The organism is Thalassovita litoralis (genome assembly GCF_900182725.1).
GTDB lineage: Bacteria > Pseudomonadota > Alphaproteobacteria > Rhodobacterales > Rhodobacteraceae > Thalassobius > Thalassobius litoralis.
The window spans coordinates 57,672-115,342 of record NZ_FXTO01000005.1 but is presented as its reverse complement, the minus strand read 5'-3'; the positions used below and the strand labels follow the sequence as shown (position 1 = coordinate 115,342).

50 protein-coding genes (2 of these 50 cut by a window edge) are annotated in these 57,671 nt (G+C 59.9%); 26 read left to right on the top strand and 24 right to left on the bottom strand.

Going from position 1 to position 57,671, the window contains the following annotated elements; all coding sequences use genetic code 11:
- Both FN828_RS06390 and FN828_RS06385 read left to right on the top strand, forming a co-directional pair.
- Window positions 1–50 carry the 3' end of a capsular polysaccharide synthesis protein gene (locus FN828_RS06390; protein ID WP_142492577.1) on the top strand. The gene continues 1,633 nt to the left of window position 1, outside the view, so 50 of the gene's 1,683 nt are visible here — the last part of the coding sequence; its start codon lies off the left edge, out of view; its stop codon occupies window positions 48–50.
- A gap of 87 nt (window positions 51–137) precedes the next feature.
- Window positions 138–974 (top strand): heparin lyase I family protein, encoded by an 837-nt coding sequence (locus tag FN828_RS06385; RefSeq protein ID WP_142492576.1) that lies wholly within the window; start codon window positions 138–140, stop codon window positions 972–974.
- Window positions 975–1,081: 107 nt separating this feature from the next.
- On the opposite strand, the gene FN828_RS06380 is transcribed toward FN828_RS06385, so the two are convergent.
- The 5 genes from FN828_RS06380 to FN828_RS06360 all read right to left on the bottom strand — a co-directional run bounded on the left by FN828_RS06380 (window position 1,082) and on the right by FN828_RS06360 (window position 9,100).
- A complete protein-coding gene (locus tag FN828_RS06380) occupies window positions 1,082–4,324 on the bottom strand; it encodes an acetyl-CoA carboxylase family protein (protein ID WP_142492575.1) in 3,243 nt (1,080 codons plus the stop codon).
- A gap of 275 nt (window positions 4,325–4,599) precedes the next feature.
- Window positions 4,600–5,982, bottom strand: coding sequence for an aspartate aminotransferase family protein (locus FN828_RS06375; RefSeq protein WP_142492574.1), 1,383 nt, complete (start codon window positions 5,980–5,982; stop codon window positions 4,600–4,602).
- Between the two features lie 105 nt (window positions 5,983–6,087).
- Complete coding sequence (locus tag FN828_RS06370) at window positions 6,088–7,374, bottom strand: ArgE/DapE family deacylase (protein WP_142492573.1); 1,287 nt, start codon at window positions 7,372–7,374, stop codon at window positions 6,088–6,090.
- A 2-nt stretch (window positions 7,375–7,376) separates the two neighbouring features.
- On the bottom strand, window positions 7,377–8,402 hold the full coding sequence (locus tag FN828_RS06365; RefSeq protein WP_142492572.1) for a histone deacetylase family protein: 1,026 nt from the start codon (window positions 8,400–8,402) through the stop codon (window positions 7,377–7,379).
- The gene (locus FN828_RS06360) at window positions 8,399–9,100 is read right to left on the bottom strand and encodes a GntR family transcriptional regulator (RefSeq protein ID WP_142492571.1); all 702 of its coding nucleotides are present in this window, start codon (window positions 9,098–9,100) and stop codon (window positions 8,399–8,401) included. The genes FN828_RS06365 and FN828_RS06360 overlap by 4 nt, the downstream gene beginning before the upstream one ends.
- A gap of 126 nt (window positions 9,101–9,226) precedes the next feature.
- On the opposite strand from FN828_RS06360, the gene FN828_RS06355 reads away from it, so the two are divergent.
- The 9 genes from FN828_RS06355 to FN828_RS06315 all read left to right on the top strand — a co-directional run bounded on the left by FN828_RS06355 (window position 9,227) and on the right by FN828_RS06315 (window position 21,783).
- Window positions 9,227–9,997: a class II aldolase/adducin family protein gene (locus tag FN828_RS06355; protein ID WP_142492570.1), complete on the top strand. Its 771-nt coding sequence runs from the start codon at window positions 9,227–9,229 to the stop codon at window positions 9,995–9,997.
- 65 nt (window positions 9,998–10,062) lie between these two features.
- Window positions 10,063–11,610 carry an ABC transporter substrate-binding protein gene (locus FN828_RS06350; RefSeq protein ID WP_142492569.1) on the top strand — a complete coding sequence of 516 codons (1,548 nt, stop codon included), beginning with the start codon at window positions 10,063–10,065 and terminating at the stop codon, window positions 11,608–11,610.
- A gap of 75 nt (window positions 11,611–11,685) precedes the next feature.
- Window positions 11,686–12,663 carry an ABC transporter permease gene (locus tag FN828_RS06345; protein WP_142492568.1) on the top strand — a complete coding sequence of 326 codons (978 nt, stop codon included), beginning with the start codon at window positions 11,686–11,688 and terminating at the stop codon, window positions 12,661–12,663.
- A 1-nt stretch (window position 12,664) separates the two neighbouring features.
- Window positions 12,665–13,498 carry an ABC transporter permease gene (locus tag FN828_RS06340; protein WP_142492567.1) on the top strand — a complete coding sequence of 278 codons (834 nt, stop codon included), beginning with the start codon at window positions 12,665–12,667 and terminating at the stop codon, window positions 13,496–13,498.
- A complete protein-coding gene (locus FN828_RS06335; RefSeq protein ID WP_142492566.1) occupies window positions 13,495–15,117 on the top strand; it encodes an ABC transporter ATP-binding protein in 1,623 nt (540 codons plus the stop codon). The genes FN828_RS06340 and FN828_RS06335 overlap by 4 nt, the downstream gene beginning before the upstream one ends.
- Window positions 15,114–16,013 carry a 2-hydroxyacid dehydrogenase gene (locus FN828_RS06330; protein ID WP_142492565.1) on the top strand — a complete coding sequence of 300 codons (900 nt, stop codon included), beginning with the start codon at window positions 15,114–15,116 and terminating at the stop codon, window positions 16,011–16,013. The genes FN828_RS06335 and FN828_RS06330 overlap by 4 nt, the downstream gene beginning before the upstream one ends.
- A 21-nt stretch (window positions 16,014–16,034) precedes the next feature.
- Window positions 16,035–17,429 (top strand): amidase family protein, encoded by a 1,395-nt coding sequence (locus tag FN828_RS06325; RefSeq protein WP_142492564.1) that lies wholly within the window; start codon window positions 16,035–16,037, stop codon window positions 17,427–17,429.
- Between the two features lie 173 nt (window positions 17,430–17,602).
- Window positions 17,603–18,703, top strand: a complete 1,101-nt coding sequence (locus FN828_RS06320; protein ID WP_142492563.1) for an efflux RND transporter periplasmic adaptor subunit — start codon at window positions 17,603–17,605, stop codon at window positions 18,701–18,703.
- Window positions 18,700–21,783, top strand: coding sequence for an efflux RND transporter permease subunit (locus FN828_RS06315; protein WP_142492562.1), 3,084 nt, complete (start codon window positions 18,700–18,702; stop codon window positions 21,781–21,783). Before FN828_RS06320 ends, FN828_RS06315 begins: the two co-directional genes overlap by 4 nt.
- On the opposite strand, the gene scpB is transcribed toward FN828_RS06315, so the two are convergent.
- The 3 genes from scpB to FN828_RS06300 form a co-directional block, all read right to left on the bottom strand.
- On the bottom strand, window positions 21,767–22,363 hold the full coding sequence (gene scpB / locus FN828_RS06310) for an SMC-Scp complex subunit ScpB (RefSeq protein WP_142492561.1): 597 nt from the start codon (window positions 22,361–22,363) through the stop codon (window positions 21,767–21,769). The genes FN828_RS06315 and scpB overlap by 17 nt on opposite strands.
- A gap of 2 nt (window positions 22,364–22,365) precedes the next feature.
- Window positions 22,366–23,256 carry a DUF1403 family protein gene (locus tag FN828_RS06305; protein WP_142492560.1) on the bottom strand — a complete coding sequence of 297 codons (891 nt, stop codon included), beginning with the start codon at window positions 23,254–23,256 and terminating at the stop codon, window positions 22,366–22,368.
- Between the two features lie 69 nt (window positions 23,257–23,325).
- Window positions 23,326–24,744, bottom strand: coding sequence for an MATE family efflux transporter (locus FN828_RS06300; protein WP_142492559.1), 1,419 nt, complete (start codon window positions 24,742–24,744; stop codon window positions 23,326–23,328).
- Window positions 24,745–24,851: 107 nt separating this feature from the next.
- Here FN828_RS06300 and FN828_RS06295 point away from each other — a divergent pair, with 107 nt between their 5' ends.
- Both FN828_RS06295 and FN828_RS06290 read left to right on the top strand, forming a co-directional pair.
- Complete coding sequence (locus tag FN828_RS06295) at window positions 24,852–25,304, top strand: winged helix-turn-helix transcriptional regulator (RefSeq protein WP_142492558.1); 453 nt, start codon at window positions 24,852–24,854, stop codon at window positions 25,302–25,304.
- A gap of 184 nt (window positions 25,305–25,488) precedes the next feature.
- Window positions 25,489–26,145, top strand: coding sequence for a L,D-transpeptidase (locus tag FN828_RS06290; protein ID WP_142492557.1), 657 nt, complete (start codon window positions 25,489–25,491; stop codon window positions 26,143–26,145).
- On the opposite strand, the gene FN828_RS06285 is transcribed toward FN828_RS06290, so the two are convergent.
- Window positions 26,146–26,478 carry a hypothetical protein gene (locus FN828_RS06285; protein ID WP_235891421.1) on the bottom strand — a complete coding sequence of 111 codons (333 nt, stop codon included), beginning with the start codon at window positions 26,476–26,478 and terminating at the stop codon, window positions 26,146–26,148.
- 268 nt (window positions 26,479–26,746) lie between these two features.
- Between FN828_RS06285 and FN828_RS06280 the strand changes: the two genes are divergently transcribed.
- On the top strand, window positions 26,747–27,910 hold the full coding sequence (locus FN828_RS06280) for an acyl-CoA dehydrogenase family protein (RefSeq protein ID WP_142492556.1): 1,164 nt from the start codon (window positions 26,747–26,749) through the stop codon (window positions 27,908–27,910).
- Window positions 27,910–29,004: a CaiB/BaiF CoA transferase family protein gene (locus tag FN828_RS06275; protein WP_142492555.1), complete on the top strand. Its 1,095-nt coding sequence runs from the start codon at window positions 27,910–27,912 to the stop codon at window positions 29,002–29,004. Before FN828_RS06280 ends, FN828_RS06275 begins: the two co-directional genes overlap by 1 nt.
- Before the next feature lie 50 nt (window positions 29,005–29,054).
- Here FN828_RS06275 and FN828_RS06270 read toward each other — a convergent pair whose 3' ends face one another.
- The 11 genes from FN828_RS06270 to FN828_RS06220 all read right to left on the bottom strand — a co-directional run bounded on the left by FN828_RS06270 (window position 29,055) and on the right by FN828_RS06220 (window position 40,569).
- Window positions 29,055–29,909, bottom strand: coding sequence for a hypothetical protein (locus tag FN828_RS06270; RefSeq protein WP_142492554.1), 855 nt, complete (start codon window positions 29,907–29,909; stop codon window positions 29,055–29,057).
- Window positions 29,910–29,938: 29 nt separating this feature from the next.
- Window positions 29,939–30,886 (bottom strand): hypothetical protein, encoded by a 948-nt coding sequence (locus tag FN828_RS06265; RefSeq protein ID WP_142492553.1) that lies wholly within the window; start codon window positions 30,884–30,886, stop codon window positions 29,939–29,941.
- Window positions 30,876–31,826 (bottom strand): cytochrome P450 family protein, encoded by a 951-nt coding sequence (locus FN828_RS06260; RefSeq protein WP_142492552.1) that lies wholly within the window; start codon window positions 31,824–31,826, stop codon window positions 30,876–30,878. The genes FN828_RS06265 and FN828_RS06260 overlap by 11 nt, the downstream gene beginning before the upstream one ends.
- Window positions 31,819–32,091 carry an acyl carrier protein gene (locus FN828_RS06255; protein ID WP_142492551.1) on the bottom strand — a complete coding sequence of 91 codons (273 nt, stop codon included), beginning with the start codon at window positions 32,089–32,091 and terminating at the stop codon, window positions 31,819–31,821. Before FN828_RS06255 ends, FN828_RS06260 begins: the two co-directional genes overlap by 8 nt.
- A gap of 147 nt (window positions 32,092–32,238) precedes the next feature.
- Window positions 32,239–33,774 (bottom strand): phospholipase D family protein, encoded by a 1,536-nt coding sequence (locus tag FN828_RS06250; RefSeq protein ID WP_235891420.1) that lies wholly within the window; start codon window positions 33,772–33,774, stop codon window positions 32,239–32,241.
- Between the two features lie 120 nt (window positions 33,775–33,894).
- Window positions 33,895–35,481, bottom strand: coding sequence for an acyl-CoA synthetase (locus FN828_RS06245; protein WP_142492549.1), 1,587 nt, complete (start codon window positions 35,479–35,481; stop codon window positions 33,895–33,897).
- Between the two features lie 73 nt (window positions 35,482–35,554).
- Window positions 35,555–36,862, bottom strand: coding sequence for a TRAP transporter large permease (locus FN828_RS06240; protein ID WP_142492548.1), 1,308 nt, complete (start codon window positions 36,860–36,862; stop codon window positions 35,555–35,557).
- A complete protein-coding gene (locus tag FN828_RS06235; RefSeq protein WP_142492547.1) occupies window positions 36,855–37,391 on the bottom strand; it encodes a TRAP transporter small permease in 537 nt (178 codons plus the stop codon). The genes FN828_RS06240 and FN828_RS06235 overlap by 8 nt, the downstream gene beginning before the upstream one ends.
- A gap of 70 nt (window positions 37,392–37,461) precedes the next feature.
- Window positions 37,462–38,598 carry a C4-dicarboxylate TRAP transporter substrate-binding protein gene (locus FN828_RS06230; protein WP_142492626.1) on the bottom strand — a complete coding sequence of 379 codons (1,137 nt, stop codon included), beginning with the start codon at window positions 38,596–38,598 and terminating at the stop codon, window positions 37,462–37,464.
- 211 nt (window positions 38,599–38,809) lie between these two features.
- Entirely contained in the window at window positions 38,810–39,826 is a 1,017-nt protein-coding gene (locus tag FN828_RS06225; protein ID WP_142492546.1) for a phosphotransferase family protein, read from the bottom strand.
- On the bottom strand, window positions 39,823–40,569 hold the full coding sequence (locus FN828_RS06220) for a FadR/GntR family transcriptional regulator (protein WP_142492545.1): 747 nt from the start codon (window positions 40,567–40,569) through the stop codon (window positions 39,823–39,825). The genes FN828_RS06225 and FN828_RS06220 overlap by 4 nt, the downstream gene beginning before the upstream one ends.
- 642 nt (window positions 40,570–41,211) lie before the next feature.
- On the opposite strand from FN828_RS06220, the gene dctP reads away from it, so the two are divergent.
- The 3 genes from dctP to FN828_RS20735 all read left to right on the top strand — a co-directional run bounded on the left by dctP (window position 41,212) and on the right by FN828_RS20735 (window position 45,078).
- Window positions 41,212–42,312 (top strand): TRAP transporter substrate-binding protein DctP, encoded by a 1,101-nt coding sequence (gene dctP / locus FN828_RS06215; RefSeq protein ID WP_142492544.1) that lies wholly within the window; start codon window positions 41,212–41,214, stop codon window positions 42,310–42,312.
- A gap of 84 nt (window positions 42,313–42,396) precedes the next feature.
- Window positions 42,397–43,719, top strand: coding sequence for a TRAP transporter small permease subunit (locus FN828_RS20740; RefSeq protein WP_221930532.1), 1,323 nt, complete (start codon window positions 42,397–42,399; stop codon window positions 43,717–43,719).
- A 3-nt stretch (window positions 43,720–43,722) separates the two neighbouring features.
- On the top strand, window positions 43,723–45,078 hold the full coding sequence (locus FN828_RS20735) for a TRAP transporter large permease (protein ID WP_221930531.1): 1,356 nt from the start codon (window positions 43,723–43,725) through the stop codon (window positions 45,076–45,078).
- Window positions 45,079–45,148: 70 nt separating this feature from the next.
- On the opposite strand, the gene FN828_RS06205 is transcribed toward FN828_RS20735, so the two are convergent.
- Both FN828_RS06205 and FN828_RS06200 read right to left on the bottom strand, forming a co-directional pair.
- A complete protein-coding gene (locus FN828_RS06205) occupies window positions 45,149–46,666 on the bottom strand; it encodes a malonate--CoA ligase (protein WP_142492543.1) in 1,518 nt (505 codons plus the stop codon).
- Between the two features lie 6 nt (window positions 46,667–46,672).
- On the bottom strand, window positions 46,673–47,935 hold the full coding sequence (locus FN828_RS06200) for a malonyl-CoA decarboxylase (protein ID WP_142492542.1): 1,263 nt from the start codon (window positions 47,933–47,935) through the stop codon (window positions 46,673–46,675).
- Window positions 47,936–48,067: 132 nt separating this feature from the next.
- Here FN828_RS06200 and FN828_RS06195 point away from each other — a divergent pair, with 132 nt between their 5' ends.
- From FN828_RS06195 to FN828_RS06160, 8 genes are all read left to right on the top strand, one after another.
- Entirely contained in the window at window positions 48,068–48,724 is a 657-nt protein-coding gene (locus tag FN828_RS06195; RefSeq protein ID WP_142492541.1) for a GntR family transcriptional regulator, read from the top strand.
- A gap of 93 nt (window positions 48,725–48,817) precedes the next feature.
- Complete coding sequence (locus tag FN828_RS06190) at window positions 48,818–49,744, top strand: LysR family transcriptional regulator (protein ID WP_221930530.1); 927 nt, start codon at window positions 48,818–48,820, stop codon at window positions 49,742–49,744.
- Window positions 49,745–49,890: 146 nt separating this feature from the next.
- Window positions 49,891–51,396, top strand: coding sequence for an amidase (locus FN828_RS06185; RefSeq protein WP_142492540.1), 1,506 nt, complete (start codon window positions 49,891–49,893; stop codon window positions 51,394–51,396).
- 9 nt (window positions 51,397–51,405) lie between these two features.
- Window positions 51,406–52,689, top strand: coding sequence for a TRAP transporter large permease (locus FN828_RS06180; protein WP_142492539.1), 1,284 nt, complete (start codon window positions 51,406–51,408; stop codon window positions 52,687–52,689).
- Between the two features lie 19 nt (window positions 52,690–52,708).
- Window positions 52,709–53,683, top strand: a complete 975-nt coding sequence (locus FN828_RS06175; protein ID WP_142492538.1) for a TRAP transporter substrate-binding protein — start codon at window positions 52,709–52,711, stop codon at window positions 53,681–53,683.
- 54 nt (window positions 53,684–53,737) lie between these two features.
- Window positions 53,738–54,268, top strand: a complete 531-nt coding sequence (locus FN828_RS06170; protein WP_142492537.1) for a TRAP transporter small permease — start codon at window positions 53,738–53,740, stop codon at window positions 54,266–54,268.
- Window positions 54,265–54,606, top strand: coding sequence for a RidA family protein (locus tag FN828_RS06165; protein WP_142492536.1), 342 nt, complete (start codon window positions 54,265–54,267; stop codon window positions 54,604–54,606). The genes FN828_RS06170 and FN828_RS06165 overlap by 4 nt, the downstream gene beginning before the upstream one ends.
- 7 nt (window positions 54,607–54,613) lie before the next feature.
- On the top strand, window positions 54,614–55,804 hold the full coding sequence (locus FN828_RS06160) for an NAD(P)/FAD-dependent oxidoreductase (RefSeq protein ID WP_142492535.1): 1,191 nt from the start codon (window positions 54,614–54,616) through the stop codon (window positions 55,802–55,804).
- Window positions 55,805–55,816: 12 nt separating this feature from the next.
- On the opposite strand, the gene FN828_RS06155 is transcribed toward FN828_RS06160, so the two are convergent.
- Both FN828_RS06155 and FN828_RS06150 read right to left on the bottom strand, forming a co-directional pair.
- Entirely contained in the window at window positions 55,817–56,707 is an 891-nt protein-coding gene (locus tag FN828_RS06155) for a cation diffusion facilitator family transporter (protein ID WP_235891419.1), read from the bottom strand.
- Window positions 56,708–56,813: 106 nt separating this feature from the next.
- A protein-coding gene (locus FN828_RS06150; RefSeq protein WP_142492533.1) for a GlxA family transcriptional regulator crosses the window boundary here: on the bottom strand, window positions 56,814–57,671 show its 3' portion. Its footprint extends 192 nt past the window's final position; the window shows 858 of its 1,050 coding nt (coding positions 193–1,050); the start codon falls outside the window, past its right edge; it ends in the stop codon at window positions 56,814–56,816.

The following is a 57,671-nucleotide window of genomic DNA, read 5'->3' as shown; positions in this document are numbered from 1 at the left end:
CCGCACGCCGCAGTCTGGGATTTCTGCGCGGCTGGGTGAATGGGCTGTAAGGTTTACACAGACCGCACTTAATCTTTGCACAGCATCATTTTTATGTATCTTGGGAGTTAATATTTACAGGAGATATAGCTTTGCCGATGTTTTCCATACTGCCGATTTTGGTGTTTTCTATTTGCATGGGTCTGGTCATGCCTGCTGCGGCGGACAGCGCCCCGCGTGGGTATCAGTTAAATGAAACCCCGCATAAACACGGGTTTCGCTATACCAATTCCGGCGAACCCGTGCGCCGTGGACGGGTTGCCGAACGGTTTGAGGTCCGCAACGGTGACTGTGGGGGATCAGACTGTCGCGCACCACGCTATAGAAGCGAAATCCGGCTTTCTAAATCACAAACACAGGCGCGGGTTGGGCAGGATATTTGGTATGGATGGAGCTTTTATAACGAAAGCATTCCTGCATTCCCTGACAATGTGAACCTGATGCCGGTGATGGGTCAATGGAAGATGGGCGGTGATAACTTGCCAATCTTCAAGCTGACATATCACGGCGGGCGCAAAGCAATTGAGGTTCAGTTAGATGACATGGCCCGCGCGAAAGGCTGGGGAAAAGCACAGCGTCATGGTCACGTCTGTAGTTTGATCGGATTGAATGCGACCACGGGCCGTTGGACCGATTTCGTTGTGAATACAAACTTTTCCACTCAATCCGATGGGTATCTGCGTATCTGGGTGAACGGATACCTAAAATGCGATTACAAGGGGCCGCTGGTCGCGACCACGTCAACCCGGCTGTATCCCGGCCCGAACCATCGCAGGGGGATTTTCGTTTCGTTCACAAAACGCTGGGATAAGCTGAAGGGAAAGACCCCGAAGCCGACAATGGTGGCGTATTACGATGAGTTTCTTGTGGGGCAATCGCGGGAAGATGTAGATACGCGCCTGCGGGCCAAATCTGGGCTGCCAGCCAAGGATTGATGGGTGGCCTGATCTGGCGATTATTAATATTTTGTTAACATAAGACAGATTATGGGACTCCGATCCCAAAGCAGAACCGAAGCCCCCTAAGCGTCAGCAATATTCCCTTATCTGGCGTGCATCCGCATGCCTTTGGCGATCCAGCTTCGGGTGTCGGCCGGGTCGATCACCGCGTCGATCTCGTTCAAGGACGCGACGTTGATCCCACGGCCCAGATCATAGGCATTGGCAACCAGTTGATCATAAAGCGCCTGTTTTGCCTCTTCGGTGGGCTGGGCTTCGATTTCCTTGCGATAGCCAAGGCGCACGCCGCCCTCTAGCCCCATCGCGCCGAATTCGCCGGTGGGCCAAGAGATCGTGAAAACCGGGTCTTTGAAGCTGCCGCCCGCCATCGCCTGCGCCCCGATGCCGTATCCTTTGCGCAGGCACACGAAAAACAGCGGGGCATTCAGACGCGCACCTGCCCCGATGAAATCGGTTGCCGTCGCCACCGCCCCTTGGGTTTCGCTTTCGGGGCCAACCATGAAACCGGGGGTGTCACACAGGGACAGAACCGGCATCTGGAATTGCGAACACAGGTTCAGGAACCGCGCCGCCTTGGCCGAGGCGGCGGCGTCCAGCGCCCCGCCCAGATGTTGCGGATTATTGGCGATCACGGCCATGGCCCGCCCTTCGATCCGCAGGAACCCGGTGATGATCCCGGCGGCATGACCCGCGCCCAGTTCCAGAAAACTGCCCGTGTCGGCCAACGCTTCAATCACCGGGCGGATCAGGTACGAACGCTTCCGGTTTTCGGGGATCGCGTGGCGCAACAATCGCTGATCTGATGCAGACCAATCCGCCAGATCCCCCTGAAAATAGGACAGAGCCTGCCGCGCCAGTTGCATGGCCTGTTCATCATCTTCGGCCAGAATATCCACCAGCCCGGTTTCCGCGTGCATCGGGGCGGGGCCGATCTCGGTGGGGTGGAACGCGCCCAACCCGCCTGCTTCGATCATCGCCGGACCTGCCAGCCCGATCCAGCTATTGCGGGTAGCGATCCGAATATCGCCAGTGCCAAACAGCGCCGCATTCCCGGCAAAGCAATAGCCGGAATTGACCGCGATTTTCGGCCCCCACCCCTGTAGCCGGGCATATTCGCTAAACGTGGTCACAGTCAGCCCGGACTGGATGATATGGGCGAAATCGTCGTCATTGGGCCGCCCCCCACCGCCTTCGGTCAGGAAGATCGAGGCAAGGCCCTGATGTCGGGCGACCTCTAGCATACGGTCGGTTTTCATGTGACCCATGAACCCCTGTGTGCCTGCCATCACGGTTGAATCATAGGCCAGGATCGCCACCTGCGCCCGGTCCGGGCGGAACCGATCCGCGTTCACCTGCCCTACCCCGGTCACGATGCCATCGGCGGGGGACAGGTCCAGCAGCTTTTCCAGCCCGTGTTTGCGGCGCTGCGCGGCCAGCAACAACTGGCCGTATTCGTGGAAATCGCCGCCTTCGCACAGGTCCGCGATGTTTTCGCGGGTGGTGCGCTGATCCCGATCGCGGCGACGCTGCACCGCGCGGGGGCGGTTGTCGTCCAGCGTGCGGGCCACGCGGTCATTCAACAGCGCCAGATCGGCGCGGATATGATCGGGATCGGGGGTTTCTTCGGTGATCTCCACCGCGTCCACCGCATCGACGGGGCTGTAGATCACCAACACACCGTCAGCATCCACCACATCGCCCACACAAACAGGCAGGGACAGGACGATGCCACTGGCGTTGGCCACGATCACATGCTGCATTTTCATCGCTTCGATAATGGCGATTTCCTGCCCCTTGGTGATGTGATCCCCTTCGGCCACCTGTATCGCATGGACCGAGGCCTGCATCGGTGCGCGCAAGGCGGCGGCCCCATCGGGAATACGCACGGTATCCGCGGCAGTCCCCGCCGTATCCGCCGCCGTATCAAAGAACCGCGCGGGGCCATTATCCGGGGTCAGCATGTCCCGCAGATGCCCATCCAGGCTGCGAACATTGACGGACCAATCCGCCAGTTCCGGCAGCGCCAGAAGGCGGCGCAGAACGGACATATTCGTCTGAACCCCAGCGATATGGAATTCTGACAGCGCCGTTTCCGCCTTGCGCAGCAGCCGCCCCAGATCGCCCGAACGGTCATGCACGATCAGCTTTGCCAGCAGGGAATCGAAATTGGGATTGGTGCGATAACCGGAATACCCATACCCATCAATCCGCACCCCCGGCCCCGAGGGCGGGGCAAAGGCCGTCAGCGTCCCGCCTGTCGGCACGACCTGCCCATCGGCATTGAAAACCTCGGTATTGAGACGCAACTGCACGGCACTGCCCACCGGGGCGGGCGGTGTGGTCAGCCCCAGATCGGCCAGCGTTTCCCCCGCAGCGATACGCAATTGCAGTTCCACCAGATCCAGCCCGGTGATTTCTTCAGTGATGGTGTGTTCCACCTGAATGCGCGGGTTGGTTTCGATGAAATAGAACCCGCTGCCGCCTTGGGCATCGGTTTCCACCAAAAATTCAACCGTCCCCAAACCGCTGTAACCTGTGGCTTTGCCGATCTGCACGGCAGCCTCCAACAGGGCGTTCCGCGTCTGCGGGTCCAGCCCCGGCGCGGGGGCCAGTTCGATCACTTTTTGATTGCGGCGCTGGACGGAACAATCGCGTTCCCACAGATGGGTCACGGTTTGGCCGTCGCCGATGATCTGCACCTCGATATGGCGGACCGAGGGCAGGAATTGTTCCGCATAGACCGCGTCATCGCCAAAGGCGGCCAAGGCTTCGGCGCGGCATTGATCGAATGCGGCAGCGATTTTGTCGGCGCTGTCGACAACCCGCATCCCGCGCCCGCCGCCACCATTCACCGCCTTCAGTATCAGCGGCTTCCCCCCCAGCGCGTCAAAGGCCGCGCGGGCCGCGGCGGCATCCGCCAGCGGGGGAAATCCCTGAATGACCGGCACGTTCAGCTTTTGCGCAAGCGCGCGAGCCGATACTTTGTCACCCTGCATTGCCAGCGTATCCGCCGATGGCCCAACAAAGGAAATGCCGCGATCCTGACATGCCCGCGCCAGATCGGCACGTTCGCTCAGCAACCCATAACCGGGGTGCAGCGCGTCACATCCGGTTTCCGCCGCCAGCGCCACGATAGCCCCCACATCCAGATAGCCCGCAACCCCGGCCTGCGGCAGCAGATGCACCTGATCCATGTGCTTTACATGCAAAGACCCGGCATCGTCCGCCGTGTGAATGCCAACCGTTTCGATCCCCAAAGCCCGCGCAGTCCGGGCCACCCGGATGGCAATTTCCCCCCGGTTCGCAATCAAAAGCCTGTTTATCACCCCTATTTCCCCCCTGCCCGCCGCAGCATGGCTGCGCGGTTATGTTCACCTTCGGCAATCCGTCCTCCCCGACGGTGGGATACCCCAAGTCTGCCTGCCGTTAGTTATCGTAGCTAATGTTTACCGAGATAACAGACGCAAGAGCAAACCGTTTCTGGCCAGAGCGCAGATAGCGACGCCAAACCGCCAGCATCCCATCCCTGTCATCAACCGCGATCCAAACAAAAAAGCGCCCGGAATGCGGGCGCCTTTGCTGTCTGTCGGGGTGCGGTGTATCAGACCAGACCTTCGGCCTTTGCCCATTCCAGCGCACGATCCAAGGCACGGCCAAGGCGAGCGTGGATTTCCGTCACGTCTGCCTCGGTCAGGATCAGCGGCGGACACAGGGCCACGGTTTCGTAAACATTGCGGCAGATCAGCCCTTCTTCGGCGGCCAAGGCGGCCACTTTGGCAGCCATCGACCCGGCGGGGGCAAAGGCTTCTTTGGTGGCTTTATCTTTGACCAGCTCAACACCGGCAATCAGGCCAACGCCGCGGACTTCGCCCACCAGCGGGTGATCGGCGAATTTGCGCAGCCCGTCCTGGAATGGTTTTTCCAGACGCGCGGCATTGCCCATCAAATCCTGTTCTTCGATGATGTTCAGGTTTTCCAGACCCACGGCACAGGCAACCGGATGCCCCGACCCGGTGAAACCGTGACCAAAGGTGCCCAGCTTCGCAGTATGGTCCGCGATGGTGTTATACACTTCGTCCGACACCATGATCGCCGCCAGCGGCATGTAGGACGAGGTTAGCTGCTTCGATGTCACCAGAATATCCGGGGTGAAGCCGAATTTTTCGCAGCCAAAGGGCGTGCCCAGACGGCCAAACCCGTTAATCACCTCGTCCGAGACAAGCAGGATGTCATTCTTGCGGCAGATTTCCGCAACACCCGGCCAGTAGCCTTCGGGCGGGACCATCACGCCCCCGGCCCCCATCACAGGTTCCCCGATAAAGGCGGCGATGGTGTCCGCGCCTTCGGCTTCGATCGTGTCTTCCAGTTCCTTCAACAGGCGGGCGGTAAATTCCGCCTCGGTTTCGCCTTCGTTGGCAAAGCGCCAATAATGCGGCGTGGTCAGGTGGGTGACAGGGATGGCCGGAAGGTCAAAATCCTTGTGGTTCGCGGGCAGGCCAGTCAGCGACCCGGACGCGATGGTGATCCCGTGATATGCCTTGTTGCGGGACAGGAATTTCTTTTTCCCGGTCCGGCCAAGCGCGTTATTCAGGAACCACACCATTTTAATCACGGTGTCATTCGCTTCGGACCCCGAGTTGGTAAAGAACACGCGGTTCAGCCCTTCGGGGGTCATTTCCACCAGCTTTTCAGCCAGACGAATCGACGGCTCGTGTGCCTTGTGGGCGAAGCTGTGGTAATAGGGCAGTTTTTTCAGCTGCTCATAGGCGACATCGGCCAGACGGGTTTCCGAAAAGCCAACCGCAACAGACCACAGCCCGGCCAGTGCTTCGATATATTCTTTGCCATCAATATCATACACGCGGATACCATCGCCGCGTGTCATGATCATCGGCCCTTTTTCCTCGTGCGCGCGCATGTTGGTATAAGGGTGCATGGAATGCGCGATATCCGAGGCGTGCAGGGAATTCGGACGTTCGTTCATGGGTCGCTCCGTTAGTCAGACTTGAGGTTCGTTAGTTTTGATCAAATCCTAGGGGGTACAATCGCCATACGCAATGACGATACGCAAAGGATAGCAAGAAGCGGGTCAGATCGGCTCTAGCCCGCACCATTCGGCGATAAACAAGGCAATCGTGCCGGTCACACGTTTGACCGAGGACAGTTTCACCCGTTCGTCAAATCCGTGAATCCCTTCGGAATAGGGACCATAGACCAGACAGGGGGTTTCCCCGTAAATCACGAAAACGCGGCCATCCAGATAACCGGGGGTCACGAAGCTTTCCAATGGTTTGGCGTAGCTGGACAAATGGGCACGGGCCAGCGTTTCCTCGGCCTCGGTGCCTTCTTCCAGAACGTAACCTTCGGCGAAAAACCCGTTAAAGGTGATCTGCGGCGGATTATTGGCCAGAAACGGAATGCCATCCGACACACGCCGCAGGTGATTTTCGATCTCATTCGCGGCGTCCTGCGCATGAACGCCGGGATAGATTGCAATGCGGCAATCGAATTCGCACCACGCCGGAACGGACGATGCCCAATCCCCGCCTTCGATTTTGCCGACGTTGAAATTAATCGGATGCTCCAGATCCTCGAAATAGCGGTGATCGTGCTTGCGGGTGTTCCAGTCCGCTTCCAGTTCGCGCAACCCCTGAATCAGCGCATAGGCGGCCTCGATCGCGTTGGCGCCGCTGCCTGCTTCGCGGACGTGAACCGGCAATCCTTCGACGCGGACACGGAACCAGATCACGCCGACATTGGCGCGCACCAGCATGTCGTCTTCGGGTTCGGGGATGATTGCCGCATCGGCACGATAGCCACGCTGCAAACAGGCCAAAGCCCCGTTGCCTGTGCATTCCTCCTCGACCACGGATTGCTGGTACAGGGTGGCGGCGGGGCGGTATCCCAGCGATTTCAGCGCCTCGACCGCGAAGATATTGGCAGCCAGCCCGGCCTTCATATCCGCCACCCCGCGCCCATACAGCCAATCACCATCCCGCCGGGGTTCAAACGACGGCGTGGTCCACATGCTGTCTGGTCCCGTCGGCACAACATCCACATGCCCGTTCAGGATCAGCGAACGCCCGGTTTCATTGGCCGGGCGCATGGCACCGACCACATTGATAGCATTGGAATAATCCACCGTGACCGGCGAAAAGCCGGGGTGGTGGCAGATGTCATTCACATCAATGGCCCAGCGGTCCATCGTATATCCACGCGCTTTCAATTCCTGAAACAGGAAATCCTGCGCAGTATGTTCCTGCCCGCGCAGGGACGGAAAGCGCGTCAATTGCTCGGTAAAGGCAATCTGATCCTCGAACCCGGCCTCAACAGCGGCAAGGATTTGTTGCGTCAATTCGGTGGATAATGTCGTCATCTTCAACCCCTGCCCAGAAACCCACTTAGGAACGATACAAGCGACGTGGTTAAATCAGGCGACAAATAACCGCCTTCTTGTACCAGCACTGTCGGATAACCGGCTGCCGCGATCAGTTGCCCGGCGCGGCGGAACCCGTCAAAGCTGATTTGCATCCCCATCAGCGGGTCTTTTTCATGGGCATCCAGACCAAGGCTCAGCATCAGGGCACCGGGTTTGAAATCGGCAATCCGCGCCAGCGCCGTTTCGATAGAAGCAATCCAGGCGTCATCAGTGGTGCTGCGCGGCATGGGCATATTCAGGTTATACCCTTGCCCTGCCCCGATGCCTGTTTCATGGGCATGTCCCACAAAAAACGGGTAATAGCTGGCCGGATCGGCATGAATGGAAACGGTCAGAACATCGTCCCGATCATAGAAAATCGCCTGCGTTCCGTTGCCGTGATGCACGTCGATATCCAGCGTAGCAACCCGGTCGAACCCATCGCGCAACCGTGCAGCGGCCAAGGCCGATCCATTCATCAGGCAATGCCCGGCGGCAATGTCGGCGCTGGTGTGGTGCCCCGGCGGGCGGCACAGCGCATAAGCGGCGCGTTCCCCCGACAGCACCGCATCAGCGGCGGCGATAGCGCAATCGGCGGCCCGGCGGGTGGCCTGCCAACTGTGCGGACCAATCGGCGCAGACGTATCCCCCATATGCCACCCGGCCTGCGCAACGATCCCCGCAGGATAGGTTGCATGTTCGCGCTGCGGGATAACATTCGGCACAACCTCGGGGCCGGGATCAGGCAGCTTTTGCCATTCATCCCATGCGGTTTCCAGAAACGTCAGGAATTCCGGCGTATGCACGGCCTGAAGCGCGGAAATGGGGGCTTCGGGTGGGGCGGTGACAGGCAGCGAAAGCTGTTCCAACCCGGCCAGCAGCAGTTTTGCACGTTCTGCCTGTTCGGCATTGCGCTGGATTTTCCCATGCGTCAGCCGGAAAATCGGATCGTGCGCTTCTGTTTCAGCGGCGTAAAAACATTTCATTTGGTTTGCTCTTCTTCCAACTGTCTGAAACTGCGCGTGACCAAAATCCGCGCTTCCGAGATGTGATAATCCAGCGCATCTACGGCCCGCTGTTCGTCCCAATCCCGAATTGCATCCAGAATGGGGATATGGGTTTCCGCAATCCGGTGGGCATCGTCATACAGATGGCCCACCACCATGATCGAAAATTCCGTTTCGACCGCGATTTGCTCGAAAACGTTCAGGAATTTCGGGTTGCCGGACCCGGCACAAAGCAGGCGGTGGAATTCCATATCTGCCGTGACCTGCGTCAGCATATCAGACCCGTCGCCCGCGACGCGGTACAGTTCATCAATCTGCCGGGCCAGCGTGTCGATCACCGCATGGTCCCTGTTGCGGATCGCCCGGCGAATGGCGGCGGTTTCGATGACGATCCGCAGCTCATACAGGTTGTCCAGCGCGTCGGCCGAAACCTGTCGCACAAAAAATCCGCGATTAGGCGCATAGGTCACCAAACCCGAGCTTTCCAGCAGGCGGGCCGCCTCGCGGACGGGGGCGCGGCTGACACCCAGATCGCGGGCAATCACCGATTCTGACAGCCGCGCCCCCGGTGCCAGTTGCCCGCCGATAATTGCCTTGCTGAGCAACGCAGCAACGCGCTCAACAAGCCCCTCGCGGCCAATCGGTGCAAATCCAGAGATGCTGATTTCCTTGTCCATTCGCAGGTCCGAAAATGGGTAAACTTTGGTCAGCGTAATTGTAGTTTTGCCGATTGTCGACAATTTACTTGACGTCTTGGGGGCGACTCGTCTTACCTTGGACCTGCGAGAACAGGAGTGAGTGATATGCCCGACGGCACAGTACCACAGTCCGTCCTTGAAATCCGGCGTGATCTGGCAGCCGCCTATCGGCTGATTGCGTTGGAAGGCATGGACGACGGGATCTATACGCATATTTCAGCGCGGCTTCCCGATGGCCCCAACGGGGAAAAGCGGTTCCTGCTGAACCCCTTTGGTCTGCGGTTCGACGAGGTGACAGCCGCCAATCTGGTGACAGTCGATGAAACCGGCGCCGTGATCGACGATCCTTATGGCGCGGGTGTGAACGCGGCGGGATTTACGATCCATTCGGCGGTTCACATGGCCCGGCACGATGCGGTTTGCGTGTTGCATACGCATACGGTGGCCGGTGTTGCGGTATCTTCGGTGAAAGAAGGGATTTTGCCGCTGAACCAATGGTCAGCCCAGTTTTTTGACCGGATCGCGTTTCACGACTACGAAGGGATCGCGCTGAATCTGGAAGAACGCGAACGGATCGTGGCCGATCTGGGCAATCGTTTCGTGATGATGCTACGCAATCATGGTACGCTGGTTCTGGGCCGATCCGTGGCCGAGGCGTTCAAGCTGGCGATTAATCTGGAACGATCCTGCAAGGCACAGGTCGCCGCCTTGGGCATGGGGCTGACCCCTGTCGTGTTGTCGGATGACGTGGCCGAACATACCGCGCGCCAATATCAGTCCGCTTATGACGCGATGGAATTGGGCAACCAATCCGATCCTGAATGGGCAGCGCTGCTGCGTCGGCTGGACGCCGTTGCCCCGGATTATCTTGGATAAAAGACCAACGTTTCCGGGTTCAACCGGAGCATTCTTGCCAACCACAGAAAAAAGACAGGGAAGTTATGCGATATCTAAAAGCAACAACGATTCTGGTGGCGGCTGCGCTGGCAGCGCCCGCATTTGCACAAGACAGCGGGGGACGGCTGGACATCGTCGTGCAACCCGAACCGCCGGGGCTGATGCTGGGCCTTGTGCAGAACGGTCCGACACAGATGGTTGCGGGCGACATCTATGAAAGCCTGCTGCGTTACAACACCGATCTGGAACCGCAACCCAGCCTGGCGAAAAGCTGGGAAATCTCGGACGACGGTCTGGTCTATACCTTCCATCTGAACGAAGGCGTGAAATGGCATGACGGTGCGCCCTTCACCGCCGCTGACGTTGTGTTCTCGGCCGATGTGTTCCTGCGTGAAACCCACGCGCGTTTGCGGGCCTCTTTGGCCTATGTCGACACGATCGAAGCCCCGGATGCCAACACCGTGGTCTTTACATTGAAAGAGCCTTTCGGCCCCTTCATCAACGCCTTTGAAACCGGCACCATGCCGATTGTCCCCAAACATATCTACGAAGGCACCGATTTCGCCAATAACCCGGCGAATGCCACCCCCATCGGCACCGGCCCGTTCAAGTTCGATAAGTGGGAAAAAGGCAGCTATATCCATCTGGTGAAGAACGAAGATTACTATGTCGACGGCCTGCCCCATCTGGACGAGGTGTTTTACCGCGTGATCCCCGATGCCGCCGCCCGCGCGGTGGCGTTTGAAACCGGCGAAGTGGACGTTCTGCCCGGCGGTTCAGTGGAAAACTGGGATATTCCGCGTCTGGCAGGGATGGACAATGTTTGCACCACCGGCAAGGGCTGGGAATTCTTTGCCCCGCACGCATGGATGTGGCTGAACAACCGCGAAGGCCCGACCGCTGACAAACGGTTCCGTCAGGCTGTCATGTACGCGATGAACCGCGAATTCATGAAAGACGTGGTTTGGAACGGCTACGGCAAGGTTGCCACCGGCCCGGTATCGTCGCGGACCAATTTCTATTCGGACGATGTGACGATCTACAACCACGACCCTGCAAAGGCCAAGGCGCTGCTGGCGGAAATGGGATATGACGGCACCCCGGTGCGTCTGCTGCCCCTACCCTATGGCGAAACATGGCAACGCTGGGCCGAAGCCGTGCGTCAAAACCTGACCGAGGTGGGCATCAAGGTCGATATCGACAGCACCGACGTGGCGGGCTGGAACGAAAAGACCGCCAACTGGGATTACGATATGGCCTTTACCTATCTGTACCAGTACGGCGATCCGGCCTTGGGTGTGTCGCGCAACTATACCGCCGACCGCATCAAAAAGGGCAGCCCGTGGAACAACGTCGAAGGGTATAACAACCCCGAACTGGACGCCAAATGGGCCAACGCCGCGACGCTGGTCAAACCCGAAGACCGCATGGCGCTTTATACCGAAATCCAAAAGGAAATCGTGGATGATGTCGCCGTGGCGTGGATGCAGGAATTGGAATTCCCGACCATCTATCGCTGCAACGTGCAGGATCTTGTGACCACGGGCATCGGGATCAACGATGGTCCGCGCAACGCCTGGATCAAGAAGTAACGCAGTCATGCGACCGGCCCGCCCGTCTGTTGCGCGGGCCGGACCACCATTCAAGACTTGGGGAAGCTAAGGCGTATGTCGATACTTACCGCCATATTGTGGCGCTTGGCCAAAGCCGCGCTGACATTGCTGGCCATCGCCGTTCTGAACTTTTTCCTGCTTCATGCTGCGCCGGGTGATCCCGCCGTGGTGCTGGCAGGCGAAGCCGGAGCCGCCGATGAAAAGATGATTGAACAGTTGCGCGAAAGGTTCGGGCTGGATCAGCCCTTCTATGTGCAGCTTGGGAAATATGTCGGGGGGATCGTGCAACTGGATTTGGGCTATTCCTTCCGTCAGGATGCGCCGGTTTCACAGCTTATTCTGGACCGGCTGCCCGCAACGCTGCTGCTGACGCTGACGGCATTCGGAATTTCATTGGTCTGTGGCATTGCGCTGGGGGTGGCCGCTGCCGCGCGGGTTGGAAAACTGTCGGATTCCGCGCTGACCACGCTGGCGCTGCTGTTTTATGCCACGCCCCTGTATTGGCTGGCGCTGATGGCGGTGCTGGTGTTTTCCGTCTGGCTGGGCTGGTTGCCCGGCTTTGGATACGAAACCGTCGGGGCCGGGCTGACCGGGCTGGACCGGGTGCTGGATATTCTGGCCCACCTGATTTTACCCGCGCTGACGCTGGGGCTGTTTTTCATGGCGGTTTACATGCGGATGACCCGCGCCTCGATGCTAGAGGTCAGCCAATTGGATTTCGTCAAAACCGCCAAGGCCAAAGGCCTGTCAGGTCCGGCCATCCGGCGGCGGCATATTCTGCGCAACGCGATCCTGCCGGTGGTAACGCTGGCCGGGCTTCAGGCCGGGCAACTGGTGGGCGGGGCCGTACTGACAGAAACCGTATTCGCATGGCCCGGCATTGGGCGGCTGATGTTCGAAAGCCTTGCCGCGCGTGATTACAACACAATTCTGGGGGTCTTTCTGGTTTCGGCCGCGATGGTGATCCTGTTCAACATCGTCACCGACATCGTTTACCGGATCGTGGACCCCCGCATCGGAGCGACCGCCTGATATGTGGAAAAGATTCAGAACCAATATTGGGGCTATGATCGGTGTGGGCATTCTGCTGGCCGTGATCCTGATCGCACTCTGCGCCCCGCTGATTTACCCTCATGGGCCGTGGCAGATGGTGCAGCGCCCGTTCCTGCCGCCCATGTCGGTGGATGGGTTGCCGCTGGGAACGGATACGCTAGGCCGCAATGTGGCCGCGCAACTGGCCTATGGGGCGCAGGTGTCGCTGCTGGTCGGGCTGGTATCCACCATCGTGGCGCTGTTGATTGGCGTACCGCTGGGGGCTGTGGCCGGGTTTTACGGCAACTGGGTGGACGAAGGCGCCATGCGCTTTACCGAATTTTTCCAGACCATCCCCAACTTTGCGCTGGCGATCGTGCTGGTGGCGATTTTTGAACCCTCTCTGGCGTCGATCACGCTGGCGATTGCCATCGTTAGCTGGCCCCCCGTTGCCCGTCTGGTCCGGGCCGAGGTCATGTCGGTGCGCAAGCGCGAATTCGTGGATGCCGCGCGTCTGGCGGGGCTGTCACGCCCCAAAATCCTGATGACACAGGTATTGCCCAATACGGTATCGCCGATCATCGTCATGGCCTCGCTTATGGTGGCGACTGCGATCCTGCTGGAAAGCTCCTTGTCCTTCCTTGGGCTGGGCGATCCCAACGCGATGTCCTGGGGCTATATGATCGGGGCGGCGCGCACGGTGATCCGCACGTCATGGTGGCTTAGCTTCTTTCCGGGGATTGCCATCGTGCTGACCGTGCTGGCGCTGAACCTGATCGGCGAAGGCCTGAACGATGCCCTGAACCCGCACCTAAGCCGGAAGGGACGCGCATGACACAGCCAGCATTGTCCATTGAAAACCTGTCGATTGGCCTGCCCGAAGGCGCGGACCGGGACTTTGCGGTCCAGAACCTGAGCTTCGCCATCGAAAAGGGAAAAATCCTGTGTGTGGTCGGGGAATCCGGGTCTGGTAAATCCATGACGGCAAACGCGCTGATGGGGCTGTTACCCCCCGGTGTAACCGTCAAGGGCGGCAAGGCCGTGTTCGAAGGTCAGGATGTACTGACGCTGCCCGAAACGGAAAAACAGGCGATGCGCGGCGAACGCATGGCGATGATTTTTCAGGAACCGATGACGGCGCTGAATCCGCTGATGCGGATTGGCGATCAAATCGCCGAGGTATTCGCCGCCCATAACCGTCTGACCGCCCCGGAACGGCGCAAACGGGCGCTGGCCCTGATCCAAGAGGTCGGCCTGCCCGACCCCGAAAAGATCATCCGCGCCTATCCATTCCAATTGTCCGGCGGGCAGCGGCAACGGGCAATGATTGCAATGGCGCTGGCGTTGGAACCCAAGCTGCTGATTGCTGATGAACCCACAACCGCGCTGGATGTGACGACACAGGCGCAAATCCTGAAGCTGATCCTTGATCTGCGCGAACAGCATGGCATGGCCGTGATGTTCATCACCCATGATTTTGGCGTGGTGGCGGAAATCGCGGATCAGGTGATCGTCATGCAAGAAGGCAAGATGGTCGAAAGCGGCGCCGCGCAAGAGGTGCTGGTGACACCCAAACACCCTTATACGCAGCGGTTGCTGGATGCGATCCCCACCGGGAAACTGCCAGCGGCGCGGGCCTTGGGAACGGTGCCTGCGCTGGAAATCAAATCTTTGCGCAAAACCTATCGCACTGGCGGCGGGCTGTTCAAACCCGTGCGCGAGGTTCACGCGGTCGATAACGTATCGCTAAGCGTCGCACGCGGCGAGGTGCTGGGGCTGGTCGGTGAATCCGGGTCCGGCAAATCCACGCTGGGGCGCACGGCGGTGCGGCTGGTAACACCCGACAGCGGGCAAGTGCTGGTGGGCGGTGTCGACATCGCCGCCCTGTCCGAGGAAGAGCTGCGCAAGGAGCGCCACAAGGTTCAGATGGTGTTTCAGGATCCTTATGCCTCGCTCAATCCGCGGCAAAAGATCATCAGCGCCATCACCGGCGGCCCGATCACCCGTGGTATCCCCCGCGACAAGGCCGAAGCCCGCGCGCGTGAACTGCTGGAAGTGGTGGGGCTGGGCGCGGATGCGGCCAACCGCTATCCGCATGAATTTTCCGGCGGCCAGCGGCAGCGGATCGGCATCGCGCGGGCGCTGGCGATGGACCCAGAACTGATCGTCGCGGACGAGGCGGTTTCGGCGCTGGACGTGTCTATTCAGGCGCAAGTGCTGGACCTGCTGCGCGATCTGCGCAGTCGGCTGGACCTGTCGATCCTGTTTATCACCCACGATCTGCGGGTGGCGGCACAGTTGTGCGACCGGATTGCCGTGATGCAAAAGGGTAAACTGGTGGAAATCGGCACCGTGCATGAAATTTTCCAGTCACCGAAACAGGCCTATACCCGGCAGCTACTTGCCGCAGTGCCCGGCGCGGACTGGCAGCGGGACGCGGTGGCAACGGCATGATTGGGGTCGCGACGTGCCAATATGTAGATATTCTGGGTCGGTATGGGGCGTATTTCACGGAAATGAATCCGCAATTGGATTTGCGGACACCTGACCAGATCACCGACCCGGATCAAGTAGAGGTGATGATCACCTTTCAGCCCGAGGATACGGCCTTCGCCCGCTATCCGAACCTGCGGGCGGTGTTTTCCGTGGGGGCCGGAACCGATGCGATTGAACGCTGTCCGTCGCTGCCGTCTGGCCTGCCGGTGTTCCGGGTTCAGGTTCCCGATCAGGCCGCGCAAATGGCCGGTTTCGCGGTCTTTCATGCCCTGTGGCATCATCGCCGCATGGCCGATTATGTGCGCGACCAGCGGGACCACCAGTGGAAACGGCGATTGACCGGGTTTTCCCCAAAACAACGCCGGGTCGGCATTTTGGGATATGGCTATATGGGGCGCGGCATTGCGCGGGCCTTGCTGGCGCTGGATTATCCTGTGTCCGCCTATGCCCGATCGGTCCCAGAAACACCGGAACCGGGTGTGACCCACTATAGCACGGGATCGCTGGATCAGTTTCTGGCACAAAGCGACATCCTGATTAACGTGCTGCCCCTGACCCCGGACACCAAGGGGCTGATTGACGGGGCGTTCCTGTCCAAACTGCCGCAAGGGGCGGCGCTGATCCATCTGGGGCGTGGCGGGCAGGTGAACGAAGACGCGTTGATCGCCGCCTTGGACAGCGGCCACATGTCCGGCGCATCGCTGGATGTGTTTGAAACCGAACCATTGCCAAAAGACCACCCGCTATGGTCCCATCCCAATGTCATGATCACGCCTCATATCGCCAGCGTCCCTGAGCCTGCCGATGTGGTGCGCTGTATCTGTCAGCAAATCCAAGGCCTTCAGGCCAGTTAAACCAGCAAGAAAGCCAACCCAATGTCGACCGATCCCAACACCCTGTCTGCCCGCGAACTGGCGCAGCAAATCCGCGAAACCCGCCTGAGCGCCGTTCAAGTCACGCGCGATGTGCTGGACCGGGTCGCCAAGTATAACGGCCCGATCAACGCTATCGTGCAGGACTGCGGCGATGACGCTATGGCCGAAGCGGCGGCGCTGGACAAACGGATTGCGGCGGGCGACAGCGTGGGGGATATGGCCGGGGTGCCGGTGACGATCAAGGTGATCTCGGATCAGACCGGATACCCCACCACGAACGGCACCACGCTGGCCAAGGATGTGATCGCCACACAAGACAGCCCGTTTTTGGCCAATATGCGGCAACAGGATGCCATCGTGATCGGGCGCACCAATACGCCCGCGTTTTCCTATCGCTGGTTCACGTCAAACCAGATTCACGGCACCACACTCAACCCGCATAACCCAGACCTGACACCGGGCGGATCGTCTGGCGGGGCCGGGGCGGCGGTGGCCAGCGGGTTTGGTCATGTCGGGCATGGCACCGATATTGCCGGGTCCGTGCGCTATCCGGCTTATGTCTGCGGGGTGCAGGGCTTGCGGCCCACGCCGGGGCGGATTCCGATGTTCAATGCGTCCAGCGGCGACCGGGGCGTTGGGCCGCAAATCATGGCAGTATCCGGCCCGTTGGCGCGGCGGGTCGATGACCTGCGGCTGGCGCTGGAATGCATGTCCGGCTACCACCCCGATGATCCCTGGAGCGCCCCGGTGCCGTTGGTGGGGCCGTCCTATGTGCGGCGGGTGGCGTTGATCACCCACCCCGGCGGGATCAAGACCGATCCGCGTATTGTGGACGATCTGAACCGCGCCGCTGACATGTTCCGCAAAGCAGGCTGGACCGTGGAAACCCCGACCGAGGTGCCGGAAATCCGCGAAGGTGTAGAGCTACAGATTGACCTGTGGCTGTCGGACGGCCATGCCGACAAGATGGCCACCGCCACGGCGGAAAACGATCCCGGCGCTCTTGCCTTGTTGACGCATTACGCGGATCGGGCGGCAGCGATGGATGCGGATAAATTCGGGAAACTGTTCATTCGGCGCTCGGCCCTTGTGCGGGCATGGCGGCGGTTCCTGATGGATTATCCGGTGGTGCTGATGCCGGTTTGCGCCGAATTACCGTTCAAGAAAGACGAGGATCTGGAAGGATCCGAAACCCTGACACGGCTGTGGGAATCGCAACTGCCGCAGATCGCCATTCCGCTGTTGGGCCTGCCTGCGATTTCCGTCAGCAGCGGGATACAGAACAATATTCCCAGCGGTGTGCAGCTTGTCACGGCGCCGTGGCGCGAAGATATTTGTCTGGATGCCGCAGAACTGTTGGAGGCCGGTTTCGGGTTCCCCGAAATGCCGTTCTAGGGGCAATCCCGTTCCGGCGGGGCATGACACAGGATCAGGGGCGCAGGCACGGCGGGTTATTTGCCCGAAAGATAACAGATAATTCACGTGCGAAATGAAAGTTTGCGTTGCTATTACTGCGGCGTGTCTTACTTTTCTGCGCAACCTTGACCCTGATCCGCAAAGCGACCCACATGCCCCTTTGGAAACAGTTTTTGACCCTGATCGTTCTGGCCGCGCTTGGGTATGGCGGATACGAAGGGTATCAACGCTACATGGCCGCCGAAAGCACAGAGGCGAAACCAGCCGCCAAGGGGGGCGGCACCGCAATCGTGGAACTGGCACGGGCCGAACGCCGGACGCTCAGCGAAACCATCGAAGCCATCGGCACCACCCGCGCCCGCCAATCGGTGAATATCGTCCCCGAAGCCAGCGGGCGGGTGATCGAAATCCTGTTCCGGGCCGGTCAGCATGTGGAAACCGGCGCCGTTCTGGTACAGTTGGATGACACGATTGCCCGCGCCGATCTGGCCGAGGCACAGGCCCGCCTGACCGAACGCAAGCGTATGTTGGACCGGGTGAACCAATTGCGCGATTCCAGCGCCGTATCCGCCGCATCCGTCGAAGAAGCAACCGCCCGCTTTGCCGAGGCACAGGCCCAATACGATCGCGCTGTGCGGCGGCTTTCGGATCGTTCGATCCGCGCGCCGTTTGGTGGAACGGTGGCCCTGCCCGAGGTGGACCACGGCGCCAGCGTCACAGCCGGAACGGTGATCACGCGGCTGGACGATCTGACCGAAATCGAGGTGGAATTTGCCCTGCCCGAAACCCTGTTTGCCCGCGTCAGCCCCGGCCAGACTGTCAGCGCCACAGGCGCGGCTTTTCCGGGGCGGGTGTTCGCCGGGCAGATCGAAGCGGTGGACAGTTACATTGATCCGGTCAGCCGATCATTCCGCACGCGGGCCATCATTCCCAATTCGGACGGGGTGCTGCCTGCGGGGATGTTCATGTCGCTGGAACTGACGCTGTCGCAGACGGATCATATCGTGGTGCCGGAAGAGGCGATTATCTTTCAGGCAGCGGAAACCTATGTGTTTGTGGCCGAAAACAACGTGGCGCGGCGGGTGACGGTCAAAACCGGCCAGCGGCAGGATGGCATGGTGGCGGTTCTGGACGGGCTAACCGAAGGGGCCTCGGTCATCGTGCGCGGGCTGCATCGGGTCCGTAACGGCGGGGCCATCGAACTGCTAAAGCCGATTGGCAACGGGGCTTCCACGGCTGGGGATCAATCATGACGCTTTCGGATATTTCCGTCCGTCGCCCGGTTCTGGCAGCCGTGGCAAACCTGTTGCTGATCGTGTTCGGGATTACTGCGTTACGGGATATTCCGGTGCGCGAATTGCCGGATGTGGATAACGCGGTTGTCACTGTCACGACGACCTATCGCGGGGCCGCGCCCGAGGTAATCGACACCGACATCACCGAAACCGTCGAAGGCGCGGTGGCGTCGATTTCCGGCATCAGGTCCATCAGTTCCGAAAGCCGTCAGGGCCGGTCCCGCGTCACGATTGAATTCGAGGCCGGGCGCGATGTGGATGTGGCCGCCAATGACGTGCGCGATGCGGTGGGCCGTATCCGCGACGACCTGCCCGAGGAGGCGGATTCCCCCGAAGTGGAAAAAAGCGACGCAGACGCCGATCCCGTGATGCGGCTGGCCGTGGTGTCGGACCGGATGACGACGGCAGAAATCACCGATTACATCGACCGCTTCATCGCGGACCGTCTGGCCACGCTGGACGGGGTGGCCAATCTGCGGATTTACGGGGAACGGTCCTTTGCCGTGCGGATCTGGCTGGACCGTCGGGCGCTGGCAGCGCGTAAACTGACGGTGGCGGATGTGGAAACCGCGCTGCGGCGCAACAACGTGGAACTGCCCGCGGGCGAGGTCACATCGACCGACCGCCAGCTTACCGTGCGCCTGAACAGCCGCCTGCAAACGCTGGACGATTTCCGCGATGTGGTGCTGGATCGGGTGGCGGGCTATCCGGTGCGGCTGGGAGATGTGGCGCGGGTCGAACCGGGCGTAGCGGACGATTCCACCATTGTGCGCAGTGACGGGCGCGATGCGGTGGGCGTGGCGATCCAGCGCCAAAGCCAGTCCAACACGTTGCAAATTTCCGATGCCGTGCGGGCCGAAGTGGCCAAGATCAACCCCACCCTGCCCGAAGGCATGGAAATTCAGATCGGATCGGATGATGCGCTGTTCGTCGGCGCCTCCATCCAAGAGGTCGTGAACGCGCTGGTCATTTCGCTGGCGCTGGTGGTGCTGGTGATCCTGCTGTTCCTGCGCTCGTTCCGGGCTACGCTGATCCCGGCAATCACGATCCCCGTGTCGCTGATCGGGGCCTTTGTGCTGATCGGGGCATGGGGATTTTCGCTAAACACGCTGACCTTGCTGGCGCTGTTGCTTGCCATCGGGCTGGTGGTGGATGATGCAATCGTGGTGCTGGAAAACATCCAGCGCCGGATTGAAAACGGGGAAACCCCGCTGGTGGCCGCGCTGAAAGGGGCGCGGCAGGTGACGTTTGCAGTGCTGGCTACATCTGTCACGCTGATCGCGGTCTTTGTGCCGCTGTCCTTTATGCCCGGACAGGTGGGGCGGTTGTTCATCGAATTCGGTTGGGTGATGGCCGGAACGGTGGCGATTTCCACCTTTGTCGCGCTGACCGCCTGCCCCGCGCTGGCGTCCAAGGTGCTGGCCCGTGGGCAAGGCGTTGTTCCCGAAGAAGGCGACGGCCCGCGCGGGCCGGTGCAGCGGGCCTATGCCGGATTGCTGCGGGGGGCGCTGGGAATGCCGCTGGTGGTGCTGATCGTCGCCGGGGCGGTGACGGCGGGGGCCGGGCTGTTTTACGGTTCGCTGCCGCGTGAACTGGCCCCGCGCGAAGATCGCGGCGTGGGCTTCATTCCGCTGACCGCACCACAGGGCAGCACGGTGGACTATACCGACCGCGCAGCGCAGCAGGTGGAACAAATCCTGCAACCGCTGCGGGATGAAGGCGTGATTGAAACCGTGTTCACCTTTACCGGCTGGGGCAACCGGGCATGGCGGTCCTTTGTGGTGTTCCGGCTATCGCCGTGGGAACAGCGCGACATGTCCGCCGCCGAGGTGGCCCGCGCGATTGCCCCCCACATGAGCCAGATCACAACGGCGCGCGGCTTTCCGATCACCCCGGCGGGGTTGGGGCTGCGCGGCAACTCTACCCCGGTTCGGGTGGTGGTCAGCGGCCCGGATTTCGACAGCGTAAAGGACTGGTCCACCACCCTTTTGGCACGGGCCGAGCAGATCGAAGGCTTGGTAAACCCCGAGATCAATTTTGAACAAAACCTGCCCCAGCTCGAAGTCCAGATCGACCGCGAAAGAACCGAAGATCTGGGCATTTCCGTTGATACGATTGCCGCCGCCATGCAGGTCATGCTGGCGTCACGGCAGGCGACCACCTTTATCAGCCGGGGGCGGGAATATCCGGTGATCTTGCAGGCCGAAGCATATGATCGGCAATCGCCATCGGATATTGATAACATTTACATCCGGTCAGGCGATGGGCAGACTTTGGTGCCGCTGGGGGCTTTGGTGACAGTACGGGAAAACGCTGCTGCGCCATCCTTGCGGCGGTTTGACCGGCTACCCTCGATCCAACTGTCCGGGGCACTGGCACCTGGGGCCGATCTGGGCAGTGTGTTGGCCGAATTGGAACAAACCGCCGCCGAGGTGATCCCGGCAGGCGGAAAGCTGGGGTTTGAAGGTCAGTCACAAACATTCAAGGACACATCAGCCGGGGCGAATGCGGTGTTCGCTATGGCGTTGCTAATCGTGTTTCTGGTGCTGGCGGCCCAATTTGAAAGTTTCATGCACCCGGTTATTATCCTGCTGACGGTGCCTGCCGGGGTGGCGGGGGCGATTTATGCAATGGCGGCGGCTGGTCTGTCACTGAACGTCTACAGCCAGATCGGGATTATCCTGTTGATCGGGCTGGTGGCGAAAAATGGCATCCTGATCGTGGAATTTGCCAACCAGTTGCGGGACGAAGGCAAATCCGTGCGCGAGGCGGTCATCCTGTCGTCTGTCCTGCGGTTGCGCCCCATCATGATGACGGTGCTGTCTACCATTCTGGGGGCCTTGCCCTTGGTGATGGCGTCGGGGGCCGGGGCCGAAAGCCGCTATGCCATCGGGACGGTGATCATTGCAGGGCTGGCAATGTCTGTGGCGCTGATGCTTGTGGTGACGCCAGTACTGTATGATCTGCTGGCACGGTTCACCAAACCGCGCGGGGCGGTGGAAAAGGCATTGGAACGCGAACTTAGCCTGGCAGAGTAATCGCCGCGCCCCCCAGCCCGGCATCCTGCAATTGTTCGGCATCGGGCAAATCCCGCAGGCTTTCCAACCCGAAGACCAGCAGGAAATGCGTCGTCGTGACAAAGGTATAAGGCGCCCCACGCCGGGGGCTGCGGGGTCCGGTGGCAATCAGGTTTTGCTGATGCAATCGCCCGATCAGATCGCGGCTGATGTCCTTGCCAAAGATGTCTTTCAGCCCGTCGCGGGTGATTGGCTGGTGATAGGCAATCGCCGCCAACACCACCATATCGAACCGGTTCAGGTCCAATTGCTGCCCCCCCGCATCCGCCGCCGCCCGGATCACCGGGGCATAGGCCGGGCGGGTCCGCAACACCCAACCACCCGCGACCTGTGCCAATTCATAGGGGCGCATGGACAGGCTGGCCGCCAGATCGTCCATCAACAGATCAATGGCAACCCCTGCCCCGACAACGCGGGCCAAATCATCCCGCGAAACCGGGGTGGCGCTGGCGAACAGCACGGCCTCGATCCGGTTCAGCCATTCACGCCAGCGCTGGTCTGGGGGCAGGTCGGCCAAGTCACGGTCAAATTCGGGCGACATGATCACACCCCATACAGCCGGAACGTATCACGCCCGGTCAGTTCCCGCGCCACGCCCAAAGTGACCAGCCGATCACAGAACCGGCGGGCAGCACGATCTGACATGATCGAGGTCAGCGCCGCTGGGGCAATGGCATCACGGGTCAGCACCATTTGCACCGCAGCCCCGGCCCCCTTGGACCGCAGCTTTGGGGCAACATGGCGCAAATGCGCGGCGCGGCGGGACAGGTCAGCCGCCATTTGCATGGTCTGCGCCACCGTGACGGGCAAGGCACGATAACACGCCAGCTGCAGGTCATCTTCGCGCAGGCGCAGGGCGCGGGTTGGCAAGGATACCGCCAGCAACGGCACCGTATGGTCCCAGCCCAAGGCCTGTGCCAGCGCGGTATCGGCCAAAATCAGCGCGTCCGCTTCGGCATGGGGAACCTCGGTCAGTACGGTTTCCAGAACCCGCGCGGCACAGGCGACGGGATTGCCCGGCCCGGTATCCAACCAAGCCGCAATACGGTCTGGCGTTTGGTCCGGCACGGCGCGGGACAGCGATTGGCGGGCACCGCCCACGGCCCACCGCCATTGCACAAAAATACCCCCCGCCGGGCCGGGATGGTCGCCGGGGCGCAACAGATGCACCGCATCGCGTAAATCCGACGCACGTTCAGGCCGCCCGGAATGGGTGACGGTTGCTTCTGCAGCGCGCAATGCCAACCGATCCAACCATAACGCCAACGGCAAATCGTTGCGCGTCAGAACATAGTGCAACATCGACAGCGCCGCCCCGGCAATCAGGGCCAGATCCTCGGGGTCATGACCAGACATATCGCGACGGATCGCCCAAGCGGGCAAGCGGGGCCAAGGAAGCGCCGCATCATCAACAGGGGGAACAACAGGTGCCATAGCACATGGCTACTCTATCGCGGCGGTTCAAACCAGAATAGAACGACAAAACCGCCGCATATTTTGCACCTATCGCCACTTCAGGATCGCGACAGACCCCGCAATCACCACACCATAGATGCACATGCCAGCGCCGATGGCGATGAAAACCGCGCTGACACCCAGATCGGTGGTTTGGCTAAGCCACACCGCCCCGCCAAAAGCCACCCCGATCCGGGCGACGCTTCCCAGAAACGGCCACGTCATCCGGCCCGCACCCTGACTGGCGAAATACAGCGCCAGACCCATGCCGAAAAACCCGTAAAACGGCGCAACGATACGGAAATAACTGCGCCCCGCAGCCAAAGCGGCCGTTTCCTCGGCGGACAGGAACATACGCAGCCACAGATCCGGGACAATGGCCACCACCGCACCGATACTGCCGACAATGGCAGCCGCCGCCAGCGATCCGGTCCACGCCACAGCCAGCGCCCGCCGGGTATGGCCCGCGCCAATATTCGCCCCGACCATTGCCGTCATGGCCGACCCGATACCAAACACCACGGGGATCATCAGAAACTCTAACCGGGCGCCCAGCCCATACCCGGCCAAAGCCGCCTGCCCGTGACGGCCCACGGCCCCCACCATCAGCACGATAGTCAGCACCGTCAGCGCCGAATTGGCCGAGGCCAGAACACCCACCCGCAAAATATCTGCGAACATCGCGGCACGGGGCCATCCCGCCCGCAGCGTCAGCCCTGTTCGACCCGACGCCAGATAGGCAAACGCTGCCAACGCCCCGGCCCCATGCGCAATGACGGTGCCCAACGCCAGCCCTGCCATACCCAACGCAGGCAGCGGCCCAAGCCCCAGCGCAAACCCCGCCGCCAACGGAATCGTCAGAACCGACACCAGCAGCAGAACCACCGATGGCACCCCCATATTCCCCGATCCCCGAATAACGCTGAGCGTCGAATGACACAGCCACAGCGCCAGGCAGCCCGGAAAGAACACGCTGGCATAGGTCAGCGCAGCATCGGCGGCAGGACCAGTGCCACCCAGCAATTCAAATATGGGTCGCCCGAACACCGCCATGACGATCATGAAAACCAACGCCAGCCCGGCGGCAATCACCCATGCCGCCAGTGTCAGTGCCGCCGCGCGGTCGGTATCTTCGGCCCCTAATGCCCGTGCCACGGCAGATGAAATCGCGCCCCCCATCGACCCGGCAGACAGCATTTGTGTCAGCATCACCAGCGGAAACACCAGCGCCAGACCCGCCAAGGCCGCGACGCCCAGCTTGCTGGCGATATAGCCCTCGGCGATGCTCATGATGGCCTGAACCACCATCGCCAGAACATTGGGCGCAGCCAGTTTTGTCAGGGTCGGGCCAATGCGGCCATCCAACAGCAGCCGGGTCCGGGCTAGGCGGGCTGCCGTGGCAGCCTGTGCTTTGGGGGTAAGCACCGGATCGGGCTTTCCCTGCGGGGCGGCAGAACTATCGGGCATGGCTGTCCTTTGATCGAATGGCGAAAGATAAGCATAGTTCCAAAAAGGAACTGACATCATCAGTAAGTTCCTTTTCAGAACCTGTCAACTTGGTGTAGGATGCCGGTATGAAATGGGATGACCTTGGAACCGATGCCTGCCCTGTCGCGCGCGGCCTGTCCGTGATTGGCGACCGCTGGACCATGCTTGTCCTGCGCGATTGCTTTTTGGGAATACGCCGGTTTGAACAGATGCAGGACCGGCTGGGGATCACCCGGCATGTGCTGGCGGATCGGTTGCGCAAACTGGAAACGGCGGGCGTGCTGCGGCGCGATCAGTATCAGGACCGCCCACCCCGGTTTGAATATCGCCTGACCGACAGGGGCAAGGCGCTGTATCCGGTGCTGGTGTCGCTGATTGCGTGGGCCGATGAAAACGTACCAGCCCCCGATACCACCGCGATTACGCTGTTGTCACGGGAAACCGGCGAACCGATTCAGCCCATTCTGACCGATGCACGCACAGGCAAGCGGATCACCCACCGCGATGTCACCGCGCGGCGCAATCTGCGGCCATCCTGACGCCGTGACCGGGCAAACCCGTGCCAGCCGGGGCCACCATATGCAGCCCCGCTGCAACAGGCCCGAGTCAAAACGCCCCTGACACGAAATTGTTGGTCGATTCCCGCAACCTGTTGCGGCTCTTTCGCGTTAAGTCATTTTCAGATGGGTCCATCCCGGCCCATTCGCCACGAAGGAGCCTGCGATGCTGACCAGACGACATTTCATTCAGACGACGGCCGCCCTGTTTTCTGCACCTCTGGCCAGCCCGGCCTTTGCCGCAGGTAAAAATAGCTGGGATGCCTGGGATGCGCAGGTCACGCCAGACAATTACGATCCGTCCACCACGAACCCGTGGGGGCTGCATCCGCGGTTTTTGCCGGTTCGGGTACAGGCCAATGACGGGCTGCGGGCCGGGGATATTCACGTCGATGCCGTGGCGCGGTATCTATACCACATCGGCACGGACGGCACCGCCATGCGCTATGGCGTGGCCATCGCCAAAGGCAATCTGTACGATCCCGGCACTTATACCATCCGCCGCAAGGCAAAATGGCCCGGCTGGACCCCGACCGCAAACATGATTGCACGCGACCCGGACACCTATTCGCAATTCCGCAACGGTGTTCCCGGTGGGCCGACCAACCCCTTGGGATCACGGGCGTTGTATCTGTACACCGGAAACCGTGATACCTATTTGCGGATTCACGGCACGCCGTATCAGCGCACCATCGGCGGGCGGGCCAGTTCGGGCTGTGTACGCATGGTCATGGCCCATATCATCGGCCTGTATGAACAGGTCGATACGGGCGTTACCGCCTATTTGTACCCGCCCGAGGACCGGATCACCGCCACCAGTTGATCAGGACGGTTTAGCCCCCGCCGCTGTGCAAATCGGGTTCCCCCCGGCGGTGCGCAGCGGCAGCATCGTGGTTTCAACCGGGCCTTTGTGGCGATACCAATAGCACCCATCCGCCGGGTTGATGCGCACGGCTTCCAGGCTTTGATAGGGCGCGGCCAGCGTGACCACCTGTTCCGGCACCTTGGTCAGGAACCCCGCATCGGTGCTGTAGGGATCAACAGGAACGGGTTCAGTGCAGGCCGCCAACCCGAACAGCGCAGCGGGCAAACAAAGCCCCAATTTCCCAATCCGGCCCGCCCGAATATTCACCGTTCTGTTGCGGTTTCCCTGCATAGATCAAATCCCTTGATACATGTCGCACTTCCCAACCCATTCGAATCAAACAGGTATGTGTGGGATTGACCCTATCGTCAAAATTCCCGCCTGACGACACCGCCCCGGTTCGCGCCTGTAAAACACGGCCTGATCCTGTGCCGCGCAGGCCATGATATAATTCTGATATATGGAATCTAGCCATAATATATATTTGCAGGATACCCCCTGTATCGACCAAACTGCGCCACAAACCACATCATTCATCTTTACTGACAAAGGCGCCCCCATGATCCAGCAAACCCCCGACCAGTATCAGGACATCCGTGATGGCGTGCGCGCCCTGTGCGCCCAGTTCCCTGACGAATATCACCGCAAGGTTGATCAGGAAAAAGCCTATCCCGAAGAATTCGTAGATGCGCTGGTCCGCGAGGGCTGGATGGCCGCGCTGATCCCCGAAGAATTCGGCGGATCGGGTCTGGGTCTGGCCGAAGCGTCCGTGATCATGGAAGAAATCAACCGCTCGGGCGGGAATTCCGGGGCCTGTCATGGCCAGATGTATGTGATCAACACACTGATCAAATACGGCTCGCAGGCGCAGAAAGACAAATATCTGCGCCCCATCGCGGCGGGTGAAATGCGCCTGCAATCCATGGCCGTGACCGAACCCACCACCGGCACCGACACCACGAAGCTGAAAACCACAGCGGTGAAAAAGGGCGATAAATACATCGTTAACGGGCAAAAAGTCTTCATCAGCCGGGTGCTGCATTCGGACATCATGATCCTTCTGGCCCGCACCACCCCGCTGGAAGACTGCCGCAAGCCGTCCGATGGCATGTCGATCTTTATCGTCGACATCAAAGAGGCGCAGAAAAACGGCCTGACCGTGAAACCCATCGCTAACATGGTGAACCACGAAACCAACGAATTGTTCTTTGACGATCTGGAAATCCCGGCGGAAAATCTGATCGGGACCGAAGGTCAGGGGTTCAAGCATCTGCTGTCCGGGCTGAATGCCGAACGCGTGCTGATTGCTGCGGAATGTATCGGGGATTCCTATTGGTTCATTGATCGCGTGACCAAATATGTGAACGAACGCGTCGTTTTTGGCCGCCCCATTGGCCAGAACCAAGGCGTGCAATTCCCCATCGCCGAAAGCTATATCGAAACCGAAGCAGCCAACCTGATGCGGTTCGAGGCCTGCCGCCTGTATGACACCAACGAACCCTGCGGCGCACAGGCCAACATGGCGAAATATCTGGCCGCCAAGGCAAGCTGGGAAGCGGCGAATGCCTGTATCCAGTTCCACGGCGGTTTCGGATTTGCCGAAGAATACGACGTTGAACGCAAATTCCGCGAAACCCGCCTGTATCAGGTGGCCCCGATTTCCACGAACATGATCCTCAGCTTTGTCGGTCAGCACGTTCTGGGCCTGCCGAGGTCGTTCTGATGACGCTCCCCCTCAGCGGACTGAAGGTTGTGGCCATCGAACAAGCGGTGGCCGCGCCTTTTGCAACGTCCCGGCTGGCCGATGCCGGGGCCGAGGTGATCAAGATCGAACGCCCCGAAGGCGATTTCGCCCGTGGCTATGATGACGTGGCCAAGGGGCAATCCAGCTATTTCGTCTGGCTGAACCGGGGGAAAACCTCGGTCGTGTTGGATCTGTCCACGCCCAAGGGCAAGGCGGAACTGGAACAGCTTTTGGCCGGGGCGGATGTGCTGGTGCAAAACCTGAAACGCGGTGCGCTGGACCGGCTGGGATTTGGCACGGACAGGTTGGTACGGGATTATCCCCGGCTGATCACCTGCTCGATTTCCGGGTATGGCGAAGACGGCCCGATGGCGGATCGCAAGGCCTATGATCTGCTGATTCAGGCGGAATCGGGTCTGTGTTCGATCACTGGCGGCCCATCCGAACCCGCACGCGTGGGCCTGTCCATCGTGGATATTGCCACCGGGGCCACCGCCCATGCCGCCATTCTGGAGGCGCTGATTCAGCGTGGTATCACCGGCAAGGGGGCGCAAATCGCTATCTCTATGTTTGACGTGATGGCTGACTGGCTGACCGTGCCGCTGCTGAACCACGAAGGCGGCAAAAGCCCGAAACGGATCGGCATGGCGCATCCGTCGATTTCGCCCTATGGCGTGTTCCGCACCCACGACGGGCAGGACATCCTGATTTCGATCCAAAGCGACCGGGAATGGCGCAATCTGGCCCGCGTGTTTTTACAGGACGAAAGTCTGGGCACCGATCCGCGCTTTGCCACCAATGTGGCCCGTGTCACCAACCGCACCCAAACCGATGCGCTGGTCGCCAAGGCATTTGCCCGCCGCGACAAAGACGATGCCATCGCGGCATTGCTACAGGCTGACGTGGCACTGGCGACCGTCAACGACATGGCGGGCCTGTCCGACCACCCGCATTTGCGGCGGATCACGGTCGACACGCCCAACGGCCCGGTTTCCTTCCCCGCCCCTGCGGCACGGGTGGCCGGGGAGGACCGCGCCTATGGCCCGGTGCCAGCCCTGCCAACCGCAGACTGATACAGCGTCGGGGCGTCCGTGGCGCCCCGATGTTATCATGATGGCATTGGTCACAGGCGGGGCGCGCTTCGGGCGCTGGCGAATGTCCAGTCCAACGCAATCCCACGCGCCTGAAAATAATCGCTGCAAAACGCATATTGTTCGGCCAATTGCGACCGCAGCCCGGCGATATTCACCTCGGGCATTTCACCTGCCCCCTGCGGCCCATTGCTGTTTACATGTTTGTCCAACAGCCCAAAGCGCGGGGGAATGCCCAGCACATGTGAAAAGGCCGACACCCCGTCTGGGGAAATGAACTGTTCATAAGGGTAAATGAAACGGGCTTCGGGCGGGGCGGCACGTTCAACCCGCTGGATCACTGTTTTGTAATCCGTGAAATGATGCCGCGCGATCACATCCACCAATTCCGCAAAGCTGCTGTTTCGCCCCGTGCGACCGGCGATACGGATCACTCGCAACCGCTGTGCCATACGGGCAGCGGATAAAATCCGCGCAATGGGATCACGCAGCAAAAGCACCGTGACAGGGCGTATCCCCCTGTCCAGAAACGCCTGCCTGACACTGGTCAACTGTGCTGCGCTTATCCTGATATAGCTGGGGGAAATATCCCCGCTCAGCTTTTTACCGTTTTGCAGAAGATCGTCAAAATGTTGCACATAGTTTTCCAGTGACTGCCCCATGCGTTTCACAACAGCCTGATCACGCGCGATCTTTTGCCCAAGGGGGCTATTCAGGTTGGGGGGCTTCACCTCTCCTGCTCCGCTTTCCATACCGAACAGGGGACACAGCGCATTATATTCTTTCCGTATGCCCATATCCGCGAAATCGTATGATTTCAGATAGTGATACAGCCATGTGGTGCCGCTTTTGCTGGCACCAAGGCACAGAACGAATTGACGTTGCATAGGTGACTGGTTCCGCCCCTGTTCCCTGATCAGACCACAAAACAATCTGTCAGCCGATCCGTCATAAACAGCGGGCGGATGGTGACGTGGCCTTCGTTGTCCATCACATGCTGTTCAACATGCGCCACCCCGTCAAAGGCCCGGATATGGGCCAGATCAGTCAGGCTTTTCGTACCCGCAAACAGCCGCGCGGGCTGCCCGGTTTCGCGGAATTCCGGCACCAGATCCCGCCGCAACCCTGCCGGAGTTTGCGCCCGGTTTTCTGCGGTGAACAGCTTGGGCATCGGCAGGTCCGTGTCCGGGGACAGATTGCCCGAGATCGAAAACCCGACATATAATTGGGGGCGCAGGGCCAAGGCGGCCAATCCCGCCGCATACCCGCCCGAGGAAAACCCGGTCACAACCACGCCTCGCCCTTCATCGCCCGCGATTTGGCCGATCCGGGCAATGGCTGCGTCCCACGTAGCCCCCAGCCCCGGAATGCCGTTCAGATATTGGTAGCCGCTGCTATCCTTTAGCAACAACACGGAATACCCCCGGTCCAGCAACAAGGCCGACAGCGCCAGATTGGACAGGTAAAAATTGTTGAACATCGTGGTAAACACCACGATCAGCGGCTTTGCGGGATCGGTGCCACGCATCAGCATGGGCTTATTAGGCGTCAGCAAATCCTGCTCGAATTGCCGAAGAAACGCTGGCGGACAGGTGGCCAGCACCTCCTTGACCTTCTGATATTCCAACGCCACAGTCTGACGAAACGCTGCCGTGCGCGGGTTTGAGTCATGGCGGTCCAGATAATCCAGCATGTCGGGAAACAGCGGATCGGCGTATTTTGCCAGTTCCACCAGAACCAGATAGGCCAGTTTGCGCTGAACCTGTGGTTGCCCCATGAATACCCGCGCGGCAAGGCGGATGTCCTTGTGCTGCTGGGGCGAATGATACTCGCTCAGGGTTATCTGTGTTAGCTCAGCCGTCACACAGCCGGACCTTGCAGACGGCGGCCAACCGAAACGGTTCGCGGTTTTCAATTTCGATCACATCGGGGAAAATGATCTTGTCGCTTTGCGCAAACAAGCCCTGCACCTGTTGCCAGATAAACTGTGAAATGGGTCGCCCCAAACAAACATGCGCGCCCAGCCCATACAGATTGCGGGCATTCCATGCCGGATCATAGGATTCATCAAAGGTGACACAGCGCACGCGTTCCCCGGCGTGATAGGGGCAGCCATTCGCAGTATCGGATTGCCCGGCCACACGATCCACAAAGCGCAGCGCGCTGTCGGGGAAACTGTCCGGTACAGGAATATCGCGCAAACGACACCCCGGATGGGCCTGCGCCAAGGCGTGAACCGACAACGCCAACGAATGCGTCAAAGGCCGCGCACCCAGCACGACCAGCGACAGCCGATTCAGAAAATCCGGCGCTTCGCCCTGCAACATCTGGGTCAGTTGATCGTTCAGCTTTACGCGCTTACGCAGGCTGGTTTTGGGATTAAACAAATCCGGCAACTGATCAATCAGATCGTACCACGGTTCTTTGCCCGGCAGGATCGTGCGGCGTAACGTGTCCCAGATCGGGTGCGCCAATTCTGCCAGCACATCCCATGTGCCTGTCTGCCCCGCCATTCGGCCACGAAGCTGATCAAAAAACTGCAAAACCGCAGCTTCCTGTTCGGTCTTGCCCGCTGCATACGCCACGGCCATATCCCGCCGCTGTTGCTTGTGGACGGTCCCGGACAGGAACACCGGCAAAGCATCCAAAAGCCGAATTGTCGCGGATAGATCCAGCCCGGTTTTCGCAACCATATCCCGATAGGCATCCGCCATCGAAAAGGCCTGCATCCCGCGCGCGCCCAAGGCGTCCAACGCGGCGTCTTCCCATAGAACCACGGCAGGGGTCGCGCCGCCTTCAGTCATGGGTGGGACCGGTGTGCAGTTCGTGGAAATGCGCGGCCAGATCCAGCAAGGTCGCATCGGCAGGGAATTCGGCCACGTCGCTTTCGATGTCCAGTTCGTCCTCGACATCCATCGCGAATTGCAACAGGTCCAGACTGTCCAAGGCCAGTTGACCGATGGTGATAGCGCCCATGTTTTCCGCGCTCAGGTCAACATCGGGGTGAACATTATGATCTTGCAGCTTTGTCAAAAGAAGCTGGGTGATTTCATCAAGAGAGAGTGGCATGTGGATTTCAGGCGTTGTACCGGCAAACACGGTTTTGGGGCCGGTATCCGGGGGTTTTTCGTCAATGTGAAAACCCACTATATCTGGTCGCATCTGCGGCGCAGACCGCGCATTCGATCAAACGGACACGCGTAAGATAGCGCAGCCCTACAGCATCCATTCCACTGGCAACAGCCCCATCACCACCAGCATGATTTGCTGGAACCATGTGGCCCCCGGTTCTTCCTGATAGGTCACGCGCGTGCCATCGCTGCGGATTTCCTGCCAGACCATTTTATCCTCGGGCGTCAGTTCCGGCCGATAGCTGACCGTGGCAACCGGCCCATCGAATATGGCCCCGATCCCCTGCGCCAAGGTGGGGCTGTCGATCAAAAATCCCATTTCACAATTCAACATGGCAGACCGTGGGTCAAAGTTGAACGACCCGATAAAAATCCGCGCATCATCCACGGCAAAGGTTTTCGCGTGCAAGCTGCCCCCGGAAAACCCCAGCGGGTTGACCTGAAATCCTGCCTCGGGGGTCATTTCGCCCCGTAGTTTCAATTCATACAGCGTGGCCCCGGCCCGCAACAATTCGCGCCGATATTTAGTATACCCGGAATGCACCATCGGCACATCGGTGGTATTCAGCGCGTTGGTCAGAACCCGCACGGTTTTGCCATCGCGGGCAAGATCGCCAAAATATCTGGTCCCTTCTTGTCCCGGTATAAAATAGGCGGACACCAAATCCAGCTTCTGTTCAATCCGCCCAAGGATCGAGCCAAGCCGCGTAATCATCAATTGATCGCGGGTCGCAATCCCCTGTCCTTTGGCGGGGTCGTCTGCCACCAACTGCACCTTGGCCCATTCCGGGGTCAAACCACCACTGGCAAAACGCTCCATGCTGTTTTGCATCGCGCCCTGCAACTGTGCGGCTTCTGTGCTGTCTTTCACCGCCGCAACCCGCACGGCAAATCCCGCCGGGTCGCCGGGGCCAGTAACGATCCGTTCCAGTTCAAACACCGATTGGCTGTTCCAATAGGCATCAAACACCGCCGCCGTTTCCGGCACGATGGCCCCTGTGGCCAGCACATCCAGATCCACAAAGAAAATATCGTCGCCCAGTTGGAAATATTCATCGCCAATGTTGCGACCACCAATGATCGACACCGCACCGTCAACGACGATGGATTTATTGTGCATACGCCGGTTCATACGAAAGAAATCAAAGGCATATCCCAGCATCTTCGGGCGGCGCAGCGGGGATGGGTTAAACAGCCTGATCTGGAAATTTTCCCGCGCATTCAGCGCCGCTAAAATCGGGTCCAGCCCGTGAATGCCGTTGTCATCCAGCAACAGACGCACCCGCACGCCCCGCTTTGCCGCCCGATCCAGCGCATCCAGCAGCAGCATCCCCGATGTGTCGCCGTGCCAGATGTAATATTGCATGTCGATGGATTGCACTGCGGCATCCACCAGCGCCAAACGGCTGACCAGCGCATCATGCCCGTTATACAATGGAATCACACCGGATTGTCCGGGATGTGCAGCCCCCCCGGCAATCATCATCCGGCCCAAGGGTGTTTCCGGATCGACCCCCAACGCCCGCGCCTGCCCGCGATCCGAAATATCGGGCAAGGGAAACATCAGCCGCGCCAGAAAAATGGCAATGGTCACACCAAAGACCAGAGTCGCAAAAAACATCACAAACCGTTTCATAGGCTCAGCTTATCCGCTTTGCCCGGAACTGCACGTCTTTTGTGTACGCTGGTCGCTGTATCCTCTGGCCCGGTATGTTTTACCGGACCAGAGATCAATCAAGGTTTAGTCAAACAAGCTGACATAGACCTGACGCAGATCGCGTTTCAGGATCTTGCCGCTGGCATTTTTCGGCAGGCTGTCGACCACCGCAACATGTTTGGGCGCTTTGAAATGGGCCAGATTTTCGCGGCAATAGGTGTCGATCACCTCGGCCTGTAGGGTCACGCCCGGTTTGGCAACCACGATGGCGGTCACAGCCTCGATCCACTTGGGATGGGGTACGCCGAATACAGCCACTTCGGCCACGTCCGGGTGGCGGAAAATCACCTCTTCCACCTCGCGGCTGGCTACGTTTTCACCGCCGGTTTTCACCATGTCCTTCTTGCGGTCGACGACGTAAAGGTAGCCTTCTTCGTCAAAACGGCCCAAATCGCCGCTGTGGAACCAGCCCCCTTTGAAGGCTTCGGCGGTTTTATCCGGGTCGTTGTAATACCCCAAAATCAAATGCGGGCTTTGGTGAACGATTTCACCGATTTCCCCCACCGGCACCGGATTGCCATCATCATCGACCAGCATGGTTTCCACGTTCAGCGCAGGCCGCCCCGCCGACCCAAGCTTCCGAAGCTGATCTTCCGGCCCCAACACGGTCGCCATCGGCGCCATTTCGGTTTGGCCATAGAAATTATACAGGTTCAGGTTCGGCAGGCGTTGGGTCAGTTCTTCGATAATGGCGGTGGGCATGATTGCCGCGCCGTAATAACCCTTACGCAGGGTGCTAAGGTCGCGCTTGTCGAAATCGGGGTGGCGCAGCAGGGCAATCCAAACCGTAGGCGGGCAGAACAGTTTGGTCACGCCTTCGGCCTCGATCGCGGCCAACATATCAGCGGGGTCGGCCTTATCATGCACAATGCTGGTGGCGCCCAGATACAGGTCCGTCGTCAGGAAGCAATCCAACTGCGCGCAATGGAACAGCGGCAGGCAGTGCAGTTCGATGTCATCCGCATCCATACCACCATTCACGATGGTGCTGGTGTATTGCGCATACAACGCCGAGGAGGTCAGCAACGCCCCCTTGGGCCGGGATTCCGTGCCGCTGGTGTACATCATCTGGATCGGATCGTCGGGGTCCAGATCCAGTTCCGGTTCCGTGGTATTGGGATTGGACAACACATCCTGAACCGGCGACCACAGGCCGCTGACCGCCGCACCGGAATGCGGAATGGCAAAGCGCCGGGTGATCGGCTGCGCCAGTTGCGCAATGGCCTGATCGGCGGTGTCACACAGGGTATCTTCGGCAAAAATCGCGCAAGCCCCGGCATGGTTCAGAATATACGCCACATCATCCGCGTTCAGCATGAAATTCACAGGCGTGATCACGGCCCCCACGCGGGCAGCCGCAAAGCGCAACACCACGAAATCGCGGTTATTGTGGGACAGCAGGGCAACGCGGTCGCCTTTTTCAATGCCAATCGCCCGCAGCCCGTTGGCGGCGCGGTTCACCGCATCATTCAGTTCGCGGAAGCTCTCGCGCTTGTCCCGAAAGCTTAGCGCAATCTTATCCGGGGTGCGCGATGCGCTGCGGCGCAACAGATCGCCTAAGCCTTGGCTGCGAGCGCGTTTGACGGTTTGGGTCAGCTCTTGCGGTGTCATGGATTTCACCTTTTGCAAATTCAGTCAGAGGGGATACCCGCCCCGGCACGAACCGGGGCAGGCGCAATTCAAATCACCCGAAGGTCATCGGCAGATACAGGATCAGTTGCGGCACGGCGGACAGCAAGGCCACGATCAGCAGGTCCATCACGATGAACCACATCACGCCCCGGAAAATCGCGCCGGTTTTCACCAGATCGCCGACGACGCCCTTGATCACGAACACGTTCATACCGATGGGCGGGGTGATCATGCCAATTTCCAGCAGTTTCGTCAGCACAACACCGAACCACAGCAGGCTCCAGTTTGCTTCGTCTACCACGGGCAGGATGATCGGCAGGGTCAGCAGCATTGCCCCGATGGGTTCAAGGAACATGCCCAGCACCAGATAGACCAACACGATGCCCAGCATCAGCAGCACCGGCTGAGTTCCCACGGCGATAATCGCATCCGACAGGAAATCCCCCGCCCCCGACAGCGCCAGAAAACGCGTCAGCAGGCTGGCCCCGGCAGCGATGGCAATCAGCGCGGCGGTCGTCGTCATGGTTTCGCGCGCGGCGGTCAGGAACCGTTCAAGCGTCATTTCCCGGCTCAGGGTTGCCACCACACAGGCCAGAAACGCCCCCACGGCCCCGGCTTCGGTTGGGGTAAAGATACCGCTGAACAAGCCACCGAAAATCCCCACCATCACCAGCAGGATCGGCCATGTTTCCTTTAGCGCGGCCAGACGTTCGGCCATACCCACGCTGGCATCCCGCGACGGGGCCAGATCGGGGTTCAGCTTTACCCGCACCAGCACCACCACGATATAGCCGATGGCGGTCAGGATACCGGCGGAAATACCGCCAAGGAAAAGCTGCGCAATGGATACCTGCGCAATCACGCCGTACAGGATCAGAATGATCGAGGGCGGGATCATCGCGCCAATGGTTCCCGCCACAGCAACCGTGCCAGTGGCCAGTTCCGGGTGGTATTTGTGTTTCATCATTTCCGGGATAGCGATCCGGCCCATTGCCGCGGAACAGGCAATGGACGACCCAGACACAGCCGCGAACCCAGCCGACCCAAAGATGGCCGCAATCGCCAAACCGCCCGGCAAGGCAGATAACCAGACCCGCGCGGCCTGAAACAACCCCCGCGTCAGGTTCGTGTGAAAGCTGATAAAGCCCAGAAACAGGAACATCGGGATCGAGCTAAGCACCCAGTTCGCGGTGAACTGATACGGGATCACCCCAAGCGATCCCCACGCCACGCGCCAGCCCATCAGGAACCAGATCCCAACAAAGGACACCCCGATCAGCGCCGCCGCAATCGGCACGCGCAGGGCGATCAGCACAAACAGCGCCCCCAGCCCGGATAACCCGATAGCAACGTCAGTCATGCAAAGTCTCCAACTCGTCCGTATTTTCGCTTAGGCCGCATTCGCTGCCGGTCAGCAGAACCAGCACACGATAGACGGCAATCATCACCATCAGCCCGGCCCCCAGCGGCAGCGCCCAATAGCTTTGCCAGACCGGAATCATATCCGATCCCTGTTCAATGGATGCGCCGATTGCGGTTTTGGACATCGCCTCTTTCCAGCCGCGCACCATCAGCAGGCCAAACGCCCCTGCGGTGATCAGCCCGGCCAAAACGGCAATCACGCCCTGCGCGGCCTTTGGCAGCAGGTCAGTCACCACTTCGACGGAAATATGCGCGCTTTGCCGTTCAGCGACCCCAAGCCCGATAAAGACAACGACGATCATGTAATAATGGGCCACGATCGTAATCGTTCCCGGCAAGGGCATATTGAACAAAAAGCGCATCGTCACATCAGCGGTCACGTGCAGCATCATCAGAATGATGCAAATCGTCCCTATGACAGAGGCAAATCCCGACAACCAGGACAACCCCTTACCAATCTGAAACATATTCTTCTCCAGAATTGTCGGTTGGCAGAAGACCGGGGCGCGGGGTTAGCCCGCCGCGCCCCGGACAGGATCACATGCCGTAGCTGCTGGTATCGACCTTGGAATAGATTTCATTCCAATACAGATCGGCCAACGCCTGCGGGTTATCAATGCCCTGCACCAGACCGCTCCAGCGGGCGACCAGTTCGCGTACTTTCGCGCTGGCCTCGGCCCCGTTTTCGATGCCGAACTTGTCCTTGTAGTTGCCCACGATGGCTTCAAGGTCGGATTCGATGAAGGCTTGGTTCTGGCTGATCAGCGAAGCGTCCGCCTGCCCGACAAAGTTACCCTTTTCGACGGTCTTTTTCAGACCGGCGCGGGCTTCTTGCAGATAGACCCAGGTCATTTCCGCCGCCAGCGTGGCGTTGGATTTCATCAGCGCGGTGCGTTCTTCGGTGGTCAGACCCTGCCAGCGATCCCGGTTGATCATGGTCGGCACGGTGAACTGGCCGCCGGGGATGCCCTGATAGACGTATTTCACCACGTCCACGAAGCTAAAGTTGATCAGCTCTGCCGGGTTGGATGCGGTGCAGTCCAGAACGCCCTGGCTCAGCGCCTCGAAGGTTTCGTTGATCGAAATCGACACCGGAACGGCGCCCATTGCTTCGGCCCAACGCGCCCAATAGGCACCACCGGCGCGCACCCGCTTGCCCTTCAGTTCCTCGGGCGAGGTGACAGGGACGGTACATTGCAGCGCATAAGACGTGGTCATGCCCGCGCCCATGTAGACCTGATTTTGCTTGGCCACCTCGTCCTGACAGCTTGGGCAGTTCAGGATTACATATTCCGACACCGCCGCCGCAAACGCCAAGGAGCTAAGCTCGCTGGTGTATTCTTCCAGTTCGACCAGGGTCGAGAATTCGGACACCATGTTCAGCGTCGGGAATTCTGCCGAAAAATAGGGGGTCAGAATGGTGGACAGGTCCGCGATCCCGTCTTTCAGGCCCGCATTGCTTTCTGCAAAAGACAGCAGCGTCAGCGGGAACACCTTCATTTTCAGTGACCCGCCAGAGTTCCCCTCCAGCGTGGCGGCATAGTTTTCCAGCGCCCCGTTCGGGCCGGAACCCGGCGGCCAGCCACCGGCATAACGTAGTGTGTCGGCCTGTGCCGCGCCTGCCAGCGCCAGCATGGTGCCGCCAAAAAGTGCGGTCCGAATTGCTTTGGTCATCATCATAGTCCTCCTCCTCATGGACTGTGTGAAATTGAATATCTGGTGGGTGCTACCGACCAGCCTGCCATCCGGCCCCAACGCGGGCCGGTCTTCGACAACCGTTTCTGGCTGATCCCGCGCGTCCTCCTGCGCGAAACGGCGAACTGGTTGTGGAATTTGTGATCGTTCCGTGTCTCCCTGACTTGTGTTGGAACGCTGCGGTTACGGGTTAAAGACTGGCGTTACCGGCGCGGTCGCCGGACAGGATTGCATCGGCCAGTCGGGCCAGATCGGGGGCCAATGCGCCCACGGCGGCGGCTTCGGAATTAACGGCCTGCCCACTGCGGACCCGCGCAGCGATCCCTTCGAAAATCACCGACATACGGAACAGCGCAAAAGCGCGGTGGAACGGGGTCAGCGGGGCATCGCAACCGCCCGCCTGACGATACATATCCAGAAACGCGGCCGCATCGGGGATGTTCAGCGCAGGCAGGTCCAACCCGTTCAGCCCGCCCAACTGGTCTGGCCCCATGTCATAGAACATGCACCAATGCGCTAGATCGGCCAGCGGGTCGCCCAAGGTGGACAATTCCCAATCCAGCACCGCAGACACCTGCCCCACCGCCGGATCAAACAGCAGGTTCCCCACCCGGAAATCCCCATGCACAATCGTTGTGGGTTGCGGCGCGGGAATATTCGCGGCGAACCAATCGGCCAGCCCATCAATCACCGCATCCTTGCGCGTGCCGCTGTCCTGCCACTGGCGCACCCAGCGGCGCACCTGCCGGGCATAGTAATCGCCGCTGCGGCCAAAATCCGACAACCCGGCGGCCTGCCAGTCCAGCCTGTGCAACCGCGCCAGAATATCCGCCGCCTGCGCGAAAAAGCCCCCGCGCTGTTCAGTGGACAAATCTGGCAGGGCGCTGTTTTCACTGGCTTGCCCCGCCATGCGCTGCATCAGATAAAACGGAGTGCCGATAACGCTGGCGTCTTCTTCCAGCCGGATCATGGCCGGAACCGGCACGCCCGACCCGGCAAGCGCCTTCATCACACGGTATTCCCGTTCGATGGCATGGGCGCTGTTCAGCGTCGCCCCGGCGGGTTTTTTGCGCAGCACCAATTTCTGATCGCCCGACGTCACGAACCAAGTGGGGTTGGATTGACCGCTGGCAACAGGGTCCAGCAGCACGGGGCCACCCATCGCGCGTTCCAGATCCTTGGGGTTGAAATCAGGTTCAATCGTCATGTTGTCAGGCTCTTGGGGTTTTTGATGGCAGGGGCATCTTCCAGACCGGCAATACAAACGCCGCGCCAGAAGTCTTGAATATGTTTGCGCGCCCAAAAGCTGGCTAGGTCGGCATCCCGATCGCGGATCGCGTTCAGAATGTTGCCATGCGCCGTGATTTGCCGGGCATAGGATTGCGGCACGGGCTGCACGATCTGAGTCAGCCCTTGAAACAAGAGCAGGGCAATCGGTTCGCGCGCCAGATTCAGCACTCGGTTTTTTCCATATTCCGCGATGGCGGAATGAAACTGCGTATCCAATTGCACGGTCCGGTCCAGATCGCCCTTGGCCGCGACCAGTCGATCGTGAATGCACTGCAATTCCGCGATTTCAGCCTCGGTCGCGCGTTGAACAGCCAGTTTGGCAGCCAAAGGTTCGGTTTCCATCGTGACCTGCCACAATTCGCGAAACGTCACCTTCATCAGCGCCATTGCCCGGCCTGCGCGGCTGCTTAGCTGGTCAGCAGCAGGCAGCCTGACCTCTAGCCGCCGGGGCGAAGGCCGGAATACGAACCCGTCCTGTTCCAATTGCCGCAACCCTTCGCGCACGGTCGAGCGCGTCACACCGAACATCTGGGCCAGTTCCATCTCTCCGGGCAGTTTTTCACCCGGCTTCAGGCTGCCTTCAAGGATTTGCTCCTGAATGCGGTCAGCAATTTGCTGATAGGCATAATTCACCTTCAGGGGTTCGGCGTGCAGGCTCAACGGGGCAGTTCCTTTCTTATGGCCGCAAGGGTTCACATCCCGGATGCGGTCCAACATCCGGCAAGCAACACGTCACACGTCATTCCCCGGCGGTCCCGGTTGGAATGGGCGTTGTTTCATCTGTGATTAATTCATCCGGTGCCAGTTCATGGATCGAACTGGCGTTACGGGCGCGGAGTCCCCGCGTCTGACAGTCGTTTCACAATACCTCCCCTTATTGTGTCACAGTCGTAGTGTCCGACAATCAGGCTATGTGGCGACTCGGGACTCGTCAACAGATTTTTGAACACAGCCGTTAAATACACCGCGTCAGAAGAACACCAGCCGCCCCATTTTCCGACAGCATTCACCGGGACCACCCCCCTTCGAAAGGATACAGTACGATAGCGTATTGTTTACCCTCTGCCGAATGCAGTTGCAGAAAAACCAACCAATTTTTGATTTTTATCCCAGCACGACAAAAATCATAACATTGATTATTAAGGATATTTTTTAGATTCCGATACGGATTCAAAATTTTCTATGCAAATTGGAAAATTAAAGTTACCAATTTAGAGGCATGCGCAGGGCTGCACCCCTGCGCCGCAACCGGCAGGATCATGGGGCAACCCCCCCTGCCCGGATGAATTGGGAGGAGAAACAATGCGAAACAAGTCAATCTCGCGGCGTCTTGCGCTGCGGAACATGGCCGTGATGGGGGCGGCCGGTCTGGCTGCGCCGTCAATCGCCACGGCGGCGGGGCAAACGACCACCTGGAAAATTCAAACATCCTGGCCGGGCGGCGCGGGCTTGCAGATTTTCAAAGACTGGTGCGCCACCATCGTGGAAAAAACCGGCGGCGAGCTGGCATTCCAACCTTTCGGCGCGAATGATGTGGTTGGCGATTTCCAACTGTTCGATGCCGTGAAAAACGGTGTTCTGGACGCGGTGAACCCGTTTACCATCTACGCGCAGGGGATCATTCCCGCAGCGACATTCCTGACCAGCTATCCGCTGGCACTGCGTAACCCGCATGAATTTGACGTGTTCTATTACGGCCTTGGCGGTCTGGACATCGCGCGCGAACTATATGCCGCGCAGGGGATGCATTTCGTGGGCCCGGTGCATCACGGCCCGAACATCATCCACTCGAAGGTGCCAATCCGGTCCGTCGATGACTTCCGCGGGCGCAAGATGCGGATGCCCGGCGGTATGGTGGCCGAACTATTCACCGAACTTGGCGCGGAAACCACGGTTCTGCCCGGCTCGGAAATCTTCCCGGCGCTGGAAAAGGGAACGATCGACGTGGCCGACTATGTGGGTCCGGCGGTCAACTACTCGCTTGGGTTCAGTCAGGTGACCAAATACATCTCGATGGGTCCTCCGGGCTTTATGTCTGTCTATCAGCCGGTGGACATCATGGACATCACCGTGGGTCAATCGTCGTGGGATAAACTAAGCCCGCAGATGAAGCAGTTCGTGGAAATGGAAACGCAATCCTATTCGATCCACCACCACGCCGCGATCCAAAAGGCCGACCAAGAAGCCTGGGCGAAATTCGAGGCCGACGGCACCGAAGTCACCCGCCTGACACAGGACGACGTGGAACTGATGACCGAAGTCGCCGTTCCGATCTGGTTCAAATACGCCAACCGCGACAAAAACGCGGCCCGCGTGTTCAAGATCCAACTGGATTACATGATGTCCGGTTCGCTGGGCTATGTGACCAAGGATCAAATTCAGGGTCTGGAACTGGACCTGTAAGACGCGGGTCAACCGCGCCTGCCCCGTATCCCGCCGGGATGCGGGGCTTTCCAACTTTAGCACTCAGAGACTGAGAGGGGTGGCATGCCAAGTCTCGAATTTACCTTGCCCCATTGGGCCTATTGGGTGGGTTTGATCCTGTTCCCAATTGTGGCGATGGCGCTGGCCAAGCGGCCAAAAAACGAAAACCCAAAGCATTCGCTGCTGTTGGGCTATATGATCCTGATCACCGGCGGCATGATGGGGCTGCACCGGTTCTATCTCAAAAGCTTGCTGGGCTTGCTGTTTATCCCGGTTTTTCTGGCGATTTTGGTATCCAACGACCAAAGCGCCGGTGCGCGATCCGATCTGTCAGATGCGGCCAATGCCGTGCGTATGGCTGACAGTGCCATTCAGCGTGAAACCGAACGGGTGAAATCCGCACGCGACGGTCTGGATGAACTACGCGCCGAGCTGGCCGCCGCCGAAGACGGTAGTTTCGCCAAACGCAGCGCGGAAAAAAAGGTGAAACGAGCCGAGGACCGGATCGAAAAAGGCACCCAGATCATCGACCGCGCAACGGCTGAAAAAACTGCGGCCCTGCCCGTGGAAGCCGCCGCCCGTGAAAAGTATGAATTCTGGCACAGCATGTCGGCCTATGCCTTCTATCTGCTGCTTGCGGCGATGCTGCTGGATGCGGTGCTTTTGCCCGGATTGCTGCGCAAAGCCGATGCTGCCATTCCGCCCAAACAAGAACTGACAGAAACCGAAAAAGCCCTGAAAGCGCTGGAAGAGGAAGAACTACAGGACGATTCCCGCCACGTTTCCGAAGGCTGGACCGGCTGGATTGACCGGCTATCGCTGTTTTGCGGTGAATTCGTCAGCTATTGGGCGGTGCTTGCGGTCTTTGTCTATTATTTCGAGGTCATCAGCCGCTATGTGTTCAACAGCCCGACCAACTGGGCACATGAATCCATGTATCTGATGTTCGGGATGCAATACCTGATCGCGGGTGCCTATGCGATGCTGTGCGAAAGCCATGTGCGGGTGGACATCTTCTATGCCCCGATGCCGCGCAAGAAAAAGGCATGGGTCGATTTGCTGACCTCGATCTTTTTCTTCATCTTCGCCGGTACGCTGCTGGTGACATCTTATATCTTCGCCTTCGATGCTATCGCGGTGCCTACGGGTAACTCGGTCATTTCGGATTGGGCGCGGGGGCAGATCAGCTTTGGCGAAATGCTGGGCGGTCTGAATCTGGCACAATGGACCGATCCGAACATCCGCTGGGGCGAAATCAGTTTCAACGAATGGGAGATTCCGCTTTGGCCGATGAAATGGGTCATGGTGTTGGGTGGCCTGCTGCTGGTGTTGCAGGGCATTTCCAAGCTGGCGCAGGACGTGCGCGCCGTGGTGAAGGGGGCGTGACGCATGGGACTTGATATTGGAATCGAGTGGCTGACACTCATCATGTTCGGGTCGCTGCTGGTGCTGCTGATGGCGGGGCTTCCGCTGGCCTTTGTCACCGGCGGTCTGGCCTGTGTGTTCCTGTTCATTCTGGGGGACGAACGGGCGCTGAATATCGTGCCCAGCCGGATTTTCCCGCAGATGACCAACTATCAGCTATCGGCCATCCCGTTATTTATCTTTATGGCGTCAATGCTGGAAAGGGCCGGGATCATCAACGACATGTTCGATGTGATCTACAAGGTTCTGGGCGGCGTCAAAGGTGGCCTTGCGGCGGCAACGATCATTGCCTCGACCGTGCTGGCAGCGATGGTTGGCGTGATCGGCGCGGCGGTGGTGACAATGGGGATTATCGCCCTGCCCGCCATGCTGAAACGTGGGTATGATCCGAAAATCGCGATGGGGTCCATCATGGCCGGGGGGACGCTGGGCATCCTGATCCCGCCGTCCATTCTGGCGATCATCTATGCGGTTGTGGCCGAACAATCCGTGGGCGAACTGTTCATCGGTGCGGTTATTCCGGGTCTGCTGCTGTCGGGGATGTATGTGCTGTATGTGGTCGTGCGCAGCTATATCAACCCGGACCTTGGCCCGCCCATCCCGATCGAAGAACGCATTTCCACTGCGGAAAAAATGCGCCTGATGGGCAACATGGCCGCCCCGATCATGCTGATCGTCGTGGTGTTGGGCGTGATCTTTACCGGCGTGGCAACCCCCGTGGAAGCTGCCGGGATCGGCACCTTTGGCGCGTTCATCGTGGCCGCCATCCACCGCAAGCTGGACTGGCAAACCATCCGCGAGGCATCAATCGGCACCCTGAAAGCATCGGCAATGGTGCTGTGGATCATGTTCGGCGCGACGATCTTTGTCGGGCTGTACGTGCTGGAGGGTGGTCAGCAATTCGTGCAAAACGCGTTGCAATCCACCGGATTTGGCCCGTGGGGCATCCTGATCATCATGCAAATCGTGCTGATCATTCTGGGTATGTTTTTGGATTGGGTGGGCATCCTGCTGCTGTGCGTTCCGATCTTTGTGCCCATCGTCAAGGCGCTTGGCGCGCAGGCGTTCGGGCTGGAAACCACCGACGATCTGGTTCTGTGGTTCGGCGTTCTGTATCTGGTGAACATGCAGATGAGCTTCCTTAGCCCGCCGTTCGGCTATGCACTGTTCTATCTGCGCGGGGTGGCCCCGGCGGAAATTCCGATGTCGGATATTTTCAAATCCGCCTTGCCGTTCCTTGCGCTACAGGTGGTCGGGTTGCTGCTGTGTATGTTCTTTCCGCAGATCATCACATGGCTACCAAGTCTGGTTTACAGCTAAGACCACATAGCCTTGAACACAGAAAAACCGGCCCAGTATCATGGGCCGGTTTTTTTCATGTCATCCCGGTTCAGCCCTTGGCGAACCGATCCTTGAACTGGTCGCGCAGGATGTTTTTCTGCACCTTGCCCATCGTATTGCGGGGCAATTCATCCATCAGGATCAAATCACGCGGATGTTTAAACCGCGCCAGCGATGTTTGGACCGCCTGCATGATCGCATCGGTATCCGGGGTCTGGCCCTTTTCCGGCACCAGCACACCCAGAACGGTTTCCCCGAAATCAGGATGCGGCACGCCGATCACCGCGCTTTCCAACACGCCGGGCTGATCGTCCAGGATCAACTCGATTTCCTTAGGGTAGATGTTATACCCGCCCGAGATAATCAGATCCTTGTTCCGCCCGACGATGTGAACATATCCATCTTCGTCCAGTTTCCCCAAATCACCAGTGATAAAGAACCCATCGCTGCGCAATTCGGCGGCGGTTTTTTCCGGCATCTGCCAGTAGCCCTTGAACACATTGGGGCCGCGGACTTCGATCTGACCAATTTCCCCCTGCGGCAGGGTTGCGCCGGTGTCGGGGTCGGTGATCTTCAGCTCGACCCCCGGCAATGGAAATCCAACGGTCCCCGCCCGCCGTTCCCCATCATAAGGGTTGGAGGTGTTCATATTGGTTTCCGTCATCCCATAGCGTTCAAGGATGCGATGCCCGGTGCGGTTTTCAAACTGAACATGGGTTTCCGCCAGCAACGGCGCAGACCCGGACACAAACAGCCGCATATCCGCCGCCAGTTCACGGGTGAACCGGGGATCGTCCAGAAGGCGGGTATAGAAGGTAGGAACCCCCATCATCGTAGTGGCCCGTGGCATCCAGCCGATGATCTGATCCAAATCCAGTTTGGGCAGGAATACCATGCTGCTGCCCGCTATCAGGGACACGTTGGTCGCCACGAACAACCCATGCGTATGGAAGATCGGCAAGGCGTGGATCAGCACATCATCCGCCGTAAAGCGCCATTCCCGCACCAGCGTTTCGGCGTTCGACAACAGGTTATTCTGCGTCAGCATCGCCCCCTTGGATCGCCCCGTCGTCCCCGAGGTATAAAGGAACGCCGCCAGATCATCGCCGCTACGGTCCACGGTGTCGAACGTATCGGGCAAATCCCGCGCCTGATCCATCAGACTGCCGCTGCCATCCGCGTTCAGGATTTCCAGCTTTGCCCCCAAACGCGCCGCCACCGGGGCCAATGTGGGTTCTTTCGCGCCATCGCAGACAATCAGCGACGCGCCGCTGTTTTCAATGAAATAAGACAGCTCGTCCGCTGTGTAGGCGGTATTGAGCGGCAGGAACACCAGCCCCGCCTGCGCACAGGCGGCGTATAGCGCCAGCGCCTCGGGCGATTTATGGACCTGTACCGCCACACGATCCCCCGGCACCAGACCCAAGCCAACGAACAGATTGGCAATCCGCGCCCCAATGGCCAGAAAATCCTGATGCGTCACAATCTGCCCATCCGGCAGATACAGGAACGGCGAGGTCTTTCCGGCATGGGCGCCGAACAGGCCGTCATACAGCGGGTTTGCCATTTGGGTTTACCTTTCTTCTGTGTTTTTGGATGGGGTCAGCGTCACCGACCCGGCCAGCGTTTTCACATCGGCGCTGGCGATCACTTTTTGCGTGGTGGCGAATGTTTCGTGGTTCTGCGCCACCTTGGGCAGATCATACAGGTAGTTCACCATTGCCCCGCCTGATTGCGCGCGTCCCTTGTCAGAAACATCGGCATCGGCGTGAACCGCATGGACAATCGCGCCATTGCCCAAATGGAACCGTGCCACCGGATCAAACGGCGCACCATTCTGCACCTTGGCATTCAGCAGGTAATGCGCGGCCAGTGCCTTCATCTGGTCCGCCGTCGCATCCTGCCAGTTCTGTCCCTGCGCTGTCAGCCATTTTGTCAGCCCCGGAATGGGCGACAGGGTGACAAAGGTTTTCAGACCCGGCAAATCCGCCGCCAGATCAGCGGCCACTTGTTTGATCAGCGAATTCCCGAACGAGATATTCGCCAAACCCGCCTGACAATTCGAGATCGAATAGAACACCGCCGTATCGGCCTGACTGGCGGGCATCGCCTCGCGGTCTTCGGCCAACAGGGCTTGCACCGATCCGGGCGTGCCTTTGACCAGCGCCACTTCGACGAAAATCAGCGGCTCATCCGGCATGGCAGGATGAAAAAACGCGAAACAGCGTCGGTCGCTAGGTTGCAACCGGCGGCGCAGATCGTCCCAACTGTCTATGGCGTGAACCGCCTCGTATGCGATGATTTTATCCAACACCTGCGCGGGGCTTTCCCAACTGATCGGGCGCAACACCAGAAAACCCCGGTTAAACCACGACGCAAACAAATGCCGGAAATCCAGATCCAACGCCTGCAATTCCGGGTCAGCCCCGGTCAGCCGCAACAATTCGGCCCGCATCCGTACCAGCGCCCCGGTGGCGCCCGGCACCCGATTCAGGCGGCGGATCAATTCCTGCCGGGGTGGCTCTGCCGCCTCCATAAAGGCGCGATAACCCGCTTTGGTCGGGTTGCGTTCATAATCTTCCAGCGTGGTGCGAACGGCCTCGGGGTCAATATTCATCCCGGCAATATCACGGAAAAACGCCAGCTTTCCCGCATCGTCCAAATCGGCAAAGCGGGCCAGAATTTCCTCGGCCAGCGCAAGGCCCGATGTTTCCCCCGCAGACCCCACCAGCGCCAGCGACAGATCACACAGCGGGCGGCCATCCTTGACGCGTGGCCCATCCCGGCGATACCGCCGGTCAAACACGGTTGATAAAAGATCAGCAAGCAGGGTCATCGCGGCCTCCGTCTGTGGGGCCAACAGGCCCGGAAACAGGGACAGGGTAGCCGCATTCTGTATTTTAAGTCAACTTTTTGTATACAAGAATTTGTCAGTTGAATTTATTCCCAAGCCGCGCAATACAAAATTATGAAGCAGCGACGCGCAGACAGCATTGCCGAACAGCTGGAAGAGCTGATTTTCGACGGGACATTCCCGGATGGCACCCGATTGGATGAAATCCGTATCTCTGAACGGTTCGGTGTCTCTCGCACCCCCCTGCGCGAGGCGTTGCAGCGATTGGCGCTGTCCGGTCTGGTGGAATTAATCCCCCGCCGTGGTGCCTTTGTGCGGCAACCCGGCCCTATCGAATTGCTGGAAATGTTCGAAGCTATGGCCGAGATCGAGGCCGTCTGTGGACGGCTGGCCGCGATGCGGATCACCGAAACCGCGCTGGACGAACTGCAAACCGCCAACCGCAACTGTCAGGCAGCCGTGAATGCCCAAGACCGCGATAGCTATTACACGGAAAATGAACGGTTCCACAAAATCATCTATCAGCAATCCGGAAATAGCTATCTGGAAGAACAGGCCATCAAGCTGCACAAACGGCTGAAACCGTTCCGCCGCCAGCAGCTTCGGGCGCGGGGGCGCATGGCGCAATCTATGGCCGAACACGAAGCCATCGTCGAAGCCCTGTCGCGTGGCGCAGCGGATGATGCGGCCAATCGCCTGCGCAGCCATGTGGCCGTACAGGGGGAAAAATTCCACAATCTGATGACCGCGCTAAAAGCCACGGCGGAATAAACCGACACACCGCCGCCATTCCCGCAGGGAATACTTGCGTAACGTCATCCAACGCCGCACACTGATCCGCATCACGACCGTCGGAATGCCGCCATGAATGCAGAAAAATTCGCCCGCTCACTGACGCTTCGGCATTTGCGGATCATTGCGGCGCTGGCGGAATACGGGCTGGTCGCCAAAGTGGCCGAGTCGCTGAACGTCACCCAGCCGTCCGTATCCAAACAGATTTCCGAACTGGAACGACTGGCCGATATTCAAATCGTCATTCGGGAACGCAACCGGCTGCACCTGACCCCCGCAGGCAATCGGCTGGCCGATCATGCCCGGCGAATTCTGTTGCAACTGGATCGCGCGGCCTTTGATCTGGATGCCATGACGCAGGGCGTGGCGGGGTCCGTTTCCATTGGCGCGGTCAGTTCGGTGGCCCCGACCCTGCTGCCGCCCGCGATTTCCCTGATGAAACGCAGCGCCCCGCAGGCCAATATCAGCATCACCGAAGGCCATTTCGTATCCCTGTTCCCCGCACTGGAAAGCGGCGCGCTGGACATGGTGATTGCCCGCATCTGGCACCCACAGGACATTCCCGGCATTCAACAAAAAGTTCTTTTGGAAGAACAGATTGCTATCGTCGCGAACAAGGATCACCCCCTGGCCCGCGAAACCACGCTAAGCTGGGCGCAGGCGGTGGAATGGCCGTGGATTTTGCCCTTGGGCAATTCGGTTGCGCGGCGGGCGGTGGAATCGCTGTTTGCTGAATTCGGCTCTGCCCCGCCGGTGAATGTGATTGCGTCCAGTTCTTTGTTTCTGAACATCGCGATGATGCTGGACACCCCCGCATTAGGGCTGTTTCCGCAAAGCATTGCCCAAACCCATGCCAGCCGGGGGGAATTGGTGATCCTGCCGTTGGATACGCGCAACATGCTGTCTCAGGTACGGTGTTTCTGGCGCACCGGGCAGGCCGAGGCGAATTCCGCCTTCGATCTGTTCCAAAAATGTCTGGAACAAAGCCTTGCCCGCTAAAACCATTCAGTTTGGTTATGGTTTCTTGAAAAATACTCAATAGTGAACGGGCGAAGTTTCCGCCTATCCTGCCCGGCAACACCATAGGCGAGGAGGGGCTGGCGAAACGCTGGCCGATGGTCATAGACACAACGACACTACCCCTGATGTCTGCAACTGACATGATTGCAGGCTTCCGTACCCGTATATTCACCCCCAGCGACGTGCTGGAGGCCTGTCTGGACCGGATCGCCCGGTATAACCCTTCGATCAACGCGATGACGACGTTCTGCATCGACCGCGCACGGGCCGAGGCAGCGGCATCTACCGAACGCTGGGCCGCAGGCACCCCATGCGGACCGCTAGACGGGCTGCCGATTGGCGTGAAGGACATGCAGGATGTCGCTGGGCTGCCCACCACCAACGGAAACCCGCTGATGCGCGGCAATATCGCCAAACAAGACGCGCTGATCGTGGCGCGACTACGGCAGGCGGGGGCGATTGTCGTGGCCAAAACCAACGTGCCGGAATTTGGCGCGGGCGGTAATTCCGTGAACCCGGTTTGGGGTGCAACCGGCAACCCCTATGACCCGCGCCAGATCGCGGGTGGATCGTCCGGCGGATCGGCGGCGGCGCTGGCCGCGTCTTTCCTGCCGCTGTGTACCGGGTCCGATACCGGCGGATCATTACGCCTGCCCGCGGCCCTGTGCGGGGTGGTGGGGTATCGCCCATCCGGTGATGTGGTGGCACATCCGACGCGCCCGGTGGGCTGGTCGGTGATTTCGGTTCTGGGACCGATGGCCCGGAACATGGACGACCTGCTGCTGATGCTGCGCAGCATCCACGGCGCCGATGCTGGCGACCCGCTGACCGTGCCCACAGATCCCGCGCGGTTCGATGATATTCCCGCCGCCGATCTGGCCCGCCTGCGCGTGGGCTATTCCGAGGACTTCGGTGATCTGCCGATTGATCCGCAGGTCCGCGCCGCGTTTCGCGCGCGGGTGCAGGCGATTGCCCCCCATGTCGCCACATGCGACCCCGTTGACATGAATCTGGGCCAGATGGATCGCTGTTTCGATATCCTGCGGGCAGAAAGCTTTGTCGCGGCATTTGATCCCACGGGCGAGGGATCGAAGGACCAGTTCGGCCCACATGTTGCAACGAATGTGGAACTGGGGCGCAGCTTTACCTTCCACGATCGCGCTTGGGCGCACCTGGAACAAACCCGCATCCTGCGCACATTTAAAACCCGCACCGAAGGGTATGACATCATCCTGTTGCCCACGGTGCCCGTACCTGCGTTTGCGTGGACCCAATCCTATCCGCCGCAGATCGACGGGACGGACATGGACATCTATTACCGCTGGCTGGCGCTGACCTATCGCGGGTCGCTGATGGGCGGGCCTGCGATTACCCTGCCCACCGGCGCGGGGGAAGATGGGTTGCCTTTTGGGCTTCAGATTTTGGGCCGCCTGCAAGGGGATCGGGAACTTCTGTCCGCCGCGCTGGCGCTAGAGGGGCTGTTTGCCAGTTCCCCCGCCACCCGTCCGCAAATCCCCGATCTGGACCAATTGTTGCCGCCGCCGGTTGATTTGAAATCCCCCGTCACCCATCCGCCTGTTGCCCCGGATGCCACACCTGACCACAGCGTTCAGGTCGGCTCGGCCGTATAAGGAGCAGACATGTTCATCGTTCTTGCCGTCTTTGTCCTGTTGCTGCTGTCGGGTACGGCGTTTGCCTATCTGATGGGGGCAGTATCGGTTCTGTCCTTCGTGATGGCGGACAAGGCACAATACCTGTCGGTGATGCCACAACGCATTTTCGCGCAACTGGACGTGTTTGCCTTTATGGCGATGCCGATGTTCATCCTGACCGCTGAAATCATGTCCCGCGCCGGGGTGACGCGCAGCCTGATTGATTTTTCGATGTCGCTGGTGGGCCGGTTCAAGGGCGGACTGGGTCATGTGAATATCATGACCAGCATCTTCTTTGCCGGGATTTCCGGGTCGGCAGTGGCTGACAGTGCGGCGCTGTCGCGGATCTTTGTGCCGGAAATGGTGGCGCGCGGTTATTCGCGCTATTACGCGGGGGCGGTTACGGCGGCGTCATCCATGATCGGGCCAATCATTCCGCCGTCGATTATCATGATCGTCTATGGTGGCTTGACCGGCACATCCGTGGCCGCGCTGTTTATCGCGGGGATTTTGCCGGGGCTGTTGTTGGCCGGGTCGCTGATGGCCCTAAACGGCGGGTTGGCCTATATGAACAACCACCCCGGCGGACGGCATGACGATCTGCCGCCATTCCTGCCCAGCCTGAAACGCGCCCTGCCCGCGCTGTGCCTGCCTGCGGTGATCCTTGGATCGCTGGTGTTCGGGCTGGCCACCCCGACCGAGGGATCGGCCATCGCCGTTCTGGTCGCGCTGATTGCCGGGCAATTCTATGACGGACTGACGCTGGACAAGCTGCGCGATGCGCTGGAAACCACGGCCCGGATGACCGGGACGATTTTCATCATTCTGGCCGCGATTTCGATCCTTGGGTTTCTGGCGGGGCAAATGGGCTGGCCACAAATCCTGTCGGGTTGGGTGGAACAACTGGGGCTGACCGGCACGAAATTCCTGTTTTTCCTGCTGCTGATTTTTCTGGTGGCCGGGATGTTCATGGATACGCCCGTAGCGATGACCCTGCTGATCCCGCTGTTCGTGCCGCAGGCCATCGCGCAGGGCATCAACCCGGTGCATCTGGGGATCGTGCTGTGCTTCAACCTGTGTATCGGGCTGATCACGCCCCCGTTGGGCAAATGTCTGGTGGTTGTTTCCGCCATGACCAACACGAATTACTGGCGACTAGCCGCAGCCACGCTGCCCTTTATCGCCGTGCAATTGCTGGTTCTGCTGGCGCTGGCCTATTGGCCGCAAATCAGCCTGAGCCTGCCCCATCTGGCCGGTTTTTCGGCAAAATAACACCTAAGGGAGGAACCCCATGAAACTCAAGGCACTGACGCTTGCATCGCTGATGGCACTGACCAGCCCCGCGCTGGCCGAGGTCAAGATCGCGCTGGACAGCAAACCCGATCTGGCGCTGTCCGGGTCGTATAACTGGATCGCCGCTTTTGGCAAAACCCTGACCGATGCCGGGATGGACGTGCGGGAAATGCCGCGCGGGTCCGTCGGGAACGAAGCGGAAAAGCTGGATCAGATTTCCACCGGCCTGTTGGAAGTGTCCCTGTCCGATGTGCGTTCGGTCGCGTCGATTGATCCGTTCATGTATGGTGTGCGGATGCCCTATATCTTTGACGATATGGCGCATATGGACCGCGCGATGGAAAAGGGCGATGTTTTCGCCAAGCTGAACAAATCGCTGGCCGCGCAGGATGCGAAACTGGTGGCGCTGGTGCCGCTGGGGCCGTCTTCGGGGATCATCACCACGGACAAGGCCGTGCGCAGCCCCGCCGATATGGCTGACCTGCGGATGCGTGCGCTGGATGACGCCCAGATCGCCATGTATCAGGCGTGGGGGTCCGCCGGAACCGTTGTACCGTGGGGCGAAGTTCCCGCTGGTCTGCAAACCGGGGTCATCAACGGCTACCTGAATTCCGCCTTTGTGCCGATCATGTTCGGACAGACGGATTTCGTGAAAAACTTCTCGGACGCGCGGGTGATCATTCCGCTGCGGGCGGTTCTGGTATCCTCGATGTGGTATGATGGCCTGTCGGATGCGGAACGCGCCACCGTGGACCAAGGGATCGACGCCGGGAACGCCGCGGTGCGCAACTGGCTGGCCGAAGTCTCCGAAAGCTCGCTTGTCGCACTGGAAGAGGCGGGCGTGACCGTTCAGCGCCTGACCGACGAAGAACGCGCCGTGTTCCGCGAAAAATCCGCCCCGGTCTATCGCTCGGGTGTGCTGACGGACGCAGATGCCGACGCATGGATCGCGCTGTCCAACAGCACACGCTAATCCAACCCAACCGGCGGGCCGCCAGCGCGGCCTGCCACCATGAAAGAGATACCAATGCGCCGTTTCATCGTTACCCTGTCTGACAGCCTGCACACAGTCGCACGCTACGCGACCATAGGGGCGCTGTGCGTGATGTTCCTGACGGTGATGACACAGGTGTTGGCGCGGTATGTGTTTTCCTCGCCCCCCGTCTGGACCGAGGACGTGGCCCGCTACATGATGGTGTGGACGGGCCTGTTGGGGGCGACCCTGTCGTTCAAAACCCGCACCGATGCGGTTCTGCTGGACAGCGTTTTTCCTGACCGTCCCTCAGTTCTGGGAACACTGGCCGAGGCAATCCGAAGCGCCGCAATCCTGTGCTTTACCCTGCCAGTGCTGTATTTCTGCTTCATCGGTCTGCGCGGCGGGTTTGCAAAGGGCTATCTGGCGCGGCAGGCGGGGTTGACCGCCGACACGCTGGGCATTCAAATGGTCTGGATCGTCAGCGCCGTGCCGCTGGCAATCACCGTCATCCTGATCCATCTTGCCGCCCGCTGGGCCGACGACACCCCAATCACCACCAAATCCGAAACGGAGATCCAATGAATATCCCCCTGTCCAAACTGCGCCGGGATGGTGACACGCTGTATCTGTCCGGGGAACTGGGCTTTGACGCGGACGGCACCCTGCCCGACGGTGTCGAAGCCCAAACCCGCAACTGCATTGCCAACATCCGCAAGACGCTGGCGACGCAGGGGTTGGACCTGTCCGATGTGCTGTCCTGCACCTGTTATCTGACAGATGCCGCAGATTTTGCCGCCTTCAACGCGATTTACGCCGAAGCCTTTGCCGAACCCTATCCAGTGCGCACCACGGTGGGTTGTTTTCTGATGCTGCCCAAGGCGGTCGTGGAAATCACCGTGATCGCCAAGGCACGCGCATAGGCCACACATGTCTGAAATCATCGTTCTGGGCGCTGGAATGGTTGGGGTCGGCACCGCGCTGGCCCTTCAGGCGCGGGGTCATGCCGTTACGCTGATCGACCGGCGCGCGCCGGGGCAGGAAACCAGTTTCGGCAATGCCGGTGTCATTCAGGCCGAGGCGATGGAACCCTATGCCATGCCCCGCGCACCGCTGACCCTGCTGCACTATGCGCTGGGGCGCAGCAACGATGTCAAAATACGCTGGCGGGATTTACCACAGTTTGCCCGCCCGGTGCTGTCGTATTTCATGGCCTCGACCCCGCGGTATCATGCCGAAGTGTCCAAGGTGTACGCCCGGATGATTGCACAGGTCCGTCAGGATCACGGCGCGCTGATTGACGCCGCCGGGGCGGATCATCTGATCCAACGCACCGGACTGGGCGAGATTTACCGCACCGACCGCGCCCTGACCCCCGCCATTCAGGACGCGCAGCGCAAGGCCGAAACCTATGGCCTGAACCTGCGAGTGCTGCATGGCAGTCGGCTCCGGGCCGAAGATACCGCCATTCAGGGCGACATCGCCGGGGCGCTGATCTGGGACGATAGCTGGAGCTGCACCGACCCCGGCGCACTGGTGCAATCCTATGCCGATCTGTTCCAACAGCGCGGCGGCGCGGTTCAGCAAGGCGACGCCAACAGCCTGCACCAGACCGGCAATGGCTGGCAGGTCCAGACGGATAGCGGCCTTATGAGCGCAGAACATGCGGTCGTGGCGTTGGGTCCGTGGTCTGGCGTCTTTGTCAAACGGTTCGGGTATAAGGTGCCGATGGTGCTGAAGCGCGGCTATCACACCCACATGACCGCCCCCAGCGCCCCCATCCGCCCCTATCTGGATGCCGAACACGGTTATGTTCTAGCACCGATGCGGGCGGGGCTGCGACTGACGTCAGGCGCAGAACTGACAGGGCAAAACCGCCCCCAACGCCCCGATCAGTTGTCCCATGCCCGGCACGCGGTTCGCGGTCTGATCCCAGATGTCACCGATGGGGATGGCGCAATCTGGCACGGCCACCGCCCCTGTTTGCCGGAAATGCTGCCCCGTATCGGCAAGGCCAACAATCACCCCGGCCTGTGGTTCAACTTTGGCCACGGCCATCAGGGTTTCACCCTTGGCCCCACCACGGGGCATATTCTGGCGGATCTGTTGGACAAAGGGTAAGGCGCGCGCCCCTTAATCCAGAACAACAATCCCGGTGTGTTTGGATTTATGTTCGGGTTCCACATGAATGGTGATCTGGACATCCGGCAATGCCTGTTTCACTGCCGCTTCCACCCGGTCACAGATTTCATGGGCGTCGAATACGCTCATTTCCCCCGGCACCACCAGATGAAATTCCACAAAGGTCGCGCTACCGGCATGACGCGTGCGCAGGTCATGCGCCTCGACCGCGCCTGTTGCGTGGGTTGAAATAATGTCCCGCAGTTTCGTCAGCACCTCATCGGGGACAGCTTCATCCATCAACCCGCTCAGCGATTCCTTCACCACCAGCGACCCGGACCACAGGATATTGACGGCCACCAGCCCGGCCATCAGCGGGTCCAGAATCCACCAACCCGTCACCACTGCCAGCAACACGCCCACAGCCACCCCGGCCGAGGTCACGACATCCGTCCACAGATGTTTGCCATCCGCCACTAGCGCGGGCGATTTCAGCCGCCGCCCCTGCCGGACCAGCACAAAGGCCCACATACCGTTGATCGCCGTCGCCGCCCCATTGATCAACAACCCTTCGAGCGGGGCATCCATCACGCGTGGGTTCATCAGCCCATCATAGGCTTCGCGCAAGATGAACAGGGCCGCGATGATGATCATCACCCCTTCCAGCACTGCGCTGAAATATTCCGCCTTGTGATGGCCATAGGGGTGATTGGCATCCGCAGGCCGCGCCGCCACCTGAATCGCCACCAGCGCGGCAAAGGCGGTTGCCAGATTCACCGTGCTTTCCAGCGCGTCCGACAACAGCGCCACAGACCCCGTAATCCACCACGCAAAGACCTTCAGGCACAGCACAGCCGTACCGATTAGAATGCTTCCAATGGCAATTTTCAGGGCAGTCGACACAGGCAGTCCTTTCAGGTTGCCGCGGGCATACAGCCCGAATCGAAACCAATCAACCCACTGAATTTGCTCTTGATAATGACTCGCAGGCAGGGGTGGGCGGGGCGGCCTAATCCTCTTGCCGGGCGGCCTTGCGCAGCTTGGTCCGTGCCCCGAACGGGGTTTCGCCATAACGCGCCCGGAAATGCCGCGAAAACAAATCAGCAGAATTAAACCCGCTGGCGGTGGCCACATCCAACACCGACATATCGGTTTCCGCCAACAGGCTGCGCGCCCGATCCAGCCGGATATTGCGATAGGTCTGCGCCGGGCTTTCGCCCATATAGCGATTGAACAACCGCTCCATCTGCCGCCGTGATGCCCCGACCCGATCGGCCATATCATCCAGCGTCAGCGGGTCTTCGATATGATCGTACATCGCCCGCAGCACCGTCAGAATTTTCGGATTGCGTGAATTGATCGCCTTGGCAATCGAAGACCGCTGTTCCAGCCGCTGCCCCTGATCTGCACGGTTCAGGCACATATCGGCCACCGCAACGGCGAAATCCTCGCCGTAATCTTCGGCAATGATGGAAATCATCATTTCCGTTGCCGCCGCCCCACCGCCGCAGGTCATCAGCGGGCCGTCCACCTCGAACCGGCGGGTGCTGGGGATCAGATCCGGGAAGGCTTCGATAAATCCGGGCTGATTTTCCCAATGCAGGGTAAACCGCCGGTTCCCCAAAAGCCCCGCGCGCGCCAAGGCAGCCGCCCCGGTACACACCCCACCGATCTGCCCGCCGAATTTCGCGTGCCGCCGAATGGCACCTAACACAGCGGGCGATGCCGCTTCGGTTCCGTGATTGCCGGAACACACCAGCACATGCAAATCCGTTCCCAGTTCGTCCAGCCCGCCATGCACGCCCACCTGTACCCCCGAGGACGACATGACCGCCCCCCCGTTTTCCGACAGGACCACCCAGCCATA

Excerpts from the sequence above, each read along its gene's own strand:
- FN828_RS06385 (WP_142492576.1), top strand. The coding sequence starts at position 138 with ATGTTTTCCATACTGCCGATTTTGGTGTTTTCTATTTGCATGGGTCTG.
- FN828_RS06375 (WP_142492574.1), bottom strand. The coding sequence starts at position 5,982 with ATGAACGAACGTCCGAATTCCCTGCACGCCTCGGATATCGCGCATTCC.
- FN828_RS06370 (WP_142492573.1), bottom strand. The coding sequence starts at position 7,374 with ATGACGACATTATCCACCGAATTGACGCAACAAATCCTTGCCGCTGTT.
- FN828_RS06365 (WP_142492572.1), bottom strand. The coding sequence starts at position 8,402 with ATGAAATGTTTTTACGCCGCTGAAACAGAAGCGCACGATCCGATTTTC.
- FN828_RS06360 (WP_142492571.1), bottom strand. The coding sequence starts at position 9,100 with ATGGACAAGGAAATCAGCATCTCTGGATTTGCACCGATTGGCCGCGAG.
- FN828_RS06355 (WP_142492570.1), top strand. The coding sequence starts at position 9,227 with ATGCCCGACGGCACAGTACCACAGTCCGTCCTTGAAATCCGGCGTGAT.
- FN828_RS06350 (WP_142492569.1), top strand. The coding sequence starts at position 10,063 with ATGCGATATCTAAAAGCAACAACGATTCTGGTGGCGGCTGCGCTGGCA.
- FN828_RS06345 (WP_142492568.1), top strand. The coding sequence starts at position 11,686 with ATGTCGATACTTACCGCCATATTGTGGCGCTTGGCCAAAGCCGCGCTG.
- FN828_RS06340 (WP_142492567.1), top strand. The coding sequence starts at position 12,665 with ATGTGGAAAAGATTCAGAACCAATATTGGGGCTATGATCGGTGTGGGC.
- FN828_RS06335 (WP_142492566.1), top strand. The coding sequence starts at position 13,495 with ATGACACAGCCAGCATTGTCCATTGAAAACCTGTCGATTGGCCTGCCC.
- FN828_RS06330 (WP_142492565.1), top strand. The coding sequence starts at position 15,114 with ATGATTGGGGTCGCGACGTGCCAATATGTAGATATTCTGGGTCGGTAT.
- FN828_RS06325 (WP_142492564.1), top strand. The coding sequence starts at position 16,035 with ATGTCGACCGATCCCAACACCCTGTCTGCCCGCGAACTGGCGCAGCAA.
- FN828_RS06320 (WP_142492563.1), top strand. The coding sequence starts at position 17,603 with ATGCCCCTTTGGAAACAGTTTTTGACCCTGATCGTTCTGGCCGCGCTT.
- FN828_RS06315 (WP_142492562.1), top strand. The coding sequence starts at position 18,700 with ATGACGCTTTCGGATATTTCCGTCCGTCGCCCGGTTCTGGCAGCCGTG.
- scpB (WP_142492561.1), bottom strand. The coding sequence starts at position 22,363 with ATGTCGCCCGAATTTGACCGTGACTTGGCCGACCTGCCCCCAGACCAG.
- FN828_RS06305 (WP_142492560.1), bottom strand. The coding sequence starts at position 23,256 with ATGGCACCTGTTGTTCCCCCTGTTGATGATGCGGCGCTTCCTTGGCCC.
- FN828_RS06300 (WP_142492559.1), bottom strand. The coding sequence starts at position 24,744 with ATGCCCGATAGTTCTGCCGCCCCGCAGGGAAAGCCCGATCCGGTGCTT.
- FN828_RS06295 (WP_142492558.1), top strand. The coding sequence starts at position 24,852 with ATGAAATGGGATGACCTTGGAACCGATGCCTGCCCTGTCGCGCGCGGC.
- FN828_RS06290 (WP_142492557.1), top strand. The coding sequence starts at position 25,489 with ATGCTGACCAGACGACATTTCATTCAGACGACGGCCGCCCTGTTTTCT.
- FN828_RS06285 (WP_235891421.1), bottom strand. The coding sequence starts at position 26,478 with ATGCAGGGAAACCGCAACAGAACGGTGAATATTCGGGCGGGCCGGATT.
- FN828_RS06280 (WP_142492556.1), top strand. The coding sequence starts at position 26,747 with ATGATCCAGCAAACCCCCGACCAGTATCAGGACATCCGTGATGGCGTG.
- FN828_RS06275 (WP_142492555.1), top strand. The coding sequence starts at position 27,910 with ATGACGCTCCCCCTCAGCGGACTGAAGGTTGTGGCCATCGAACAAGCG.
- FN828_RS06270 (WP_142492554.1), bottom strand. The coding sequence starts at position 29,909 with ATGCAACGTCAATTCGTTCTGTGCCTTGGTGCCAGCAAAAGCGGCACC.
- FN828_RS06260 (WP_142492552.1), bottom strand. The coding sequence starts at position 31,826 with ATGACTGAAGGCGGCGCGACCCCTGCCGTGGTTCTATGGGAAGACGCC.
- FN828_RS06255 (WP_142492551.1), bottom strand. The coding sequence starts at position 32,091 with ATGCCACTCTCTCTTGATGAAATCACCCAGCTTCTTTTGACAAAGCTG.
- FN828_RS06250 (WP_235891420.1), bottom strand. The coding sequence starts at position 33,774 with ATGTTTTTTGCGACTCTGGTCTTTGGTGTGACCATTGCCATTTTTCTG.
- FN828_RS06245 (WP_142492549.1), bottom strand. The coding sequence starts at position 35,481 with ATGACACCGCAAGAGCTGACCCAAACCGTCAAACGCGCTCGCAGCCAA.
- FN828_RS06240 (WP_142492548.1), bottom strand. The coding sequence starts at position 36,862 with ATGACTGACGTTGCTATCGGGTTATCCGGGCTGGGGGCGCTGTTTGTG.
- FN828_RS06235 (WP_142492547.1), bottom strand. The coding sequence starts at position 37,391 with ATGTTTCAGATTGGTAAGGGGTTGTCCTGGTTGTCGGGATTTGCCTCT.
- FN828_RS06230 (WP_142492626.1), bottom strand. The coding sequence starts at position 38,598 with ATGACCAAAGCAATTCGGACCGCACTTTTTGGCGGCACCATGCTGGCG.
- FN828_RS06225 (WP_142492546.1), bottom strand. The coding sequence starts at position 39,826 with ATGACGATTGAACCTGATTTCAACCCCAAGGATCTGGAACGCGCGATG.
- dctP (WP_142492544.1), top strand. The coding sequence starts at position 41,212 with ATGCGAAACAAGTCAATCTCGCGGCGTCTTGCGCTGCGGAACATGGCC.
- FN828_RS20740 (WP_221930532.1), top strand. The coding sequence starts at position 42,397 with ATGCCAAGTCTCGAATTTACCTTGCCCCATTGGGCCTATTGGGTGGGT.
- FN828_RS20735 (WP_221930531.1), top strand. The coding sequence starts at position 43,723 with ATGGGACTTGATATTGGAATCGAGTGGCTGACACTCATCATGTTCGGG.
- FN828_RS06205 (WP_142492543.1), bottom strand. The coding sequence starts at position 46,666 with ATGGCAAACCCGCTGTATGACGGCCTGTTCGGCGCCCATGCCGGAAAG.
- FN828_RS06200 (WP_142492542.1), bottom strand. The coding sequence starts at position 47,935 with ATGACCCTGCTTGCTGATCTTTTATCAACCGTGTTTGACCGGCGGTAT.
- FN828_RS06195 (WP_142492541.1), top strand. The coding sequence starts at position 48,068 with ATGAAGCAGCGACGCGCAGACAGCATTGCCGAACAGCTGGAAGAGCTG.
- FN828_RS06190 (WP_221930530.1), top strand. The coding sequence starts at position 48,818 with ATGAATGCAGAAAAATTCGCCCGCTCACTGACGCTTCGGCATTTGCGG.
- FN828_RS06185 (WP_142492540.1), top strand. The coding sequence starts at position 49,891 with ATGTCTGCAACTGACATGATTGCAGGCTTCCGTACCCGTATATTCACC.
- FN828_RS06180 (WP_142492539.1), top strand. The coding sequence starts at position 51,406 with ATGTTCATCGTTCTTGCCGTCTTTGTCCTGTTGCTGCTGTCGGGTACG.
- FN828_RS06175 (WP_142492538.1), top strand. The coding sequence starts at position 52,709 with ATGAAACTCAAGGCACTGACGCTTGCATCGCTGATGGCACTGACCAGC.
- FN828_RS06170 (WP_142492537.1), top strand. The coding sequence starts at position 53,738 with ATGCGCCGTTTCATCGTTACCCTGTCTGACAGCCTGCACACAGTCGCA.
- FN828_RS06165 (WP_142492536.1), top strand. The coding sequence starts at position 54,265 with ATGAATATCCCCCTGTCCAAACTGCGCCGGGATGGTGACACGCTGTAT.
- FN828_RS06160 (WP_142492535.1), top strand. The coding sequence starts at position 54,614 with ATGTCTGAAATCATCGTTCTGGGCGCTGGAATGGTTGGGGTCGGCACC.